The 57,671-nt window shown below is 42.2% G+C and carries 60 protein-coding genes and 2 tRNA genes (1 of these 62 running past the window's edge); 48 read left to right on the forward strand and 14 right to left on the reverse strand.

What is annotated here, in order from left to right; translation table 11 throughout:
* Nucleotides 1-265: 265 nt before the first annotated feature.
* Both DWX43_RS07615 and DWX43_RS07620 read right to left on the reverse strand, forming a co-directional pair.
* A complete protein-coding gene (locus DWX43_RS07615) occupies nt 266-1,549 on the reverse strand; it encodes a GHKL domain-containing protein (RefSeq protein WP_118619859.1) in 1,284 nt (427 codons plus the stop codon).
* Nucleotides 1,550-2,278: a LytTR family DNA-binding domain-containing protein gene (locus DWX43_RS07620; protein WP_118619861.1), complete on the reverse strand. Its 729-nt coding sequence runs from the start codon at nt 2,276-2,278 to the stop codon at nt 1,550-1,552.
* A 227-nt stretch (nt 2,279-2,505) separates the two neighbouring features.
* Between DWX43_RS07620 and DWX43_RS07625 the strand changes: the two genes are divergently transcribed.
* Nucleotides 2,506-5,490, forward strand: a complete 2,985-nt coding sequence (locus DWX43_RS07625) for a glycoside hydrolase family 3 C-terminal domain-containing protein (RefSeq protein WP_243099267.1) — start codon at nt 2,506-2,508, stop codon at nt 5,488-5,490.
* Nucleotides 5,491-5,563: 73 nt separating this feature from the next.
* Here DWX43_RS07625 and DWX43_RS07630 read toward each other — a convergent pair whose 3' ends face one another.
* From DWX43_RS07630 to DWX43_RS07660, 7 genes are all read right to left on the reverse strand, one after another.
* Nucleotides 5,564-7,051: a L,D-transpeptidase family protein gene (locus tag DWX43_RS07630; protein ID WP_243099268.1), complete on the reverse strand. Its 1,488-nt coding sequence runs from the start codon at nt 7,049-7,051 to the stop codon at nt 5,564-5,566.
* Nucleotides 7,052-7,084: 33 nt separating this feature from the next.
* Complete coding sequence (locus DWX43_RS07635) at nt 7,085-7,840, reverse strand: DUF4179 domain-containing protein (protein WP_118619865.1); 756 nt, start codon at nt 7,838-7,840, stop codon at nt 7,085-7,087.
* Complete coding sequence (locus DWX43_RS07640) at nt 7,833-8,372, reverse strand: sigma-70 family RNA polymerase sigma factor (RefSeq protein WP_243099269.1); 540 nt, start codon at nt 8,370-8,372, stop codon at nt 7,833-7,835. Before DWX43_RS07640 ends, DWX43_RS07635 begins: the two co-directional genes overlap by 8 nt.
* A 177-nt stretch (nt 8,373-8,549) precedes the next feature.
* Complete coding sequence (locus DWX43_RS07645; RefSeq protein WP_109730642.1) at nt 8,550-9,149, reverse strand: hypothetical protein; 600 nt, start codon at nt 9,147-9,149, stop codon at nt 8,550-8,552.
* 22 nt (nt 9,150-9,171) lie between these two features.
* Nucleotides 9,172-11,595 carry a glycoside hydrolase family 3 C-terminal domain-containing protein gene (locus DWX43_RS07650; RefSeq protein WP_118619867.1) on the reverse strand — a complete coding sequence of 808 codons (2,424 nt, stop codon included), beginning with the start codon at nt 11,593-11,595 and terminating at the stop codon, nt 9,172-9,174.
* 168 nt (nt 11,596-11,763) lie between these two features.
* Nucleotides 11,764-13,089, reverse strand: a complete 1,326-nt coding sequence (locus DWX43_RS07655; RefSeq protein WP_118619869.1) for an ATP-binding protein — start codon at nt 13,087-13,089, stop codon at nt 11,764-11,766.
* Nucleotides 13,086-13,793 carry a LytTR family DNA-binding domain-containing protein gene (locus DWX43_RS07660; RefSeq protein ID WP_118619871.1) on the reverse strand — a complete coding sequence of 236 codons (708 nt, stop codon included), beginning with the start codon at nt 13,791-13,793 and terminating at the stop codon, nt 13,086-13,088. Before DWX43_RS07660 ends, DWX43_RS07655 begins: the two co-directional genes overlap by 4 nt.
* 241 nt (nt 13,794-14,034) lie before the next feature.
* Here DWX43_RS07660 and DWX43_RS07665 point away from each other — a divergent pair, with 241 nt between their 5' ends.
* The 3 genes from DWX43_RS07665 (at nt 14,035) to DWX43_RS07675 (ending at nt 18,489) form a co-directional block, all read left to right on the forward strand.
* On the forward strand, nt 14,035-14,637 hold the full coding sequence (locus DWX43_RS07665; protein WP_118619873.1) for an ECF transporter S component: 603 nt from the start codon (nt 14,035-14,037) through the stop codon (nt 14,635-14,637).
* Between the two features lie 248 nt (nt 14,638-14,885).
* Nucleotides 14,886-17,420, forward strand: coding sequence for a ribonucleoside-diphosphate reductase subunit alpha (locus DWX43_RS07670; protein WP_118619875.1), 2,535 nt, complete (start codon nt 14,886-14,888; stop codon nt 17,418-17,420).
* A 25-nt stretch (nt 17,421-17,445) separates the two neighbouring features.
* On the forward strand, nt 17,446-18,489 hold the full coding sequence (locus DWX43_RS07675; protein ID WP_118619877.1) for a ribonucleotide-diphosphate reductase subunit beta: 1,044 nt from the start codon (nt 17,446-17,448) through the stop codon (nt 18,487-18,489).
* 120 nt (nt 18,490-18,609) lie between these two features.
* Here DWX43_RS07675 and DWX43_RS07680 read toward each other — a convergent pair whose 3' ends face one another.
* Complete coding sequence (locus DWX43_RS07680; protein ID WP_118619879.1) at nt 18,610-19,842, reverse strand: helix-turn-helix domain-containing protein; 1,233 nt, start codon at nt 19,840-19,842, stop codon at nt 18,610-18,612.
* 243 nt (nt 19,843-20,085) lie between these two features.
* On the opposite strand from DWX43_RS07680, the gene DWX43_RS07685 reads away from it, so the two are divergent.
* The 3 genes from DWX43_RS07685 to DWX43_RS07695 all read left to right on the forward strand — a co-directional run bounded on the left by DWX43_RS07685 (nt 20,086) and on the right by DWX43_RS07695 (nt 24,020).
* On the forward strand, nt 20,086-20,922 hold the full coding sequence (locus DWX43_RS07685) for an HAD hydrolase-like protein (protein ID WP_118619881.1): 837 nt from the start codon (nt 20,086-20,088) through the stop codon (nt 20,920-20,922).
* Between the two features lie 64 nt (nt 20,923-20,986).
* The gene (locus DWX43_RS07690; protein WP_118619883.1) at nt 20,987-22,753 is read left to right on the forward strand and encodes a glycoside hydrolase family 3 N-terminal domain-containing protein; all 1,767 of its coding nucleotides are present in this window, start codon (nt 20,987-20,989) and stop codon (nt 22,751-22,753) included.
* A gap of 169 nt (nt 22,754-22,922) precedes the next feature.
* Nucleotides 22,923-24,020, forward strand: coding sequence for a DUF3810 domain-containing protein (locus DWX43_RS07695; RefSeq protein WP_118619885.1), 1,098 nt, complete (start codon nt 22,923-22,925; stop codon nt 24,018-24,020).
* 122 nt (nt 24,021-24,142) lie between these two features.
* Here DWX43_RS07695 and DWX43_RS27300 read toward each other — a convergent pair whose 3' ends face one another.
* On the reverse strand, nt 24,143-24,235 hold the full coding sequence (locus DWX43_RS27300) for a putative holin-like toxin (protein WP_243099270.1): 93 nt from the start codon (nt 24,233-24,235) through the stop codon (nt 24,143-24,145).
* A gap of 205 nt (nt 24,236-24,440) precedes the next feature.
* On the opposite strand from DWX43_RS27300, the gene DWX43_RS07700 reads away from it, so the two are divergent.
* The 23 genes from DWX43_RS07700 to DWX43_RS07810 all read left to right on the forward strand — a co-directional run bounded on the left by DWX43_RS07700 (nt 24,441) and on the right by DWX43_RS07810 (nt 45,421).
* A tRNA-Glu gene (locus DWX43_RS07700) sits at nt 24,441-24,512 on the forward strand.
* Nucleotides 24,513-24,516: 4 nt separating this feature from the next.
* Nucleotides 24,517-24,587: transfer RNA gene (locus DWX43_RS07705), tRNA-Cys, on the forward strand.
* A gap of 129 nt (nt 24,588-24,716) precedes the next feature.
* Nucleotides 24,717-24,923 (forward strand): helix-turn-helix transcriptional regulator, encoded by a 207-nt coding sequence (locus tag DWX43_RS07710; RefSeq protein WP_118619887.1) that lies wholly within the window; start codon nt 24,717-24,719, stop codon nt 24,921-24,923.
* Between the two features lie 111 nt (nt 24,924-25,034).
* Nucleotides 25,035-25,703 (forward strand): helix-turn-helix domain-containing protein, encoded by a 669-nt coding sequence (locus tag DWX43_RS07715; RefSeq protein WP_243099271.1) that lies wholly within the window; start codon nt 25,035-25,037, stop codon nt 25,701-25,703.
* Nucleotides 25,704-25,776: 73 nt separating this feature from the next.
* Nucleotides 25,777-26,691 (forward strand): DUF4097 family beta strand repeat-containing protein, encoded by a 915-nt coding sequence (locus DWX43_RS07720; RefSeq protein ID WP_182440648.1) that lies wholly within the window; start codon nt 25,777-25,779, stop codon nt 26,689-26,691.
* A 298-nt stretch (nt 26,692-26,989) separates the two neighbouring features.
* A complete protein-coding gene (locus DWX43_RS07725) occupies nt 26,990-27,784 on the forward strand; it encodes an aldolase/citrate lyase family protein (RefSeq protein WP_118619891.1) in 795 nt (264 codons plus the stop codon).
* 77 nt (nt 27,785-27,861) lie between these two features.
* Complete coding sequence (locus DWX43_RS07730) at nt 27,862-28,542, forward strand: hypothetical protein (RefSeq protein WP_243099272.1); 681 nt, start codon at nt 27,862-27,864, stop codon at nt 28,540-28,542.
* Nucleotides 28,543-28,584: 42 nt separating this feature from the next.
* Entirely contained in the window at nt 28,585-29,196 is a 612-nt protein-coding gene (locus tag DWX43_RS07735; protein ID WP_243099273.1) for a sugar O-acetyltransferase, read from the forward strand.
* Nucleotides 29,197-29,570: 374 nt separating this feature from the next.
* Complete coding sequence (locus DWX43_RS07740; RefSeq protein ID WP_118619893.1) at nt 29,571-30,332, forward strand: HD domain-containing protein; 762 nt, start codon at nt 29,571-29,573, stop codon at nt 30,330-30,332.
* A 35-nt stretch (nt 30,333-30,367) separates the two neighbouring features.
* Nucleotides 30,368-31,351, forward strand: coding sequence for an ABC transporter permease (locus tag DWX43_RS07745; protein ID WP_118619895.1), 984 nt, complete (start codon nt 30,368-30,370; stop codon nt 31,349-31,351).
* Nucleotides 31,348-32,850, forward strand: a complete 1,503-nt coding sequence (locus DWX43_RS07750; RefSeq protein WP_118619897.1) for a sugar ABC transporter ATP-binding protein — start codon at nt 31,348-31,350, stop codon at nt 32,848-32,850. Before DWX43_RS07745 ends, DWX43_RS07750 begins: the two co-directional genes overlap by 4 nt.
* Before the next feature lie 15 nt (nt 32,851-32,865).
* Nucleotides 32,866-33,852, forward strand: a complete 987-nt coding sequence (locus tag DWX43_RS07755) for an ABC transporter permease (RefSeq protein ID WP_118619899.1) — start codon at nt 32,866-32,868, stop codon at nt 33,850-33,852.
* Nucleotides 33,853-33,869: 17 nt separating this feature from the next.
* On the forward strand, nt 33,870-34,916 hold the full coding sequence (locus DWX43_RS07760; RefSeq protein WP_118619901.1) for a sugar ABC transporter substrate-binding protein: 1,047 nt from the start codon (nt 33,870-33,872) through the stop codon (nt 34,914-34,916).
* A 16-nt stretch (nt 34,917-34,932) separates the two neighbouring features.
* The gene (locus tag DWX43_RS07765; protein WP_118619903.1) at nt 34,933-35,721 is read left to right on the forward strand and encodes an HDIG domain-containing metalloprotein; all 789 of its coding nucleotides are present in this window, start codon (nt 34,933-34,935) and stop codon (nt 35,719-35,721) included.
* Between the two features lie 296 nt (nt 35,722-36,017).
* On the forward strand, nt 36,018-36,983 hold the full coding sequence (locus DWX43_RS07770; protein WP_118619905.1) for a D-2-hydroxyacid dehydrogenase: 966 nt from the start codon (nt 36,018-36,020) through the stop codon (nt 36,981-36,983).
* Between the two features lie 43 nt (nt 36,984-37,026).
* Nucleotides 37,027-38,544: an FGGY family carbohydrate kinase gene (locus tag DWX43_RS07775; protein WP_118619907.1), complete on the forward strand. Its 1,518-nt coding sequence runs from the start codon at nt 37,027-37,029 to the stop codon at nt 38,542-38,544.
* Between the two features lie 15 nt (nt 38,545-38,559).
* Nucleotides 38,560-38,892, forward strand: coding sequence for a cupin domain-containing protein (locus tag DWX43_RS07780; protein ID WP_118619909.1), 333 nt, complete (start codon nt 38,560-38,562; stop codon nt 38,890-38,892).
* Nucleotides 38,893-38,934: 42 nt separating this feature from the next.
* Nucleotides 38,935-40,275, forward strand: a complete 1,341-nt coding sequence (locus tag DWX43_RS07785) for a hypothetical protein (RefSeq protein WP_118619911.1) — start codon at nt 38,935-38,937, stop codon at nt 40,273-40,275.
* Between the two features lie 13 nt (nt 40,276-40,288).
* On the forward strand, nt 40,289-41,362 hold the full coding sequence (locus DWX43_RS07790; protein WP_118619913.1) for an Ldh family oxidoreductase: 1,074 nt from the start codon (nt 40,289-40,291) through the stop codon (nt 41,360-41,362).
* A 1-nt stretch (nt 41,363) separates the two neighbouring features.
* On the forward strand, nt 41,364-42,188 hold the full coding sequence (locus DWX43_RS07795; protein WP_118619915.1) for an HAD family hydrolase: 825 nt from the start codon (nt 41,364-41,366) through the stop codon (nt 42,186-42,188).
* A gap of 245 nt (nt 42,189-42,433) precedes the next feature.
* Nucleotides 42,434-43,468 carry a TRAP transporter substrate-binding protein gene (locus DWX43_RS07800; protein ID WP_118619917.1) on the forward strand — a complete coding sequence of 345 codons (1,035 nt, stop codon included), beginning with the start codon at nt 42,434-42,436 and terminating at the stop codon, nt 43,466-43,468.
* Between the two features lie 100 nt (nt 43,469-43,568).
* Nucleotides 43,569-44,141, forward strand: coding sequence for a TRAP transporter small permease (locus tag DWX43_RS07805; RefSeq protein WP_118619919.1), 573 nt, complete (start codon nt 43,569-43,571; stop codon nt 44,139-44,141).
* Entirely contained in the window at nt 44,141-45,421 is a 1,281-nt protein-coding gene (locus DWX43_RS07810) for a TRAP transporter large permease (RefSeq protein ID WP_118619921.1), read from the forward strand. Before DWX43_RS07805 ends, DWX43_RS07810 begins: the two co-directional genes overlap by 1 nt.
* A gap of 84 nt (nt 45,422-45,505) precedes the next feature.
* On the opposite strand, the gene DWX43_RS07815 is transcribed toward DWX43_RS07810, so the two are convergent.
* Nucleotides 45,506-46,357: an AraC family transcriptional regulator gene (locus DWX43_RS07815; RefSeq protein ID WP_118619923.1), complete on the reverse strand. Its 852-nt coding sequence runs from the start codon at nt 46,355-46,357 to the stop codon at nt 45,506-45,508.
* Between the two features lie 117 nt (nt 46,358-46,474).
* The gene (locus tag DWX43_RS07820; protein WP_118619924.1) at nt 46,475-46,828 is read right to left on the reverse strand and encodes a MerR family transcriptional regulator; all 354 of its coding nucleotides are present in this window, start codon (nt 46,826-46,828) and stop codon (nt 46,475-46,477) included.
* Between the two features lie 90 nt (nt 46,829-46,918).
* Between DWX43_RS07820 and DWX43_RS07825 the strand changes: the two genes are divergently transcribed.
* Entirely contained in the window at nt 46,919-47,296 is a 378-nt protein-coding gene (locus DWX43_RS07825) for a carboxymuconolactone decarboxylase family protein (RefSeq protein ID WP_118619925.1), read from the forward strand.
* A gap of 92 nt (nt 47,297-47,388) precedes the next feature.
* Here the strand turns inward: DWX43_RS07825 and DWX43_RS07830 are convergent, their stop codons facing one another.
* Nucleotides 47,389-48,036, reverse strand: a complete 648-nt coding sequence (locus tag DWX43_RS07830; RefSeq protein WP_118619926.1) for a hypothetical protein — start codon at nt 48,034-48,036, stop codon at nt 47,389-47,391.
* A 205-nt stretch (nt 48,037-48,241) separates the two neighbouring features.
* On the opposite strand from DWX43_RS07830, the gene DWX43_RS07835 reads away from it, so the two are divergent.
* The 17 genes from DWX43_RS07835 to DWX43_RS07915 all read left to right on the forward strand — a co-directional run.
* Nucleotides 48,242-48,637 carry a hypothetical protein gene (locus tag DWX43_RS07835; protein ID WP_118619927.1) on the forward strand — a complete coding sequence of 132 codons (396 nt, stop codon included), beginning with the start codon at nt 48,242-48,244 and terminating at the stop codon, nt 48,635-48,637.
* Nucleotides 48,630-49,496: a type II CAAX endopeptidase family protein gene (locus DWX43_RS07840; protein WP_118619928.1), complete on the forward strand. Its 867-nt coding sequence runs from the start codon at nt 48,630-48,632 to the stop codon at nt 49,494-49,496. The genes DWX43_RS07835 and DWX43_RS07840 overlap by 8 nt, the downstream gene beginning before the upstream one ends.
* A gap of 83 nt (nt 49,497-49,579) precedes the next feature.
* Nucleotides 49,580-49,996 carry a DUF3795 domain-containing protein gene (locus tag DWX43_RS07845; RefSeq protein WP_118619929.1) on the forward strand — a complete coding sequence of 139 codons (417 nt, stop codon included), beginning with the start codon at nt 49,580-49,582 and terminating at the stop codon, nt 49,994-49,996.
* A gap of 12 nt (nt 49,997-50,008) precedes the next feature.
* Nucleotides 50,009-50,677, forward strand: coding sequence for a class I SAM-dependent methyltransferase (locus tag DWX43_RS07850; protein WP_118619930.1), 669 nt, complete (start codon nt 50,009-50,011; stop codon nt 50,675-50,677).
* Between the two features lie 71 nt (nt 50,678-50,748).
* Entirely contained in the window at nt 50,749-51,354 is a 606-nt protein-coding gene (locus tag DWX43_RS07855) for a helix-turn-helix transcriptional regulator (protein ID WP_118619931.1), read from the forward strand.
* Between the two features lie 112 nt (nt 51,355-51,466).
* Entirely contained in the window at nt 51,467-52,150 is a 684-nt protein-coding gene (locus DWX43_RS07860; RefSeq protein ID WP_118619932.1) for a phosphatase PAP2 family protein, read from the forward strand.
* Nucleotides 52,132-52,623, forward strand: coding sequence for an aminoglycoside adenylyltransferase (locus DWX43_RS07865; RefSeq protein ID WP_118619933.1), 492 nt, complete (start codon nt 52,132-52,134; stop codon nt 52,621-52,623). The genes DWX43_RS07860 and DWX43_RS07865 overlap by 19 nt, the downstream gene beginning before the upstream one ends.
* Nucleotides 52,624-52,706: 83 nt before the next feature.
* Nucleotides 52,707-53,066: a hypothetical protein gene (locus DWX43_RS07870; protein WP_118619934.1), complete on the forward strand. Its 360-nt coding sequence runs from the start codon at nt 52,707-52,709 to the stop codon at nt 53,064-53,066.
* 82 nt (nt 53,067-53,148) lie between these two features.
* The gene (locus tag DWX43_RS07875) at nt 53,149-53,337 is read left to right on the forward strand and encodes a hypothetical protein (protein ID WP_118619935.1); all 189 of its coding nucleotides are present in this window, start codon (nt 53,149-53,151) and stop codon (nt 53,335-53,337) included.
* A 175-nt stretch (nt 53,338-53,512) separates the two neighbouring features.
* A complete protein-coding gene (locus DWX43_RS07880) occupies nt 53,513-53,935 on the forward strand; it encodes a GNAT family N-acetyltransferase (protein WP_118619936.1) in 423 nt (140 codons plus the stop codon).
* Between the two features lie 33 nt (nt 53,936-53,968).
* Complete coding sequence (locus tag DWX43_RS07885; RefSeq protein ID WP_109730603.1) at nt 53,969-54,301, forward strand: DUF3795 domain-containing protein; 333 nt, start codon at nt 53,969-53,971, stop codon at nt 54,299-54,301.
* 4 nt (nt 54,302-54,305) lie between these two features.
* Nucleotides 54,306-54,800 carry a GNAT family N-acetyltransferase gene (locus tag DWX43_RS07890; protein ID WP_109730602.1) on the forward strand — a complete coding sequence of 165 codons (495 nt, stop codon included), beginning with the start codon at nt 54,306-54,308 and terminating at the stop codon, nt 54,798-54,800.
* A 19-nt stretch (nt 54,801-54,819) separates the two neighbouring features.
* The gene (locus DWX43_RS27305; RefSeq protein ID WP_243099279.1) at nt 54,820-55,116 is read left to right on the forward strand and encodes a DUF6064 family protein; all 297 of its coding nucleotides are present in this window, start codon (nt 54,820-54,822) and stop codon (nt 55,114-55,116) included.
* Nucleotides 55,117-55,202: 86 nt separating this feature from the next.
* Nucleotides 55,203-55,919: a hypothetical protein gene (locus DWX43_RS07900; protein ID WP_118619937.1), complete on the forward strand. Its 717-nt coding sequence runs from the start codon at nt 55,203-55,205 to the stop codon at nt 55,917-55,919.
* A gap of 58 nt (nt 55,920-55,977) precedes the next feature.
* Nucleotides 55,978-56,871: a carbon-nitrogen hydrolase family protein gene (locus DWX43_RS07905; RefSeq protein ID WP_118619938.1), complete on the forward strand. Its 894-nt coding sequence runs from the start codon at nt 55,978-55,980 to the stop codon at nt 56,869-56,871.
* Nucleotides 56,872-56,936: 65 nt separating this feature from the next.
* A complete protein-coding gene (locus tag DWX43_RS07910; RefSeq protein ID WP_109730598.1) occupies nt 56,937-57,290 on the forward strand; it encodes a DUF4299 family protein in 354 nt (117 codons plus the stop codon).
* 68 nt (nt 57,291-57,358) lie between these two features.
* Nucleotides 57,359-57,671, forward strand: partial view of an N-acetyltransferase gene (locus DWX43_RS07915; RefSeq protein ID WP_118619940.1) — the 5' portion only. Its footprint extends 263 nt past the window's final position; 313 of the gene's 576 nt are visible here — the first part of the coding sequence; it begins with the start codon at nt 57,359-57,361; its stop codon lies beyond the right edge, outside the window.

Consider the following 57,671-nt stretch of genomic DNA (forward strand, 5'->3'; position numbering starts at 1 on the left):
AGATTCATTGTTTTCTGCGGTTCTAATAAGTAATTAATTGGGTAAACCGGCGAACTGCCGATTGAAAAATGAAAGGCGATTACCTTTCGAAGTTTCTGATGAGAGTATAGCACAGGATAATGGATAGAGCAATTGGGCAATTTGACGAAATTGAAATAAGGAAACAGACTGTGTTACTGTTCAGTCCCCAGCCGGTTACCACGCTGGCAGGCTGGGGCCTTAGCGTAACATTGCCAAAGAGCCGGCCCCAATAATAGACAGTAACCTACATATCATTCAGTTCCAGCATAATATGTACGACAAAGTAACCGTTTTCCATACTGGCTTTAAAAATTCCATTATACTTATCAACAATGGAGTGGATGATTTTAAGCCCAAGCCCATGATTATCTTTATCATTTTTAGTTGTCTTCAAGGTCTTATTTTCTTTCAGAACATCATAGGAGCATTTATTTTTCACCTGAATATTCAGGTAATTTTTAACTACAGAAAGTGTGATATGAATATCTTTTTCGATTTCTGCTTTGCTGGCATCTATAGCGTTATCCAACAGGTTCATTAGCACAGCACATAAGTCGTTATCTTTTATAGAAATTTTCGATATCAGGAGAATGTCTGTAATTACATGAATCTGTTGTTCCCGTGCCTCGCTGACTTTCTGTGTGAGCAGGTGGTCCAGCATGACATTGCCGGTCTGAAATTCTTCCATAGTATTAAAACGATATTCAAGTTCTGTATCCAGATATTTTTCAAGTTCTTCATAATTTTTTCTTTTCACTAGTGACTGTATATAAAAATAATTATTCCTCAGTTCGTGCTTTTCCTGACGTATTTGTGAGATTATTGCCGAAGAGCGGTTCATATTATCAATCTGTAACTGCAGTTTCTGGTTAAAACTATTAGTTTCAAGTACATTTTCAAAAGTAGAAATAATCAGATAATTCAGGTAGTAATTAATCAGTATTATACATAGGATACAGAGCGGCATTGCAACAGAAAAAAATAAATTAGAGTCATTCTGTCTGGCAAAAGAAATATACATCTGAGCCAGAACTGCAATAGCAAATGGGGAGAGTGTCATTAAACAAATATACTTTTGAGGCAGCTGGGGCTGAAAAATCAGTGGATGAGAACTGAAAAACAAAGTACACATCGCGAGGGCCGTATAAAATATGGCATGTCCGGCAGCTGTAAGTTCTCCATCCAGAGTTTGATGCGTAGCGGATAAAAGAGGAAGGAGACTTGATTTTATAAAAACAATGCTGCAGATGTAAGCGATGATAAATGCTGTTTTGGCAAACAATCCCTGCTTTTGGAATAAAAAGGTGAACAGAAATGCAAATATAAACACAACAGCAAGGTAAACGTAAAAGCTTCCGGTATAGATTTCCAACGGTTTATACACTGCCGTAAAAAGGAGAATCCAGAATATAGTGACCGCATACGGTGGAAATCTGTTTTTCTTAAAAGGATATGTACAGGCAAGTGCAAGAATCAGGAAAGCGAAGGTAAATGTTGCCTCCGTCCATATTAATATTGTTTGAAACATTTAAGCGCCTCCGTAATTCAATGTAATAAATTCTTCTTTTATCGTAGTAATCCGATTTCTGCTCAAAGGAATTGTTTCTTTATTATCAAGTATTAAGGTGTTTTTTTGAATGCTGAATATGTACCTGTAATTAACAAGGAAACTTCTGTGTGGGCGCAGGAAACCATATTGTTTCAGCAGAGCTTCAAAATCCTTAATCCGGTATTGAATTAAAAGTTCTTGAGTGGTAAGTACTATACGGCAGTTTTTAACGAGAGATTCAATATAGATTATTTGATTGGTATTCAGTGAATAAATATTACCGGAGTAACGTTCTTCTACAGAAACAGAGGTGCCTTCCTGCATCCTCATTTCATGAATGATGTCATTTACCAGTGCAGGGAGTTCCTCCGTAAAATGACTCTTGCGGATAAAACGAAAAGGACGCACTTCGAAAGTCTGGAAGACCATTTTTTCCTTTCCAGAGATGAACACTGTAATCACCTCAGGATAATCATTCCGTATTCTGCGGCACAATTCAATCCCGTTAATTTCGGGCATATCAATATCGAGAAAAAGAATTTGATATTTCCCGGAAGCATGACAGACATCCAACAGTGCCTTTGGTTCAGTATAACAGTCAAAAACTATATTGAAATCCCGTCGGGAGAACTCCTCAGAAAGCTGTTCGTGTATGACATCGAGAGTCCTCGGACTATCCTCGCATATTGCTGCACGATAAGTGTTCATATGTTAACTCCTCCTGTGATAAGACATACCTCTTTTAAAGTCTTATATCTTTAAACAGATTTTATTATACTACCATTTTGTTTTGATGTCATTTCATTTAGAAATTACGGGTGCATTTCATACTATATTTTTACATGTCATGTCGAATAAATATAAAAATGCTTTTATGGCTGTTAAAATCATAACAGTTTTAAAAAGCGCGCGCAAATAAAGTATGAAAAGGAGTTATGATGGAAGAGAAAAAGAACAAATGGTTAAAGCCGCTGATTATAGTGGCAGTAATAGTGGCAGCCGCCTATTTTGCTTACCGAAAGATTTATGATATGCTTTTCGGCGGTGCAGTTGCAGTATCAATGGATGATGTGTACAGTACACTGAATGCGATTAAAGTGCCGCTGATTATAGCAGTAGTTGTGATTATAGCAGCGGTTATCGTGAGTATTGCAGTGGTCAGAAAAGAAGTGGGCATCAGGAAAATGGTGCGTGGCCAGTCTATTCTGGCCAGTATTCTCGCGGTTGCTGTTGCAGCAAATGTAATCTGTCTGAATATAGAGTACTCTCTGATTAATAAAGTGATGACAGGCTCTGAAGGGTTAAGTGAAGAGACAAAACAAGCATCCATAGAGTTATGCGAAGAGATTGCTGATGAAGGCGTTGTACTTTTAAAAAATGAAGATAATGCACTGCCTGTCAATAAGGGTACTAAACTGAATGTATTCGGTTGGGGGAGTACGCAGCCTATTTATGGCGGTACGGGTTCAGGAAGTGTTTCCGAAGAAAATGCTGTGTCGTTGCTTCAGGGACTTGAAAATGCTGGATTTGAACTGAATACTGCACTGACAGACTTCTATAAAGAGTATCGTTCAGACCGGCCATCTATCGGTATGGGAGAAGTAGACTGGACATCACCCCAGCCGACTATGGAAGAATATGATAAAAACAGTATTTTTGAGGATGCAGAGACGTTTTCTGATACGGCAGTCATAGTAATCACTCGTGCAGGCGGAGAAGGCCCTGACCTGCCCGAGAAAATGTCAGATGAGAATACATACAATACAACTCAGATGGGAGGAGAAGTTACATATTCTACAAACGAAGAAGATTTGAGTTCAGAAAAGAGCTATCTGGAATTAACAGCAAGAGAAGCAGAGATGGTTGAGCGTGTAAATGACAGATTTGAAAAAGTTTACGTTATTATAAACTCAGCAAATGCAATGGAGCTTGGATGGCTTGACGAGTATGAAAATATCAAGGCTGCACTGTGGTGTGCAGGCGCAGGGGAGACAGGATTTAATGCACTCGGCTCTATCATGTGCGGAGATGTAAATCCTTCAGGAAAACTGGTAGATACCTATGTGTATGATTTAATGTCTACACCTGTTTACAACAATTTTGGGAATTTCGACTACAGTAATTCAAATGAAATCACAGGATCAGAGGAGAATAAAGCTAAGTTTGTAAACTATGTGGAAGGCATTTATGTAGGATACAAATATTATGAAACAGCGGCAGCTGAAGGGCAGATTGATTATGATTCCGTGGTACAGTATCCGTTTGGCTACGGTCTGTCTTATACAACTTTTGATAAGGAAATCACCAGCATAAAAGACGATGGAACATCCGTTACATTAGAGGTGGTTGTGGAGAATACTGGTGATACTGCCGGGAAAGATGTTGTGGAGATTTATTATACGCCTCCGTATTATAATGGTGGAATTGAAAAAGCAAGTACGAATCTTCTTGATTTCGAAAAAACAGAAATTCTGGAACCGGGAGATTCACAGACAATTAGTATTACCTTCAACTATGAAGATATGGCATCCTATGATGACATAAACAACAAGAGTTATGTTCTTGAGCATGGTGACTATGCAATTACACTTAACAGCGATTCTCATACAGTATTAGATTCAGAGAAAATTACTGTTGAGAAAGATATCATATATAATGACGAGAATGACGGAAAGCGTTCTACTGACGAAACAGCTGTAACAAATCAGTTCGATTTTGCAAGGGGAGATGTGACTTATCTCAGCAGAAAAGATGGATTTGCCAACTATGATGAAGTTACAAAAGCACCGGGAAATGTAGAAATGACATCAGAGCAGATTGCAGATTATCAATGCAAAAATACATATGATGCTTCAGAATATGATGACCCGGATGCAGAAATGCCTGTGACAGGGGCTGACAATGGCCTGACAATACAGGATATGAAGGGACTTGATTATGATGATGCTAAATGGGATGAGCTGCTTGACCAGATGACTGTAGATGAAATGTCTGCACTGGTTGCTGACGGAGGTTTCCATATGATAGCTGTAGATTCTGCTGAGGCGGCTGAATCCACTGCATGTGACGGACCAGCAGGGATTACGAGCAATTTCAACTCCAGTATCAGCGGAGTGGCATATCCTCCGGCAGCTATGATTGCAGCCACATGGAATAAAGAACTGGCACAGGCGAGGGGAGAACAGGTTGGAAAAGAGTGTGTAGAACTCGGCGTGACAGGATGGTATGGTCCTGCCATGAATACCCACCGCAGTGCATTTGCGGGAAGAAATTTTGAGTATTATTCAGAAGACGGTACACTGGCAGGCATCATAGGCGGCAAAGAAGTAGGCGGAGCCACTTCACAGGGAGTTATCTGCTATGTAAAACATTTCGCTTTGAATGACCAGGAAACAAACAGAACAAACGGTATATGTACCTGGGCAACGGAACAGTCGATCAGGGAAATCTATCTAAAGGCATTTGAAAAGAGCTTTAAAGAAGGTGGAAGCCTTGGATGCATGTCATCCTTTAACTCAATCGGAACCCAGTGGGCAGGAAGCTGCCAGTCACTGCTTCAGACTGTGCTGCGGGATGAATGGGGATTCCACGGAGCTGTAATCACAGATGCGATGGACCCGCTTGCTGACTTCTATATGGATCTGAACAGGGGAATCCGCAGCGGTTTAACACAGGGGCTTTCCATGACAGGCGGAGATGGCCTGATCACAAATACAGAGGATGCCAATACCGTTACTGCACTTCGCAGGGCGAGTCATGAGAACCTGTATGCGCTGGCAAATTCCAATGCAATGGCTAAGGAAACGGGGACACCGGGATGGGTAAAGATATTTATCGGTGTGGATGTACTGCTGGCTATACTCTTTGTAGGAAGTGAAATACTGCTTTTCAAAAAGTATAAGAACCGGAAAACGGTCTAGCCGGATAATCAAGAGTCGGAATCAGATACAAATATGTCTGGTTCCGGCTCTTTTTCATCGTTGTATAAGCTTGTTAATAGTGAACAATGACAGGCGTTCCTATTTCTATCATGTCGTACAAAGAACCGGCCATGTCAAGTGGCATATTAATGCATCCGTGCGATCCGATATTGGGGATCTGGTACAGGTTTCCCCCAAATCCACTCTGCCATATAGCGTCGTGCAGGCCGATGCCTGTATCCCATGTGATGCGCATCCAGTAGGTCACCTCTGTCTCATAGGAAGGTTTCCCGGTAGTGGGATCGATACTGCCGACCAGTATTTCGTGCATCTTTTTATCCTGCAGAGAATAAGTGCCCTCGGGAGTGATTTTTTCAGGGATTGGTTCTCCGGTGATTACATCTGTTTCAAGGGCGATAGAACCATTTACGACATACCACATGTGCTGTTCGCTCAGGTCCACATCGACGAAGGTGTCTCCCCAGTCGGGCATTGCATGGGCAGCGGCGGTTCCTCCGATATAGTATTCTGGTTCTCTTGTTATGGTTTCGCCGTTTTTAATGCTGTTCTTCAGATTCTCAAATTCAGTATCCTCATCGACCGACCATCCGTAAGTGCCTCCCGTCACGGTGGCGCTTTTTCCGGATGGGGTTGTGAAGGTCCTTGTAGTGCCGACGGTATCATACTTGTCACCAAATTCTTCCAGCCAGTTTTTAACGGCGTCCTCATGAAAAATGACATTCATATTGTCATCGGTTGTAAGCCATGTTGAGATGAGCATTTTATCGACCACTACGGCTTCATTCATCCGGTAAGTAATACTTGCCTTGCAGTATTTATTCATTTCGGCACAGGCCTGCTTCAACTCTTTTGACTCAGAGGTGTATTTGGGGAGTGCATAGCATTTTTCCTTCTCGAGATTGATTTCGGAAGAAAACTTCATAATGGCGGATGTGATTTTTTCTTTTAATACGTTCATGTCAACCGCGGTTCCGTAAGTTTCTGGTTTGATGACAAACTGGGTGCCGTCGAATTCTGGCTGTGCAGACACAGGCGGGGTCTGCACGGTGGTTACCGCATGGAGCGAACCGACAGCCTGATTTAGAGCGTCCTTATTATAAGATAATTCAATGGTAATGCTGACGGCTTTCTTGGAAAAAACAGACTGGGGCCATAGAAATGGATTTTGTTTTTTCAGGATATTTTCTATCTGATTATTATCGACATATACAAGGGAAATATCAGCCCCTTTGATGACATCTGTCGTTCCGTCCATTCCCCGGATTGTCAGGGAATAATCGTTTACCTGATCCTTCAGATACCTTTCGGCGTCCGATACTGTCTTTCCGGAAAAGTTGTGTCCGTTAACCCCGGTGTTCATAAAAAAATGGCTCATAAAAAACACGGAGATGGCTATGTAAATAAGAAGAAGCAGACAGAGAATGCTGCCTATGACAATCCAGACCTTTTTTGGAACTGAAGTGTGGATATCAGACATATTTCTGTGTCCTTTGTTTGAATATTTTTTGCCGGCAGTTTTTCTCTTCATTTGTGTATGCATACGGTGTCCTCCGTTTCTCGACTCAGAAAAAGATTATTGGTTAAATTTCAGTGGGACACTGAATTGAAAATCCCAGGTTCCTCCGAAACCATTGTTTGGTATAATGGAGTAGTTGTTGTAGTAGTGGTGTGGCTTTTCTTCATTCAAAGCGTATTCCCATAAATCATAGGGCCAGTCATATATAATACTGACATTCCAGATGAAGCCGAATTCTTTTGGGATTTTCATATCTCTTCTGGCGGATGCGGGGATGCGCTGGTCAATCGGAATATTGATTTTCCCGAAATAAGTATTTTCATCTGTGAAGCTGCCTTTCATATACGAGGAATCAGCAATTGTCTGATCATAAAAATCAAACCGGATTTCGGATATAAATTCAAGCAGACCACATTCTGTACTGGATGTATTGGCATACATCTCTTCCGGAAAGCCAGATTTACTGTAAAATTCCACATTCATAGAAATCCAGTGATTGTCATGGGTCACCTCAGAAACTGTTATTTTTACGCCATTAGATTCCTGTATATACTTCTGGGCAGGTTTTTGTTCCCCCTGCATCAAACGGGTGATATGCCCGATCAGAGGGATACTTTCGGCTGCATTGGGATTACTTGCCCCGAAGAAAACGGCACACACGAAAACAGCCGCAGCTGCACCAAGTGAAATAAATGTCTTTTTCACCCGGTTTTTTCTCTTACTTTTCTGCTCCTTACGAAGCTGCTCCATGCAGTGGTCAATCACGCCGTCCAGCTTTTCGGATACGGGAATCTGTTCAAATCTTTTATCCATTTAAATACCCCTCCTCCAGGCTTTTTCTGAGTTCTTTTTTAGCACGTGTCAGATATGAAGAAACACTTCCCCGGGGAATATTCATGATCCCGGCGATCTCATCCTGTTTCAGCCCGTCAAAATATTTCAGAACGATGACCATTCTGTAATGCTCAGGAAGCCTGCGGATTGCGGCATACAGGTCCAGTCTTTCTTCTGCGGAAATTCCGCTGTTTTCCTGCTCCTGTTCTTCTTCACTGAGCTCTGCAAATGGAACATTCCTCCTATAATAATCACTGGATATATGTATTAGGATTGTGGTCATCCAGGACCTGAATACCGCAGGATTCTGAAGGGTTTTAATAGAATGAAAGCCCTTCAGTACCGTTTCCTGCACAATTTCCAGCGCGGCATCCTCACTGCCGGAATGCAGGTATGCCATCCGGTACAGATAATCTTTATGTATTGCTATAAGTTCACCGTAGGCGTCGACACTGCCCCGGATTGCTTTTCTAACCAGTCTGATATCCGTGGATCGTTTTACTTCTTCCACTTTGTTCCCCCCTGTAAGCTACAGGTTCTATGTGAACCGTAACTGTTTGATGTCTGCAAAATACACTTATATTTATTAGACGACAATCAAAAGTAAATTGCTACAAAAAAATATCTTTTCTTACAAAAAAAGACCTGCACACCGGCAAGTCCTTTTTGTATGTTATCTGATTTTGTTTTACGCTTCTTTTTTCTCTTTAAAAATAATCTTCATGATCGGGAAGAATACCCAGAAGGAGATGACACAGTTGATCAGCATGGTTATGATATCCGCGACTGTCATACCGGCACCCTGCCCCATCATATTCATGCAGAAATCATAGATTGGTGTTTTATAAAGTCCCTGCAGTGCGGCAGCCCCGACGGAAATAATTACCCACGCGATGAAATACCATACAGCGGCTTTTACCACACTTGTATTAGACTTGAAGGTTACATTCCGCTGAAGGAAGAAATTGATAATCTGTGCAAGCAGAAGCGTGATCTCAACGGCGAGGAAATAGGCGAGACCACCGCCGCCCCCGCCTGCGATAGAGCCTGCAGCATAGTCGAATACATAATAAATGCTTCCGTCCAGATTATGCCCTACAGGCAGTACCTGAAATGCCGTGCTTACCAGAGATGTGAAGCCGAACAAATACTTGATGAGCGGCATCATAATCATCTGGAGTACGGTGACCCCGTTACTGATGATAAAAAATACGATAAACTGTGCGATGCCGGGATGCTTTTCCTTAAAATTACTCCAGAAACCGGCCTTTTTAACTTCGCTTTCCATAATTGATTAAACCTCCTGTATTTTACTTTCCTGCAAGTTTCGATTCATATGCTTTATTGGCTTTAGAATTGGCAAAGAAGCCACCAATGATTTTCTTCATTCCTTTGAAGAAATGTCCGTTTACAACTTCTACCATACCGTACGCCATGTCCATGCTGACGGCACCTGCGGTCATCTTTGCAATTCCCCTGAAAGGCATATTATAGATAAACAATATGTTCAAATCAGGCTTTCCTTTGGCCTCGCTCTTTTTCTTCAGGTGTGTGAGGATCCGGTAGATCAGTCTGGCAAGACCGCTTTTGGCATAGTACATCTGGCAGATAGCGTCATTGACACCGAGCTCTCCGGTCCACTTCCCATCCGGGACCGGGTGTCCGAGCAGTGTCTCAAATTCTTTGTCATTGACCTGCTGTACCAATCCGGAATAGTAGGAAGGGAGCGTTTCTTTCTTGTATGGGAAGAAGTCTGTTGACCCTTCAATCTGTACATCTGCCGTCAGCCTGATATCTGCAACACAGGCGCCGATCATAATCTGGTAATTACCTCCTTCGATTTCCCATTGATTTGTTAAGACATTCCAGTAACGGAATGTTTTATCATCAAAAGGAATGGTCACTTCTTTGCTTTCACCTGCTTTTAAAAATACCTTCCTGAATCCTTTCAATTCCTTCACAGGACGGAAAACTTCCTTATCAGGCTTTGAAACATAGAGCTGGGCGACCTCTGCACCGTCCCGTGCGCCTGTGTTTTTAATAGTGAATGTCGCACCCCACTCATCTGTCTTTAAGTCAGAGTATTCGAAAGTAGTATAGGAAAGCCCGTAGCCGAAGGGATATTGTACCCGTACTTTTGCAGTATCATAGTACCGGTAGCCGACGAAGAGGCCCTCCCGGTATTCGGAATTCCGCTCTGTACCCGGGAAGTTCCTGAAGGCCGGTGTGTCTTCATATTTGACCGGATAAGTTTCGCTCAGGCGGCCGGAAGGATTGACTTTGCCGGTCAGTATATCCAGCATTGCACTGGCTCCTGCCTGCCCGGTCAGAAAACCGTGCAGGATAGCCTTACAGCAGTAGTGCCACGGCATTTCAAAAGAAGCACCTGCACTTACTACGCCTACGATATTAGGGTTGACCTGAACCAGTGCCTCGAGAAGGTCAATCTGATTCTGTGGGATACGCATATGTGTACGGTCCATTCCTTCGGATTCGCTGAGTTCGTCCAGACCAAAATAGTAGAGTACGACATCCGCTTTCCCGGCAAGGTCCAGAGCTTCTTTTTTCAGGGCCGCATCTTCACCGCCTGTCCGCTGATAGCCGCGGCTGCATCCTGTAACCTGAAGGTCGTAATTCTGGATGATTCTTTCGGTTATCTCAACGAAAGTAGCATTCACGACAGAAGAGCCTGCCCCCTGATATCTCGGTGCGAAGGCAAAGTCTCCGATGACTGCAACTTTACTCTTGGCGGCAAGAGGGAGAATCTGATCTGTATTCTTTAACAGTACTGCACTTTCACTTGCAGCTTTTCTGGCAAGTCCGTGATGGGCGGTCTCTGAAAAACTGCGTTTCATAGTTTCAGTATTTTCGCTGAGTGTGAGTACCGCATCTAAGAGATGATCCACACAGGAATCCAGTTCTTCCATTTTGAGAGTTCCGTCTTTTATGGACTGCAAAATTTCACGTGCTGAGTCGAGTCCGGGAGTAGGCATTTCGAGGTCAGATCCTGCCAAAACACCGCGGGTATGGCTGTTGGAACCGCCCCAGTCCGTAATGACGATGCCGTCAAAGCCCCATTCATCCCGCAGAATGTCTTTCAGCAAATGTGTGTTTTCATTGGCATATGTACCGTTTACTTCATTGTAGCTTGTCATGATGGCCTTTGCGCCGCCTTCTTTCACGGCGATTTCAAATCCGGTCAGGTAGATTTCCCTCAGAGTACGTTCGTCCAGAACAGAATTCATTGCCATACGGCGCAGTTCCTGGCTATTTACTGCAAAATGCTTTGGACATGCGTACACGCCGCGTTTCTGAATTCCCCTGATATAAGATGCGGCCATCTTTCCGGCAAGATATGGGTCCTCTGAATAATACTCGAAGTTTCTTCCGCATAACGGACTTCTTTTTATATTCAGACCCGGGCCGAGAAGAACGTTGACACCTAAGGAACCTGCTTCCTCACCCAGTGCATCGCCAAGTTCCTGTCCGAGTTCTTCATCCCAGCTGTTTGCCACAGCAGCAGCGGTTGGAAAGCAGGTCGACGGCAGGGATGCATTCAGACCGAGATGGTCTCCGGCGCCGTCCTGTTTGCGGATTCCGTGAGGGCCGTCGGAACAAAAAATAGAAGGGATACCGAGACGCTTAAAATCTCTCGTTTCCCATTCTGACTTTCCACTTAAAAACGCTGCCTTCTCCGCGAGCGTCATTTTATCGATAAGATCCTGATGTTTCACCTGATTCTCCTCCTTTAGTATTGGATAATAAGATTTTAACAGAAGTTTTACATCCGTGCGGGTTTACGCATAAACTGCATTTTTTTTGCACAAATTGCAAAACTGTTAGTAAAATTACATAAAAACAGACACCGAAATTCGTGCATATTGCCAAATTCGGTGTCTGTTTTACATCTTCAAGGGAATTAGAATCTTCAGGTTAAACCAGTTATCCTGCGTGCTGACGTCAACTTCGCCACCGTATTTCCGAACGGTATACCGCAGGCTTTTCAGGCCGTACCCGTGGAACTGGGGCTCTTTCTTAGTCGTTACAGGGAGCTGTTCGTCAAACGTAAGAACCCCCTCATAATAATTTTCAAAGCGTATGATCAGGAAGTTTTTCTGTGTAAATGCGGATACATGAATCAGTCTTTTTTCAGGATCGGCTATTTTTTTCTCACATTCTATCGCGTTATCTAAGGCATTTCCAAAGATGGAGCAGATATCCATGACATCCATGAAGCCAAAGGAACTCCCGTCCACTACGCTGGTCATGGAGATCTGATTTTTCAGGCAATACAAGTTCTTAGAGGTAAGGAGTGTGTCCAGTACCTGGTTCCCGGTTTTATTCTGGGCCTCATAGTGCTGTATTTCTTCTTCCATTTTATCCAGATATTCATTCCTTTTCTGGTCGTTTCCCTCCGACTTGAGGGCAATAATATGGTGCTTCAGGTCGTGATATTTATAGTTGATAATGTCCATCGCTTCCTGAGACTGCTGGTACTGGATATACTGGTTGTGAAGAATGTTCTGTACACTTTCCAGCTCCAGTTTGGTCCGCAGGTCGATCCTCTGGATATGGTAGGCATATAGGATTGCCGCGCCTCCAAGGTCTATGAGAGTCCTGACGTTGAAGATCTCGGCAGTCTGATGTCCGGCAAATGGGGTTGAATTTGACACGAATCCAAGATTGCTCATAAGAAAGACTGCCAGCCCGATGATAATGCAGGCAGTAAGTTCCTTTGAGGTAATCTGAAGCCCGTCTTCGCCGGAGGTTGTTTTCCGGTACAGCACCCACGCCGTAAAAAAAACTGCCGCATAGATCACGACCAGCAATAATACCCGAAGCCAGCCGGCCTGCCAGTTCATGGTATAGTAAAAATAGCAGTCAATCTGCCACTCCAGAGATGCGGCCAGCTCGGCGATAACGAAGGCACGTACACAGTAATAGCCGATGTCCCTGAGATGGGTGTCACAGCAGCGGAAGAGAAAAAGGTACATCAGCCCGACAGCGGCGGCCATACATAGAATCCACCAGAAATCGCCGAGTCCTTTTGTTAAGGTCAGAAAAGCGGCCTGGAGTATAAGCGCTCCGGCAGAGGTAAGGGCCAGCTTCCAGCCATTTATGCGCCGTTTCATCTCCAGAATACACAGGATGCAGGCAAGCCATTCGGCAAGTGCAGTGTACAGCCTCGGGATGTCGGGCAGTATGAGGTTTATATCTGTCTGGTTCATTTAATCTCCCCCCAGTATTTGGTCAGGTCCTGCATAAATGTGTTCATGCGGGGACGGCTCAGCTGCAGGTGTTCTCCCCGGACAACCGCGCACTTGTCCTGAATCCCTTCCACGTGTTCCAGATTAATCAGGTAACACTTGTTGCCGCGGGAAAAACTCATTCCCCCAAATTCTTCCTCTGCGGACTTCATAGTGCCTGATGCCGTGTGGTTCCCGCCTGCGCAGTGGTAGATCAGGTCATGCCCGGCACTTTCTATATAATAGATATCCGATACATTCAGGCGCAGGATGCCGCCTTTCACAGAGACAGTGACGTATTTACTTTCCCGCTTCTTAATTCTGGCTATGGCACGGCTCAATTTCTGGCTGAATGCAAAATAAGAGACCGGCTTCAGGATATAATCGAGAGCATCAACCTCATAGCCCCGGATAGCATACTGCGTCATGTTGGTAATGAAGATGATGACAACTTCTGAATCCTGGCTCCGTATCTCTTCTGCCGCGGTCATGCCGTCCACAAAGCGCATTTGGATATCCATCAGGATAATGTCAAACTGTGCTTTATAACTGGCGACAACGGCATCACCATCCCGGTAGACGGTGATATCGAAGTCTTCATTTGCAGTTTTCCGGTATTCTTGGAGGTACCCGGTCAGCTGTTCGATATAGCTGTCCTCATCCTCTACAATTGCGATTCTGATCATGTGATTCTCCTGTTAGGGCATCTTTTAACCGATGCCCCTCTTAACGAAATGAAAGGGCATGTGTGAAGCATTTCTGTCTGAGTTTACTATAACAAAAACTGCCGCCTGAGACAAGATAAAGCATGTCCGGCAATGCATGATCCAGAACTGGACTGGTTATTTCGTGAATAACTGGATGTTTTTACAGAACCACTTTAGTAGTATCATAGACAGCATCTAAAGGTGAAAGGAAGTATGAACTATGGAACAGAAAAATCAGACAGTTTTAAAGCTTGCCCAGACTGCAATACTGGCCACGCTTTGTTATGTAACATTTACTTATCTTCAGATAAAGATTCCGATGCCGGGGGGAGACGCTACGTCAATCCATATCGGGAATGCATTTTGTGTTCTCGGGGCGCTGCTGCTGGGAGGCTGGTACGGAGGTCTGGCTGGCGCAATCGGGATGACATTTGCGGATATTATGGACCCAATCTACATTACAGGAGCTCCGAAGACATTTGTTTTAAAGCTCTGCATTGGACTGATTGTGGGATTAGTTGCACACCGGATCGCTAAAATTAATGAGAGCAGCGACAAAAAATACATTTTTAAATGGAGTATCATTGCATCTATCGCAGGACTTGGATTCAACGTAATTGCGGATCCGATTGCCGGGTATTTTTATAAGCAGTATATTTTGGGCCAGCCACAGCAGATGGCCGAGGTTCTGGCCAAATGGAGCACAGCAACGACGTTTGTAAATGCGGTGGTATCCACTGTATTAGTGGCGTTCCTCTATAATGCCGTGAGACCGGCACTGCTGAGGTCAGGACTCTTAGTGAAGCCGGGAAAGGCGGCGTAAAGAGCCTGGCAGCAGATACAAGTAACGGACCAGACTGCAGGGATTCGTAATCAGCACTATTTACAATAATTGTATATTTAAGCCTTCCACTGAAAACAATGAAGATGTCAGCAGTGGGAGGCTACTTTATTTTATAGAGGATTACATTGTTAATAATGTATCGATACGGTAGGGATTGAATATCACCATATATTGTGGTAATATATTTTGTACACTACAATAAATGGTATGAAAGGCGTATATAGAGTATGAAGATATGTAAGAGAGACGGAACAGGGGAGACTTACTGCCCGGAAAAAATTAAGGCCGCGATAGGCCGTGCATTTGCGAGTGTTGGCTCTGAGATTACGGAAGAGGAAAAGGAGAGGATATTAACCGGTATTGAGGAAAAGTTTCCGGCACAGGTGATTTCGGGGGAAAAGATACTTTCTGTAGAAGAGATTCAGGATATGGCGGAGCAGACTCTGATGGAGGGGAATTATTACAAAGAAATGAAAAGCTATATCCTCTATCGTGAGGAGCGCACAAGGCGCAGGGAATCCAGACTCAGGATAGAAGCAAAGTTTCAGGATATGCCGCGTCTGGCCGGGGTGCTGGCAGGGATTCAGAAGGAGTTCCCACAGGAAGAGTATGATCTGGACAGGCTGAATGCAAGGTTTCAGGCATTTTTAAGCCCGGGGCTTTCCGGGAAGGAAATGCTGGCAGTCCTGATGAAAGCGGCGGTGGAGCTCACGACACAGGATGCGCCGAAATGGGAGATGATAGCGGCAAGATTCCGGATGCTCCAGTTTGACCTGTCACTGGCGGAGGCAATGGAAACAGCCAATATAAACAGTTTTTATGAGAAGATCAGCTGGCTGACTGAAGAAGGTCTGTATGGAAGTTACATTCTGAAAAGCTATTCAAAAGAAGAGATTGATGAATTCGAGTCATGGATTGACCCACGCAGAAATGACCTGTTTACTTACTCAGGGCTGGACCTGCTTCTTGGACGCTATGTGATTTCGAGCAGAAAGGGTTCGCCTCTTGAGACGCCGCAGGAGATGTTCATGGGGATTGCCATGCATCTTGCGATGAAAGAAACGAATGAAAGAAGCGGCTGGGTGCGCCGTTTCTACGATATGCTGAGTACGCTGAAGGTAACGATGGCTACGCCCACACTTTCAAATGCGAGAAAACCTTACCACCAGCTTTCCTCCTGCTTTATTGATACGGTGCCGGATAGTCTGGACGGGATCTACCGAAGCATTGATAATTTTGCAAAGGTCAGCAAATTCGGCGGCGGTATGGGGATGTATTTTGGAAAAGTGCGTGCGAGCGGCAGTGCCATCCGCGGTTTTGAAGGGGCAGCAGGCGGTGTAATCCGCTGGATCCGGCTGGCAAATGATACGGCCGTTGCCGTGGACCAGCTCGGGGTCCGTCAGGGTGCGGTTGCAGTTTATCTGGATGTATGGCACCGGGATCTGCCGGAATTTTTAAGCCTCAGGACAAACAACGGGGACGAGAGAATGAAAGCCCACGATGTATTCCCAGCGGTCTGTTATCCGGACTATTTCTGGAAACAGGCAAAGGAACACATAGACGGAGACTGGTACCTGATGTGCCCCCATGATATCCTGACAGTGAAAGGATACGCCCTCGAAGATTCTTTTGGGGAAGAATGGGAGGAAAAATATCTGGACTGTGTGCGGGATGAGCGGATCAAGAAGCGTGTCATTCCGATCAAGGATATCCTGCGTCTGATTATCCGGAGTGCGGTTGAGACAGGGACGCCGTTTGCGTTTAACCGGGACCATGTAAACCGTGCAAACCCAAACAGCCATAAAGGAATCATTTACTGCAGCAACCTGTGTACGGAGATTGCACAGAATATGAGCGCCATCGAACTGGTGGAACAGACCACACAGGAGGTGGACGGAGAGAAGGTTGTTGTGACGGTAACAAAGCCGGGAGAGTTCGTTGTATGCAATCTTGCGAGCCTGTCCCTTGGAAATATTCAGGTTGAGAATTTCGAGGAGTTGTCTTATCTTACGGAAAGCGCCGTGCGCGCACTGGATAATGTCATTGACCTGAACTTTTTCCCGGTACCCTATGCAAAGATTAACAACCATAAATACCGCCCTGTGGGTCTGGGGGTAAGCGGGTATCATCATATGCTTGCAAAGCATGGTATTAAGTGGGAGAGTCAGGAGCATCTGGACTTTGTGGAAAAGGTATTTTCCGATATTCACTATGCGGCAGTTCTGGCAAGTACCAATATTGCAGAAGAAAAGGGAAGCTATGAATATTTTGAAGGGAGCGCGTGGCAGACGGGCGAATACTTCCGCCAGAGGAATCTGACAGAGGACAGATGGAAACAGCTTGCCCAGAAAGTTGCCGCACAGGGACTGCGAAACGGCTATCTTCTGGCGACTGCCCCCACAAGCAGTACGAGCATCATAGCCGGGACAACCGCAGGGCTTGACCCGATTATGAACCGGTATTTCCTTGAGGAGAAGAAAAACGGCTTGATGCCGAGGGTTGCACCGGAGCTTTCAATGGAAACATTCTGGTATTATAAGAATGCACACCTGATCGACCAGACGTGGTCCGTCCGTGCATGCGGAATCCGGCAGCGGCATATTGACCAGGCACAGAGCATGAACCTTTATATTACGAATGAATACACCTTCCGGGGCGTGCTGGATTTGTACCTTCTGGCCTGGGAGAAAGGCGTGAAGACGATTTATTATATCAGGTCCAGAAGCCTTGAAGTTGAGGAGTGCGAGGTATGTTCCTCTTAACATAGAGAAAAGGAGAAATTCGACAATGACAGAACTGAGAAAGAAGCCCCTGTTCAATCCTGATGGGGATACAGAAGTAACGAAAAGAAAAATGATCGGGGGTAATACCACCAATCTGAATGATTTTAACCACATGAAATATAACTGGGTCAGCGACTGGTACCGTCAGGCGATGAATAACTTCTGGGTGCCGGAAGAAATCAACCTGAGTGTGGATATGAAGGACTATAAGGTGCTGCCGAAACCAGAGCGGAGGGCATATGATAAGATTCTGTCTTTCCTGATTTTTCTGGACAGCATCCAGACAGCAAATCTCCCCAATATTGGAGAATACATTACTGCAAACGAAGTAAACCTCTGCCTGTCCATCCAGACCTTTCAGGAGGCAGTGCACAGTCAGAGCTACAGCTACATGCTGGATACGATCTGTGAGCCTCAGGAGCGCAACGATGTGCTCTACCAATGGAAAGAGGATGCGCATCTTCTGGAACGTAATGAATTCATCGGGAATCTGTACAATGAATTCCAGAAGGAAAAAAGCCCGGAAATGCTGGTACGGACTTTAGTGGCGAACTATATACTGGAGGGGGTTTATTTTTACAGCGGGTTCATGTTTTTCTACAATCTGGGGAGAAACCGCAGGATGCCCGGATCAGTTCAGGAAATCCGTTACATTAACCGCGATGAGAACACGCACCTGTGGCTGTTTAGAAGCATTCTGATGGAATTGAAAAAGGAAGAGCCGGACCTGTTCACAGACGATAAGGAACGCATTTACAGGGAAATGATCAAAGAAGGCTGTGAACAGGAGATCCGATGGGGACATTACGTGATCGGGGACGAAGTACAGGGACTGAACCGGGACATGGTGACCGATTATATCCAATATCTGGGCAACCTAAGATGCATAGGGCTTGGATTCGGGCCGATCTACGAGGGGCACGAAAAAGAACCTGAAAGTATGGAGTGGGTGAGCCAGTTCTCAAATGCAAATATGATCAAAACAGACTTCTTCGAGGCACGAAGCACCGCCTACGCGAAAAGCAGCGCGCTGGTGGATGATTTGTAAGAGGAGTGGCCGCCTGCAAAAAGTGGTCAGGGACGTACTGGCGGGGGGCGCTTAACGAGGCAAAGTATGTTAACGGGGCAATTTATAATAAAGAGGCTTTGGTATTGTATTGTTTCAAACTTAAACGCGCCCTAGTGTTGCCCGGTATTCTTTTGGGGTTTTTCCGATTAGTTTTTTGAAGGTTTTGGTGAAGTAGTTTACGTCTGCGATGCCGCAGTACTGGGCGACTGTCTGTATCTGCATGTTTGTGGAGTTTAAGAGGAACAGTGCGTGTTCAATACGTTTTTTGTTGACGTATTCGGTGAGGGTGCTTCCGGTTTCTTTTTTGAAGAGGGCAGAGAGGTAGCTGGGATTTACCTGCAGCAGTTCTGCCTGGGCCTTCAGGCCAAGGTCCGCGGTAAGGTCTGAATCAATGCGGGTGAGGACCTTCTGGATGAGCAGGGAGTATCCTTTCATGGAATGGTTCTTTACAAGCAGGCAGTACTTATGCACCATTTCTTTTTGTAACGCAGGAACGTTCTCCAGAGTGGCCAGCATCTCAATCCTGTGGGCAAAGCGGGAAGACAGGCTGTCAATATGGAGCGGGTGTACAGCTCCATTTTCAGCTGCTTTCCTTAGCAGTGTATTGAGGATGATCAGGTAGTTTTTTTCGTTCCGGATCGGGTCGGCGCTGCGTTTTTCCATGACCTGCTGCCCAAAACGGTTAAGTAAGGCCTCTGCCTTGAGTGTCTGCCCCTGGGAAACGGCCAGCATCAGTTCATTTTCACCTGCATAGCGATCCTCCAGAATCTGCATACTGAGGAGCGCTTCTTCAGGTTCTTTATAATCCGGGCGTTCTGCCACGGGATCCAGATCGGCAATGACAGAATTTTCCACATCCTGCAGGGAGAAGTTATCCATCCGGCCCCAGAATCTTTCGCCAAACACATTAATGATAGAGAGAAGGACACTTTCGTCACTCAGCTGTGGGATTCCCTCATAAAATTTTTGGAGCTGGGGATACAGGGCAGCAGGAAGGTTCAGCCTGCGGGCGGTATCAAGAGTCATTTTTTCACTTATATTCATCAGTGCATATGGGCCGATCAGGGCAAATGTGGGTTCATCGGTATCGGGAAGCTGAAATAGAAGATAGCGGTACCAGAATGAATTATTAACCCTGTATATTTTGTTTTCTTCAAATAGTTCAATCCTGTTCCAGAACTGCCCCTGAAAATCAAAATCGGTTTTGATCAGGCTGTACAATCCAAGGGTTATATCAGGGACCGGGTCAGATGATTTTTTTAAAAGTGATACATTCAAATGCAAATTCTGCAGGAGCTTCTGGAACAGTTCAAGATCTGAGTGATATTTCATAATAAATCCTCCTCATATAGGTACAAAGTACTTTTATAAAAAATCGTAGTATTATTATCTATTATCGTATTATTTTGTGCAAATTACAAGAATATATAAAAAAAGTATGATTGTTGCTAAAAATAATCCTCACATAAATAGTAAGAAAGATTTAAAATTAAGTCATGCAGTGTGGCAGTTAAGGCATCATAGCCGGATTGTAAACCGGGATTCCGGTGAGGACGGAAAAAAGAGGAGTGAAAAATGAATCTGAAAAATTATGAAAAGAAGAAAGAGTTTTTAATCTGTGTGGATTCAGACGGCTGTGCAATGGATACAATGGATATCAAGCACATCCGGTGTTTTGGTCCGTGTATGGTGGAGGAGTGGGGGCTTGGGAAGTGGAAAGAGCCGATTCTTGAAAGGTGGAATGAGATCAACCTGTACACCATGACCCGGGGAATCAACCGCTTTAAGGGCCTTGCCAAAATGCTGGGGGAGGTTCATGAAACGTATATGGAAATAGAGGATCTGCCCGCGCTGGAAAAGTGGGTGGAGGAAAGCAGTGAACTGTCAAACCAGGCACTGGCTGATGCGATCAGAGAGAAAGAAAGCGTTGCCCTGAAAAAGGCTCTTTTCTGGTCTGTAAAGGTGAATGAGAAGATTAATGATCTTCCGTTTGACGTGAAAAAACCTTTTTCAGGCGTTAAAGAAGCACTTGCGGCGGCACATGAAAAGGCGGATATTGCGATTGTCTCTTCTGCGAATCTTCAGGCAGTAGAAGAGGAATGGGAATTGTACGGACTGCTGAAACATGTCGACATTTTACTGGCACAGGATACGGGAAGCAAGGCATTCTGTATCGGTGAACTTGTGAAAAAGGGATATAATGTCAGGAATGTGCTTATGACAGGAGATGCGCCGGGGGACTATGAAGCTGCCTCGAAAAACGGGGTGTTCTTTTATCCGATTCTGGTACGCCACGAAAACGAGTCATGGGAAGAGTTTCGGAACGAGGGTGCTTTGAGACTCTTTGACGGAAGTTATGAAGGTGCCTATCAGGAGAAGAAGATAGCTGAGTTTATGGATAACCTTAAGTAATTAAAAAACAAGACGGCTGACAATAAGCCATATAACAGGAGAGGCAGGACGAAAGGAGAATAACATGGTAGATTTGAGACAAAACCCGTATTTTTTATCAGAGGAAGATATTAAGTGGGTAGAGGAAACGATTGACGGTATGAGCGCAGAGGAGAAGGTGGGACAGCTTTTTTTCCAGCTGACGGCATCTCATGATGAAGAGTACCTGAAGGAATTGATGGAGAAGTACCACCTCGGAGGCTGCCGTTATAATCCGGCCCCGGGAAAAGCAATACAGGAACAGAACCGCAAACTTCAGAAATATGCAAAGGTTCCGCTGTTCATTGCCTGCAATACTGAGGCAGGAGGGGACGGGGCATGTGCGGATGGAACGATGATCGGTTCCGGTGTTAAAATTGCTGCAACGGATAAGGAAGAATATGCATTTGCACTCGGCAAAATGGCGAATGAGGAGGCGGCTGCGATCGGCTGCAATATGGCTTTCGCCCCAGTCAGCGATATCCTATACAACTGGGAAAATACAGAAGTTGTGTCACGTGCATTCGGCGGTGATGCAGAGCGTGTGGCACGTATGAGCGCCGCATATCTGGAAGGTGCGCATACGATTGACGGGTTTGCATGTGCCGCCAAGCATTTCCCGGGAAACGGACAGGATTTCAGAGATGCACACCTGTCCAACAATGTGAACTATTTTGATGTAGAAGAGTGGGACAAAACCTATGGAATGGTTTATAAAACTCTGATTGATAAAGGTCTGGATGCCATTATGGGCGGACATATCATGCTGCCGGAATACGCAAAGGCAATCAATCCTGATTTAAAGGATGAAGATATGATGCCTGCTACTTTAAGTCATGAGATTATGACAGTGCTTCTCCGTGAGAAACTCGGATTCAATGGAATGGTGGTAACGGATGCATCCCATATGGTGGCCATGACGGACAGGATGTCCCGTAAGGAAATGCTTCCGAAATCTATCAGCTCAGGATGTGACATGTTCCTGTTCTTCAATGATCCGGATGAAGATTTTAACACGATGCTGGATGCATATAAGAACGGCTTGATCGGCGAAGAGAGAATGAGAGAGGCCTTAACGCGTATTCTCGGACTGAAGGCACATCTCGGCCTGCATAAAAAGGCAAAGGAAGACCTTGTGCCGAAGCCGGAAACAGCAGATGCAGTTCTTGGAAAAGAAGAGCATAAGGAAATGCAGAAGACAATCAGCAATGACTGCATCACCCTTGTAAAATATAAAGACAAAGATGTCCTTCCGCTTACACCTGAGCGCTATAAGAGAATTATGATCGTGCATGTAAAAGGCGCGGAGAATGGCATGTCAGCCCTCATGAAGCTTATGGGAGCAGGCGGAGGAAACCCGGCGGAGGCCTTAAAACAAAGGCTGTGTGACAAAGGCTTTGATGCCTTCATCTATGAAAGCCCTCTGGACCAGATGAAGAAGAAAATAGAGGCCGGGGAAAAACCGGATGTGAACCTGTATTTTGCAGGAAAGAATGCAATTGCCGACTTCGTAAAGGACATGGACCTTGTCATTACACTCTGTGATGTTTCAGGCGGAAGACCGAGCTTTGGATTATCCAAAGGGGGCGGGGAAATCCCGTGGTATGTATTCGAGGTTCCGGTAGTGGCGATCGGATGCGGACAGCCGACGATGCTCGCAGATATTCCTCAGGTTCGCACCTATATCAACACATATGATTCCAAAGATACGACATTCGATGCACTCGTAGAAGATCTGATGGAAGGGGAAGATGCATTCAAGGGGATCGATCCGATTGACAGCTTCTGCGGATTGTTTGACGCGAGACTGTAGTTCAGGGGCTTCAGGATTTCCAGATGGCCTGCTTACTGGTTGTGTTATGTTACGTATGGAAATTAAAACCAGGGTGGTAATGGTTTATTGACTTCTGAAAGTATCTGTGATGTAATAATAAAAGAACTGAAAAACACAGGATAACAGGTACAGGCAGCCGGGAATAAAGATGAGAAAAAACAGCAGAAAAAAGGATAATACAATAGAAAAACGAATGACCGCAGGATGCATTTTGCTTGCAGTAAGCGCGGCCATGACAGTATGGGCAGGAAAATCACCTGATATGGCAGAGTGGTATTCTGCCCATATTTATCCTGTCATCGTATCCACGCTTGGCCGGTTTTCAGGCTTATTCCCGTGGTCTTTGTCAGAGCTGTGTTTTTATACGCTGATCGTACTTCTGATTGGAACACTCATCCATGCAGGTGTGTCGGCATTCCGGTCGAAACAGGGTGGTGCAGTCATGCTGAAATGGGCGTCAGGACTTTTTCTGACAGCATCGGTGCTGCTTTTTCTCTATGTCATGAACTGCGGTATTAATTACAAGAGTGATTCTTTTTCTGAACAGGCAGGATTGTATACATCTGAATATACGGCAGACGATCTGAAGCAGGTATGCATCCGGCTGACAGATGAAGTGAACGCAAGGGCAGACAGGGTGAAACGGGACGGCTCCGGTGTGATGCAGCTGGCTGGCCCGGAAGGTGACGAGGCGGTGGAGGCAATGAAGCAGCTTGGGACACACTACCCGGAACTGGCGGGGTACTATCCCCCGCCTAAGAAACTTCTGCTATCCCAGATTCTATCTTATCAGGGACTAACAGGGATATACCTTCCCTTCACGGTAGAAGCGAATTATAACAAAGATATGACGCCCTACAACATTCCATTTACCGCCTGCCATGAACTGTCCCACCTCAGGGGATTCATGCAGGAAGAAGAAGCCAACTTCATAGCATTTCTTGCATGCAAGGACGCAGGAAGAGTGGACTTCCAGTACAGCGGGTACCTGTCTGGCTGGGTATACAGCATGAACGCGCTCCACAGAGCCGATGCAGAAGCATGGGAAGAAGTCCGCCCCCTGCTTGGCGGGAACGTGGAGGCAGACCTAAAGGCCAACAATCAGTTCTGGGCAAAGTACGACGGTGCAGTAGCCGAAGTCTCTAATAAAGTCAATGATACATACCTCAAGGCAAACGGACAGTCAGACGGCGTGCAGAGCTATGGAAGGATGGTCGACCTGATTGTGGCTTACTTTAAAAATTGACTTTTTCAATTATTTATGCTATTCTAAGTACATAAAAGGAGCAATCGCCAAAAGTGGTTGACCTGCTGAATGTTAAGAAAACACCCTGACTCGTCAAAGTAGAGGGTGTTTTCTTTTACGTTTTACTGACTTATTAAATAAACTAAGGTCAGCAATGCAATGATAAACATGCCAAAAGACATCAAATCTTTGAAATCAAATGGTTTTTTATCCATACGCATCACCTCCCATCTATGTAAGATGAAAGGTCAACACACCCTATACACAAATTGCTCCTTATTAAATGTTATCATAGCAATTGCTGTTTCTCAATACATTTACAATTATAAATAAACTGTGAAAAAGGGCTTGCAATTTACCAAAGGATATGATAATATAAACAACGGTCACTGTAAAAGCAGCGGCATAATATTGTACAATGGCCCCGTGGTCAAGCGGTTAAGACATCGCCCTTTCACGGCGGTAACACGGGTTCGATTCCCGTCGGGGTCATTATGGCGCAGTAGCCAAGCGGTAAGGCGTGGGTCTGCAACACCCTGATCACCGGTTCAAATCCGGTCTGTGCCTCTTATGTAAAGCAAAGGAAATGCTGTAAATTTAGTGTTTCCTTTGTTTTTTTGTATTTAAAGTGTTGACAAATCCTTAACGAATTTTTAAGGGTAAATAGAAAATCTGTAATTAATGAGATGATGTCATATGAAATATCCTGAACGGATGAAAGAATTACGACAGGATCTGGATTTATCCCAAGAAAAAATAGCCAAAATGTTAGGTGTGGCTCAAACAACATATTCTCAATATGAACTTGATAAGCGTTCTATACCGATTGTTTATCTTGTAGCTCTTTGCAAGTTTTATAATGTGTCTGCCGATTATATGTTAGGTTTGACTGATAAAAAATAGTACCTATAGATAACTTGTTAATTTCTAGGGGTACTATTTTCATATTGACAATTTCACTGAAAAGATGTAAAATTATAAAAAATGAATGATTCATTCAGAGGAGGGGCGATTTTGAACGAACGAATGAAAATTACTGCTGATGCGGCGGCAATGCTGTTCTTAAGGCAGGGGTATTCTAAAACACAGATCAGTCATATTGCCAAGGCTGTAGGGGTTTCTGTTGGTACGATATACCTCGATTTTAGTGGGAAAAAGGAGATATTAAATTTCATATTGGCTTCAATCATTGATCCGGATTTTGTAAACCACGAGTTTGAACGTCCGATTACAAATGATTTATTTATAGGAATTGAAACTAAAATTGTCACGTTATTTGAAGATATAGGTACAGAGTTTTCCCGCCATCTTGAAAATAATGCTATCGGTTATACTTTCGGGGAACTTATCTCTGATTCTTTTGATCTTTTGGCTCAATACGCAGTAGGCTGTCTGTTTATCGAGAAGAATTATTTTGATTTCAAATATTTAAGTGATCATTACCGGGAATATCGGAAGAAATTTTTTGCAGCCATGAGACAGTATTTATCTATCTTCATGGACAGAGGGGATGTCAGGCAATTGGAAGATCTGGACCTGAACGTGATGTATATCACGGAAACCCTGTCCTGGTGGGCTATGGATATGCGTTACACCTCTTTTGAAATAAGTGAAATTTCGTTGGAGAGTGCTAAAAAAATATGTATAGATAATATTACAGCAGCATATAAAAAACAAAATTAACAGGGCTTACAGTGCCCTTTAATTTTTACAAGTAATATGAATGAATAATTCATTTAGAAAGTGGGGATTATTTATGATAACTAAAAACCATGTTATATTTTGTGCACCTGTATTACTCTGCCTGCTGCTATTCGCAGGATGTTCCAAGACAGATACCCATGAGACTGCAAATGAATTACGGTTTTCTCTGACTGATATATCAGATATCACGATATCCTATGACGAGGAAGACATCACTTTTTATGATTCTGATGACGATACGTTAATAATAAAGGAATACATGACGGTAAAAAAGAAGAGTTATTTTGCCAAAGTAAAACAGAGAAAAAACAGTCTTCACATCAGTGAAGGCGGGAAACCGATTTTTAAAGGCGATTTTAACCGTCATATTGAAATTTATCTACCATTGTCCTATCAAAACAATCTTTCAATTACAACGACGGACGGAAACATTAATTTATCTGATATCGATTTAAATGTATCAGATCTCCAGATTGACAGTACATCGGGAACCGTACAGGTCAGCCACGCACAGGCAGATCAGATGCATCTGTCATCAACAAGCGGTACGTTCAAATTAGGCAGTTTAACGGCAGAGTCGATCTCGATTAAAACCACAAGCGGAAATGTTATGTGTAAAGAAATAGACGGAAGTGTCACCTATACTTCTACCAGCGGCAATGCTGAATTTCAGTCAGCTATCGGTTTCGGCAGATTTACAGCAGAAAATTCCGGCAGACTGTCGGTGTGCTACACAAACGTTGACGGCGATCTGACGTTATTTAATAAAAACGATAACATTAATCTGGTACTTCCCAAAAATCTGGAATTTGAATTTGAAGCCATTACAAAAAACGGTGCTATATCCACGAATTTTCAAAAACAAATTGAAACTGACGGGGACAAAATAATTGGAACCATAGGTGGCAATCCAACGGCTGTGGTTAAGGTGGAAACTAAGAACGGGAATATTAAGGTAAAGCAATAAAATTGAGACGTTTCGTTAATAATGAGTCTTATAAAAAATAGAGCTGTCCAATACTGGGCGGCTCAAATTTTTTAGAGCAAATAACAAAAGGAAATACACCTCAATTTGAAATTTTTAGATACTTTTTATAGAAGTTGCTGCTGTTTATACCCTATGTTCGCATGCAGGAACATAAGATATCCGGGTGGACAAGATAAGAAATGCTGAACGCAAGATTGATAATCGACGAAAACATGAAAAATGAATAAGATGAAGTCAAGAAATATTTCTGAATTAAAAATATAAAGGAGACAAGAAAATGAGATTAAACAAAATGAGAGAAATTTTGGACAATAACGGAACAACAGTCAACACAAGAATCTGGAGTTCATGGCCTACAATCGTGGAGGCGGCAGCATCAACGGGAAGTTTTGATTATTTTGAATTTCTTGCAGAATATGCACCGTTTTCACTCAATGACCTTGAGAATTTTGTAAGAGCATGTGAGTTATATGACACTGGCTCTATGATTAAGGTGGATTTCCAGAACAGAGCCTATGTAGCGCAGAAAGCGGCAGCTGTAGGATTTCAGGCAATTCTTTTTACAGATCATGAGACACCGGAGCAGGTTAGAGAAACGATTCAGCTAGTATCACCAAAAACCCCTGAAGATGACGGGAAATTCGGATACCCGAATGCAAGATGGATCAAATACCATCCGGAACTGAAACAGATGGAATATGCAGCGATGAACAGAAGCCTCGTAAAGGCATTCATGATTGAGAAAAAGGAAGCTATGGACAACATTGAAGAAATCTGTTCTATCCCCGGAGTGGACATGGTACAGTTCGGACCTTCAGATTATTGCATGAGTCGTGGATGGAACTGTGCAGACCATCAGGATGATATTAAAGAAGCACATGAGAAGATGATTAAAGTGGCATTAGAGCATGGAGTCAATCCGAGAGTTGAAATTGCTACTCTCGAAGATGCGCAGTATTACAGAGATTTAGGTGTAAAGCATTTCTGTATTTTGGATCAGATGGATATTCTGATGAATGCATGGACAGGCACATGTGCCGAAGTTAAGAAGATGGCTGGGAAAATGAAATAATCACGAAGACTGACACGATATGGCACAGAGATGTGTCTGATAAAAAATATGTATGCTGTAAGAAAGGGATGTTCGATATGAGTATGCTGGATAAGATTATTATTATGCTGACACATAATGACAAAACAGTTCCGAACGCAATTGAATTGTTTGAAGAGAATAAAGATTTGCCGATTCAGTACTGGGGATTTAAAGATGTCGGAATGGCACCGGATAAAATGAAGCTCCTTTGTACAAAGATGAGGGAAGCAGGCAAGACCTCTTTTCTGGAAGTAGTTTCCTATACCGAAGAAGAATGTATGAGAGGTGCCGAAATAGCAGTAGAATGTGGATTTGATTATCTGTTGGGAACGCTTTACTATGAAAGTGTTGCTGAGTATATCAAAAAACAGGGTTTGAAATACTGTCCGTTTGCAGGAAAGGTTTCTGGAAGCCCAAGTATTTTGGAAGGAACATTGAAAGAAATGCTTGCACAGGAGGCTGAATTTGCAGAGAACGGTGTTTTTGGTACAGATTTACTTGGATACCGTTATACGGAAGGGGACCCGAATATCTTGTCGGCAGAGTACATAAAATACGCAAAACGTCCGGTTGTTCTGGCCGGCAGTATTGGCACCGAAGAACGCATAAAGCTGGTTAAAGATATGAATCCGTGGACATTTACAATGGGAAGTGCTCTTTTCACAGAGAATTTTGTGAGTGGCGGCTCTTTTAGGGAAAATCTGGAATATGTTGTTGATTTTCTGAAAACCTTATAAAAGTTTAAAATTATATCTGACCTGTAGAATGGAGGTGCAATCTTGAATTTAGAGGAACAGAAGGAAAGAATGCTTTCAGGGAAAATGTACAATGATCTGGATGAAGTATTAGTCACAGCAAGAAAAGAAACCGTATTCCTTACAAATGAATATAATAAATCTTATGGTCAGCCTCCTGAAGTCAGAGAAGCAATTCTAGAAAAACTGCTCGGAAAGATGGGGCAGGATGTATTTTTTGAACCTGATTTCAGATGTGAATTCGGGTTCCATATATCAATAGGAAATCATTTCTATGCGAACTTTGACTGCGTCATGTTAGATGGCGGAGGAATTGTCATAGGTGATAATGTCATGTTTGGTCCCCGGGTCGGCATCTATACAAGCAGGCATGCGTTTGATGCTGAGGAGCGTGCAAAAGGTGCCTGCTTTGCCAAACCAGTCAGAATCGGTAATAATGTTTGGATTGGCGGAGGCGTGCATATAGACCACGGTGTGACCATAGGTGATAATACGATTATCGGCGCAGGCAGTGTTATTACAAGGGATATACCGGCTGATACTGTTGCAGCGGGAGTTCCGTGCAGAGTGATCAGGAAAATCACAAAACAGGATAAAACCGATTATCTGGACTTTCTGAGAAAAGAATATAAGTAATACAGACAGATGACGAGGCCGTCTTGAAATTGTCTTTCATAAATATAAAGGTATTTGTGAAGGCAGTTCTCAGGACGGCTTTTTACATTCCGTTTTTCGGAAGATTTATGTATTGTGTACATTCAAAGGAGCATTACGAACCATATGGAAAACGAAGGAAAATATTACCAAAAACAAATGGACGAAATAGGTTTCTTTACATCTCAATGTAAAGGATAATTATATGAAGAACGGTTAAATGTGTCTAAAATTCATATAAACACATGGCAGAATAAGAAATGTGTTGTGCAAGATACATAATCGTGGTGCCTCTGTATTGGGTTTATAATGAAATTGCAAAATAGTTGAAGTACATACGCAAGGAGGAGAAGAGAATGCCAAAATATGTGATACAGCCTTACACAAAACCGAGTTATGATTTAAGCTACTTCGAAAATTTTTCTGCAGAGAGACTGAAAGCAGTCGCCCTCATGGCAGAGGTTGGACTTCCGCTGTATAAGATCCATCATTCTATAGCTATTGGTGATGTGGCTCTGCTGATAGCAGACGGAGTTGAAAAAGAGCTGGGAATTAAAGTAGACAGATATGTGTGTGAAATCGGTGCATTGCTCCATGATGTAGGGATCAGCCAGATTCAAAAGGATGATATGCCGGAGCATGCATTTATCGGTGCTCAGATTGCAAGGGATGCGGGATATTGCGAAGAGATTGCCAGATGTATTGAACTGCATGATTTTGCAGGTCTTACAAAGGAATATGTACAGGGGGCAAATCTTCCTTGTGTAATCGATAAAGAGGACAAACTGCCGGAGTCCTGGGAGGAAAAGATCGTGGCATATGCCGATATGATTGTTTCACTGGAAGGAGAATGGTTCATGGATGTATGGAATGATGATACCTGCGCATGCAGGGCATATTATGACCTGCTTTCCATCGTATTTAAGACGAGGACTGGCAGGGTCTTAAGTAAAGACCATCCCCAGTTTAAACACGAGATTGAGTTCAACAGAGAAATGAGAAGATTTATCCCGCGTGAAGTTTACGAAACAATCCGACCAAGAATTAACCGTATGAGGGAAACAATCACAATGAGCGGTGAGAGCTTGCCATTCCCGGCTCTGGATTGCTGGGAATAAATGTTTTGGACAGACCGGATAGGAGGCAGAGGAAAATGAAGCTAAGGGATGTGGTTCAAAAAAAGGGATACAGGCAGGATAAAGTGTCTACGGCAATTACATTGCTGCCATTTGTGATTTTAGTATTGAGTATGATTTATATTTCATCACAAAACCAGTACTTCTTTACTGCGAGGAATATATCGAGTATTCTGCTCCAGACTTCTTCACTTGCAGTGATGTCTGTGGGGATGACGTTTGTCCTGATCGGTGGAGGTATAGACCTTTCAATTCCTCCGGTAATGGCTATGTCGGCCATACTTGGAGTGATGTATATGAGCAAAGGCGGAAATTCAGTTACTGCATTCTTCATTATGATTGGGACAGGAGTGCTCTGTGGGATGATTAATGGTTTCGCAATCGCATATCTGAACATGATTCCTTTTGTAGTCACATTATCTATGCAGATGATAACGTATGGATTCTGTATGTGGATTACAAATGCAATCGGGGTCACGGGAATGAAGGAATCGTTTAAAAACACAGTACTTTTTAATATTGGAGGCTTTGCACTTCCAATTTTCCTGATGCTGCTGATCATGATCGTCGCACAGGTGTTTCTAAAAAAATCATTTTTAGGGCGCTGGCTGTATCTGGCGGGGACGAATACTAAAATGGCGGAAGTGTCTGGAATTCCGGCTAAACGAGTAGTATTTGGGACTTATTTAATATCCGGGTTTATGGCGGGTCTGGCTGGCATGATACTAAGTGCGAGGATGAATTCAGCTTCGGCTACATTTGGAGAAGATGTGATCGTAATGGATATAGTAGGAGCTGCAGTTGTCGGCGGGGCAAGCACCAACGGAGGTGTAGGGACAGCTTTCGGGGCAGTATTCGGAGCTGTTTTCATTACGATAATCAGCAACTTCACGAATATGTTACATATCCAGTACAACATGATACTGGTCATAAAAGGAATCCTAATTATCGTATTTGTAGCACTTGACATGGTAAAACAGGGCAGGAGGGAAACGAGATGAATGAAGCAATTTTACAGATGCGTCAGATTACAAAAAGTTTCTCTGCAAATAAGGTCCTTCGTGGAATCGACCTAGAAGCATACAGAGGTGAAGTGCTGGCACTGATAGGAGCTAACGGGGCTGGAAAGAGTACGATGATGAATATTTTGTGCGGAATTTATCAGGAAGACAGCGGTGAAATACTGATTGACGGAACTAAGGTAAAATTCAAGAATCCCACAGAAGCCATTGATCATGGGATTGCGTTTGTACAGCAGGAAATGGCACTGATGCCTACGATGTCGATTGTTGACAACCTGTTTTTGAATAATTTTCAGGTGAAAAGGGGGCTGATTGACTACAAAAGCAGTAAGAAGAAATGTGTGGAAGTATTGAAGAAGCTGGGATGTAACTACTCGCCGGATACGCTTGTTAAAAGCCTTGGCGCCGGGGACCGCCAGCTGGTCCAGATCTCAAGGGCATTACTGAGCAATCCACAGATTATTATTTTTGATGAGGCAACGTCATCCCTTACACTGCCTGAGAAGGAAAGGCTTTTTCATGTAATTGAACAATTGCGGAAAGAAAATGTTGCCATTATATATATTACACATATGATGGATGAAATTTTTTCCATCTGTCAGCGTGTAATGGTATTAAGAGGCGGTATTACAGCAGGAAAAGAGTTGGTATCCAGAGTAACTCATGCGGATCTGGTCAAGATGATGATCGGGGATAAGGTAGAGGAGCTTACCGGTTCCAGACAAACAGTGGGAAAGACGGATAAAGCTGCTCCTGTTGTCATGAAGGTAGAAGATATAACAAGAAAAGGTGTTGTAGAAAAGGTCAGCTTTGATTTGCGGGAAGGCGAGGTGGTAGGGCTCTGGGGACTGATGGGGGCCGGAAGAACAGAAGTTGTACGGTGCATTACAGGATTGGACCCGATTGATGGAGGAACGGTTTCAATAGCAGACGGAAAAGGAAATCTGAAAAAGATCCCGCCGAAAAAAATGATAGGAAATGTAGCGCTTATAACAGAAGACCGGCGTGTAGACGGACTTGCACTGGAAATGTCAGTGAAGGATAATATGACATCTGCAAATCTGAGAAACCTGACGGGAAAAATCCCCGGATTCCTGGATAAGCAAAAGGAACTTGCAGTCTGTGAAAAGTATGTAAAAGAGTTGGAAACGAAGGTTGCGAGCCTAAACCAGCCGATCAGCACGCTGAGCGGCGGCAATCAGCAGAAGGTGATTCTTGGGCGGTGGCTCCAGAAAGATTTGAAGGTATTCATTTTGGATGAGCCGACCAGAGGGCTTGATATTGGAGCCAAAGCTGATGTCATGAACGTAATTCACGATCTTTCAAAGAAAGGTGCAGCCGTGCTCGTTATCATGTCTGACATTGATGAGTTGATGAGCGTCAGCCAGAGATATCTGGTAATGCATAACGGGAAAATTGTAAAGGAACTTCCGGGTGGATCGAGCCAGACAGATTTGATGGCAGCGGCTTTACAGTGAAAGGAGGTGATCAGCGTGCAAAAAACAAAAAGCGGGTTTAACTGGAAAGAGTTTTTAATGAAGTACAGTTTTGTGATTATTATTATTCTGGTGTTTGTATATTTCTCACTGGTGACGGATCATTTTTGTACAGTTGGAAATATTATCTCAATGCTGCATACCGCTGCCCCGAACTTCGTGTTTGCTGCAGGAGCCGCTATGATTATAGTGACTGGAAAAGTAGACTTGTCAATCGGCTCTGTTATGTATCTTTCCACGGCGGTTTTTACGGTATTGATCAATGCGGGGGCGAATGTCTGGCTGTCAGTACTGGCAGCGGCAGGCGCAGGACTTCTGGCAGGGCTGCTGAATGGATTTTTAATTATTGCACTGAAAGTAACACCTATGATTGCGACAATGGGAACGATGATAGCAATCAGGGGAGTATCCAGATCCATTTGTGGCGGGATGCCTTTATCACTGCCGGAAAGTATAAGGAGTATTGGGGCACTAAAGATCGGACCGGTATTTTTAGATGTTATCATAGCACTTTTGGCTCTGGTCTTAATTTATATAGTGCACAGCAGGACGAAATTCGGAAGACTGGTAACAGCGATCGGGAACGATGAGAAGATTGCGGTAAAGCTGGGGATTAGCGTTTCTAAAATAATAATGGCGGATTATCTTCTTTCCGCGTTACTGGCATCCATCAGTGGCCTGATGCTTTCAATGCAGGTCGGGGGAGTGACACTTGCATTCGGGCAGGGGAAAGAATTCACAGCCATTGCAATTTGTGTAATCGGCGGGTTCAGCATGTTCGGGGGAACCGGCCATGTATTAAAAGGACTTCCGATAGGCGTCATGACGTTAACAGTCATTGAGGCAGGGCTGAACTTTATGGGGGTTTCACCATATGCATACCGGTTTGTGCAGGGCGGTATCATTTTCATAGCGATGTATGCCCAGTCATACCAGTCATTAGTACAGGTAAAAAAGGAAAAGAACGAGACAGCAGAACAATAGAATAGGAGATTAAGAATATGAAAAAGAAATTAAGTAGTATTATCTGTTTAGTTTTAAGTATGATGTTAATATTAACCGCATGCGGAGGCGGCGGAAGCAAAGAAGAGGGGAAGGAAGAAACATCAAAAGATGATACCCAGACGATCAGGGTAGGTGTATCCTGGCATGAGATGCAGAGTATAAACGTAACAGTGTGGAGTGACTACATGAAGAAATTCGGTGAGGAGAAGGGGCCGGAATATGGAGTAGATTTCGAATGGATTGAAGTAGTGGGTGATGCAACACCGGTACAGGAGGCATCTAACATTCAGGATTTAATTAATCAACAGGTAGATGTCATGGTTATCTGGTGCAATAATGCTGAGACAATAGGTGAGTCGATCCAGAAAGCACAGGATGCGGGGATTAAAGTGGTGACACTTGACCATCAGGATGCCGGGAAGCTGGCAGACGCCCATGTGGGACAGGATACGCTCGACCAGTCGATCGTGGCAAGCGAGGCTCTGGCAGACATTCTGGAAGAAGACGGCGTAAAAGATGCTAAGGCAATCGAACTTTTTGGAAGCTTAGGAGATCCGAACTCCGTAAAACGTTCTGAAGGCTGGAAACAGGTAGAAGAAGAGCGGGGACTGTGGGAAACAGTTACAACGGTACCTACGGAGTGGAAGACAGAAAACTTTAAGAGTGGCTTAAGCAATGCCCTGGCAGCCAATCCGGATGCAGAAGTGCTTTATGTGGCAAGTGACTTTGCATTCTCAGCAGTACAGTCAGCACTGGAGGAAGCCGGACGCTGGAAAAAGCGCGGAGAAGAAGGACATATGTATATCTGTACACAGGATATCACTCCGCAGGCATATCAGCCGTTCGTAGACGGATATATCGACAGCGGTGTACCTTTCGATAATATCGCTCACGCTGAAAAGGTTGTTGAAGTAGTGGCGGATCTCTATCTGGGGAATTCTGTTGAGAAGGAAAACTGGGTGAAGAGTCCCGCGGTAACGTCCGATAATATTGAAACGGAAACATCAGTCTGGGCAAGGGACTATCAGGACACTGTAGAATAAAAGAAAGAGGTATGAAATGGCAAATATAAGAAGGAAACTTGAATTTGAACCGACTTTTCAAATAGAGAATTATAACGGTTTTTCCGATGCCAGACACAGGGGGATTTCCTTGATGGCAGAAATGGGCCTTCCTCTGTATAAGATCCACCATTCCATTGTAATAGCCGATGCAGCATTAATGATTGCAGATGAAGTGCAGTCTCAGACAGGGGTAAAAGTAGACCTTGAAACCTGTGAAATAGGAGCTTTGCTGCATGATGTGGGAATCAGCCAGATTGTTTCTGATGATATGCCTGAACATACATATATAGGTGCACAGATTGCCCGTGCGGCGGGATTTTCAGAAGAGATTGCAAGATGTATCGAGCTGCATGACAGTGCGGGGCTTGTGAAGGAGTATTGTGATTTACTCCAGCTTCCCATTTCATGCGAAGGAAATGACGATTTGGTTCCGCGTACATGGGAAGAAAAGATTGTAGCATATGCTGATCAGATTATTTCTCTGGAAGGGGAATGGGAGATTGATGTATGGAACGATGACATCGGACCTGCGAGAGCCGTGTATCAATATCTGGCAATCCCGTTGAAAATCAGGCAGGGAATGATTCTGCCGTTTGACCATCCGCAGATTACGAGGATGATTGAGTTTAATAAAGAGATGCGGAGATTCGCACCCAGAGAACGATATGAGCGTGAACTGAGGTCAGGGATAGAACGCATGATATGTACAACTGAGGCAGCAGGAATCAAGGTGCCATTCTTTTCTTATACAGAATGGCCCCCTCGAAAATTAATTTGGCAGTAAACGTTCGCCTCATATGATTGATAAGATTAATACAGGTAAAAAACTGCTGCACGAATGCACCAGATAATGACAGGGATTCCCGTAGAGGGGTCCCTGCTTTTCTGTTCTCAGAATATCCCATCATTGTGTTTCCGGCACCATTGCTCCAGAAGCTAAAGCTTGCTCACTCATATTTGTATTCGATAGAAATCAAAGGACAAGATAAGAAAGGCCCTGCGCAAGATTGATAATCGACGGAATGCCTCCGAATTATTATGATGTAAGTAGAAATTAAGAAGTATAAAGGAGATGGAAATATGAAGATTGTAGTATTGGATGGATATACATTAAATCCCGGTGATCTGGACTGGGAGGGACTGAAGAACTTGGGGGAAGTTACCGTGTATGACAGGACTTCCCTGATGGATGTAAAAGAGACGATTGACAGAATAGGAAATGCAGAAGCTGTGTTAACAAATAAGACACCGCTTCCTGAAAAAGTATTTCAAGAATGCCCAAATATAAAATATGTAGGGGTACTTGCTACCGGGTATAATGTGGTGGATATTGAAGCAGCGAAAAAAAACGGAATATTTGTGACAAATATTCCAACATATGGTACAGATGCCGTTGGACAGTTCGCGATTGCGCTGCTTCTGGAAATCTGCCATCATATCGGGCATCACAGCGAAGCAGTGCATGAGGGCGCATGGGAGAGGAATCCGGACTGGTGCTTCTGGGACTACCCATTGATCGAGCTTGCGGGGAAGACGATGGGGATTATTGGTTTCGGGCGTATCGGACAGGCAACAGGACGAATTGCAAAAGCATTGGGAATGACAGTGATTGCTAATGATGAATACCCAAATGACAGTGGCAGAGAGATTGCCGAATATGTGACAAGAGATGAACTGTTTGAAAAGTCGGACGTTATTGCGGTACACTGTCCGCTGTTTCCTTCTACAGAGGGGATCATCTGTAAGGGAAATATCAGCAAGATGAAAGACGGGGTTATTATTCTGAATAATTCGAGAGGACCCCTTGTAGTGGAGCAGGATCTGGCAGATGCTTTGAATTCTGGTAAAGTGTATGCGGCAGGGCTGGATGTTGTATCTACAGAGCCGGTCAGAAATGATAATCCACTATTAAAAGCAAAGAACTGTGTGATCACTCCCCATATTTCATGGGCGCCAAGAGAATCGAGACTCCGCCTGATGAATATAGCAGTGGATAATTTGAAAGCATTTGTAGATGGAAATGCAGTAAATGTAGTGAATCGCTGACTGGAAGTATTTTTATCCTGAATGAAAGGAAGGGATGTGGATTATGAAGGTACTAATGGGGCTGGATCTGGGAACGACCGCTATGAAGATTGCCTTATTTGATGAGAGGGGCAATATCCTTGCTGTTACAACGCAGGAATATGATTTGCTTACCCCTGAAACGAATTATGTGGAAGAAAAACCTGAGGTATATTGGGAAGCGTTTCAGAAGGGTCTGGCTGATTTGAAGAGACAGTACAGGTTAGCGGAAAATGAAGAAGTTACGATGGCAATGTCTGCACAGGGAGAGACACTATTCGTGCTGGATGAAGAGGGAAGACCCCTTCGCAATGCGATTGTCTGGATGGATAACCGTGCAGTCGAAGAAGCAAAAGAATTAGAAGCAAGATTCAGCAATGAAGTCTGCTACCGGAAAACCGGTCAGGTTGGTTTTGAGGCATGCTGGCCGGCATCGAAGATTCTTTGGATCAGGAAGCATGAGCCCGAAGTATTTGCAGCGGCTAAAAAATATTTACTGATTGAAGATTATTTTATCTATAAATTAACCGGAAAGTATGCGACAGAACCTTCTTTAGTCTGTTCATCAACGTACTGGGACATTATTGACCGTGAGTACTGGAAAGAAATGCTGGATTATCTGGAGATTAAAGAAGAACAGCTCGCACCGGTCGTTGAGTCCGGAAATGTAATAGGACGGATACTGCCGGAAGTGGCAGAGGAACTAGGAATCAGCAAAAATATGACAGTATGTACCGGTGCGCTGGATCAGGCGGCGGGGGCCATCGGTGCGGGTAATGTCCGGCAGGGAATGTTTTCAGAAACAATCGGTGCGGCTTTGGCAGTGTGTGTGCCGGTGAATGAACCGGTATTCGATCCGGCAGGAAAGATGCCTCTGTTTTGTTTTCCATTGAAGGGCATGTATATGATACACACATTTACAAACGGCGGGATGACGCTGCGCTGGTTCAGGGATAAATTTTGTGAACTGGAAATGCTCATGGAAAAGAATGATTGTGGAGACTCCTATGACATGATCGGAAGGCAGGCCGCAGACGTTCCGGCCGGATGTGACGGACTGGTTATGCTTCCTCATTTAGCAGGTTCTCTGGCACCGGATGCCAATGCAAAGGCAAAAGGCGTCTGGTTTGGTTTTACGTTACAGCATACAAGAGCCCATTTCATGAGGGCAATTATGGAATCACTCGGCTATATTTTAAAAAGAAATATTGATTCTCTTCAGGATATGGGGATACAGGTCAGGGAAATCCGGTCTTTGGGAGGCGGGGCGAAAAGCCGGATATGGTGCCAGATCAAGGCCGATATCAATCAGGTAACTCTGGAAACAGTAAAATCCAAAGAGGCGGCTGCTCTGGGGGCTGCAATTCTGGCAGGGACGGCAGCAGGTATATTTAACAGTGTGGAAAGCGCTGTGGACAGTATGGTAGAAGTGAAGGAGCAAATACTGCCCTCCAGTGAGCATGAAGAAGCATACATGGAAGGCTATCGTATGTACAATCAGTTGTTTCATGATTTGGCAGAATGTTTTGAAAAGACGAAGTAGGAGAGGGGTGAAAGTATGAAAGTGATAAGTAAAAACGAAACAAAAGTCTCACTGGACGGACCAGAGGTGTGCAGAGAATATATCTGTACAGGAAAGATTACATTTGGATCATCAACACTGCTTCCGGGGCAGACAGGGGGGATTGATTCCGGACATCCGGATTCGCATGAAGCATTTTTTGTAAGCAGAGGGCACATAATCATGCGAAATCCTAAGAGTGGGGAACATTTTGAACTGGAGGAAGGTGATGTGATTCTTGTGGAAGAGGGAGAACCACATGAGCTTACAAACATAGGTATGGAGCCTGCCATAATTACATGGAGCTGTGCGCCAAGCCATATTCAGTGACTAATGGAGCATTATCTAAAAAAGAACAGGAGGATGATTGATATGAGACAGCCAAGAATCGGGATTGTCGGAGTAACTTGTGAATTTGAGAGTGGGGGACAGCGTGCAGAAGAACTGGTTAAGGGAATAGGGGCTGCTCTTGCTGAACAGAATGTAGAAATAATTTATGCACCAAAGGTAGCATGGGATTCATCAGATGCAATCTGTGTCTGTAAAGAGTTAAAAAAATCGGAACTGGATGCCCTCGTGATTGTAGAAGCTACCTGGATTATGGATTCCATGCAGTACATATTTATAAACGAACTCCAACTGCCTACGGTATTCTGGGCAGTACCCTATACAGAGACATTTTCCATAGGGTGTGTACAGCATTTCGGTTCCATTTTGAAGGCGCAGGGTATAGAATATGAATATGTTTACGGATTGCCGGATAATGAAGAAGCCGTGCAGAAGGTTAAGGCGGTGGCAGAAGCCGGACAGATTATGAAAGCAGTAAAGGGCATGAGGCTTGCACTCGTAGGCCCGAGACAGACATGGAGAGTTGCGGGTCCTCAGGACATGAGCAATGAAGAATGGGAGTTCTCAAAGAAATTCGGAGTGACTTTGGTCCATGTAGAAATGGGAGAGATTTTATATCTCGCAGAAAATGTCAGTGATGAGAAGGCCGATGAAGTTTTAAAATGTTTATCAAAGCGTACAGGTATTGTGAAGGCAGATGCCCAGACAATGCAGTATATGGCAAAAATTTATCTGGCCGTGAAGGAAATTATTGAAAAATATTCTCTGGATGCAATGGCGGCGGAATGCTATCCGATGTTTAGCGGGTTGATGAACCTCACTTCTTCGTGGCTAGCGGATGAAGGCATTGTTGTAGATACAGAAGGGGATATTGGACATACGATGGTGATGTATATGCTGAACCTGATTGCAAAAGGCGGGGCATGTGCATTGGGGGAAGTAGGAAGTATGGATGATGAGAATAATATTCTGGCACTGGCACATGAGGGGAGCACGGCGCATTCACTTGCAGAGGACATCAGCAAAGTTCAGATATCACAGAGCGGTGAAAAAGGTACCTTTGTAGGAGTTCCGCTAAAACCAATGGAGACCGTAACAATTTCAAGTATTACAGGTGCAAGGGGATGCTATAAATTACTCGTAGACCACGCAGAGGTTGTACAGGCTTCTAAAGAGGAATGGATAGAAGGAGGCGAGAAGCTGCTGGTAAAACTGCATGTTGCAGACAAAGCGAGTGCAGTTGTTGATCGCCTTATGGCGAAAGGGATGGACCACCATCTTCTTGTAAAAGAAGGGAACTGTACTCAGGTACTCACACTGATTTGCAAATATTGGGGAATAGAGATCGTAAAATTATTTTCATAGGAGGAAATGGAGCATGAAAAACTACAGGGTAACAGCAGGGCAGCTTAAAACATTTACAAGAGAGGTCTTTTCAAAGACCGGGTTAAAGGAGAAGGATGCGGCATCTATTGCAGAACTTCTGGTACATGCAGACGTAAGAGGCGTCAGCAGTCATGGCGTATTGCGTATGAAACCATATATTGAGAAAATTAACGGCAGGGGCGCATCCGTAGAAAGTAAGTATCCGGTAGTTTCAGAAACCCCGAATACGGCAGTTATCGACGCACAGGGCGGACTGGGGGCGATTGCGGGTGAAAAGGCAGTGGAAATTGCGAGGGAAAAAGCAAAAACGAACCTGATTTCTATAGTTTCCGTGAAAAACAGCAATCATTTTGGTATGGCAGGACACTGGGCAATGAAATTAGCCGGGGATGACTGTATCGGCTTTGCATGCTCGAATACAGATCCCTCTATGGCACCTCCAGGTGTGACGATTCCATTTATCGGGAATAATCCGTTTTCTTTTGCATTTGCAGCAGGGGAAAAGTATCCGGAAGTCTGTGTGGATATGGCTACAAGCGCGGCTGCATTCGGAAAAGCAAAGGCATATGCACTTGCAGGAAAGCCGATTCCCGAGGGATGGCTTTTAGATAAAGACGGGAACCCTACTACAGATCTGGCACAGTATGGTATGCTTGTTCCGATGGCGGAACATAAAGGCTTTGGAGTTGCGTTTATTGTTGAGCTGTTTGCAACACTGCTCTCGGGCGGAGTGCTGTCCCCGGATGTGAATGACCAGGATTTGCCGGATACCCCGGAACTTTCCAGCCAGAGCTTTGGCTGCATCAATATCAGTGCATTTCGTAATTTGCACCAGTTCCATGAGGATGCAGAAAAATATATTGAAGAGATTAAAAGATTGCCGGTACGGGCAGATATTGACAGTGCTAAATATCCCGGTGAGATTGAATACATGAACAAGCAGAAGAACCTGAAGGAAGGGATTTTACTGCCGGAGACTCTTGTAGAGCAGTTGGAAGAAACAGCAGCACAGATGGGACTGGATGAAGAAGCATTTGCATTCCTCAGGGCGCAAGAGGGGGAATGAAATGAAGACATTATATGTTTCTGATTTAGATGGAACACTTTTCAATAAAAGCAAGAAGCTTTCGGAGTATTCTGTGAAGATTATCAATCAATGTATAGAAAACGGGACGTTATTTACAGTAGCAACTGCAAGAATGCCATATGGGTGTGATTATCGTCTGAAAGAACTTCATTTGAAGACTCCCGGGATCTTGACGAATGGTGTGTTTTTATATGATTTTAAAGAAGAAAAGGTTATTTCAGCAGAATGTATAGACGGCAGTACTGCCATGAAGGTGACAGAAATCTTTCAGGCAAACGGGCTATCCTGTTTTGTTTATACATATGATAGTGATGGAATCCATATCTTTTTTGGTTCTGAGGAGCTGAAAAGCCAGACGCAGTATTACAGCGAGCAGGCTTTGAAAAAGTGTGCGGAAGTTTGTAAAGTAGATGATTTTGCACATGCCATCGACAGGAATAAGGTGGTATATATCGCATATACAGGAAGCATAGAACAATTGAAACCAATCTGTCAACAACTGGACGAGATTAAGGAAATTAATTATTCATTTTATCTGAATATCTATAATGGTTTATACTGTCTGGAAATTTACAGTGTTAATGCAAGCAAACAGAATGCACTGATTAAATTGAAGGAAATTGTACAGTGCGATGAGACCGTCGTATTCGGAGATAACTATAATGATGTACCTATGATTACAATAGCCGATAGAAGTTATGCTCCTGAGAATGCACTACCGGAAATAAAAGAGATGGTAAATGAAGTCATTCCGGATTGTAATGAAGACGGAGTTGCGAAATTTCTTGAGAAGGAAAGGCTGTAAAACAATACAGCCTTCGCTTCTAATGTGTGTAATAAAAAAGAAATGTCCGGCCGGACATTTCTTTTTTTGTCCTTATATAATCGGTGAGAGATACAAAAGAAGATGAAATCAAATTAAAAAAAATAAAATGACAAGATAAGAAAAGTCATACGCAAGAATATGAATGGTTTCAGATTATATAAAATGATATTATACGAATACCAAGAGAAAGCTGTAAATAATAGAAAAAAACAGGAGGAAAGAATATGAAAAAAAGAATATTGGCAGCAGTATTGGCTGTTGTATTAGCAGGGACAATGACAGCCTGCGGCAGTTCAACAAAAAAGGAAACATCAGATTCGAATGGATCAAAAGGTAAGGTTACATTAAAATTTGCCCACACAGTTCCTTCAGGTACTGCGACAGCAGAATGTATACAGAGATTTTGCGATGAAGTGTCAGAAGAATCTGATGGCAGGCTTGTGATTGAGTGCTATCCAGATTCCCAGTTGGGGGATGATGATGAGATCTGTGACCAGATTTATAATGGCGCACAGATGCTAGATTATGTGGATCCTGCCAAGATGGAGGATTATTATGCCGATTATTCAATCCTTGTAACACCTTATTTTTTTGAAAGTGCAGATGAAATTAAAGAATTTGCATGGTCGGATTTGGGACAGGAGCTGTCTGATGGATGCGCCGAAGCAGGGATGAAATGCTTGGATAATATGGGCGGATACTATGGAGCACGTGACATTATGTCAATGAAAGAGATACATACCCCGTCCGACATGAAGAATATGAAATTTCGTGTTCCAACAACTACGATGTGGGTCGCTATGGCAGATGCATGGAAAACAAATGCCACAACAGTATCTTTTTCCGAGGTTTATACCGCATTAAGCCAGGGCGTATGCGATGCAGTTGAAAATCCTGTTCCGTCAATGCTGACCGCAAGTTTTCAGGAGGTCTGTGACTATCTGAACCTGACGCACCATATGTATGCCGCAAATGGTATCGTCATGAACAATAGTGTGTTTGAAGGACTGGATGAGGACATGCAGGAGCTGCTTATTAAAAAGGCCAAAGAGTTTGATGACTGGACATTTGAAGAAATATCTGCCGAAGAAGAGGAAGCAGTTCAGACGATGAAAGAAGATGGCGTAATCATAAATGATAATGTTGATATCGATGCATTTAAAGAAGCATCGGCAAGTATTTATGATACATATAAAGGTTGGTCTGATGACCTCGTTGAAAGATGCCAGTCAACATTAGCTGATATCAGGAACAAGTAAAAAACAATATACTGCCATGTATTGTGAAAGGGCGGTATCTTCTGTGATCTAATAGTGAGGGGATACTGTCCCGGATAAAGGCTGATGGGGGTGAATAAATTTGAGAAAAATACTGTCAAATATAGAAGAAATAGTAACAGGGACAGCCTTGGGCATTATGACAGTTCTTGTAGTTATGAATGTGTTCTGCCGGCTTTTTCTTCATATGAGTTTTACATGGGCTGATGAAATTGCCTATATATGCTATGCATACATCATTTTTATGGGTTCAAGTGCATTATATAAACGTTTCGGGCACAGTGCTATAGATCTTGTTGTACGGGCATTTCCGGAAAAACTGCAGGCAGTCTGCGCAGTCTTTTCCACAGCGGTTCTGCTGATAGCGAATGCGATGTGTTTTGTACTCAGCATTGGCTTCTGTATGTCTTCATGGACCAGAAAAACACAGCTTTTAAAAATTCCATATTCGGTGGAGGCTTTTGCACTTGTACTGGGATTTGGACTGATGCTGTTACATTCAGTCATGTTCCTTAAGAATGTATTTACAAAAAAGGATTATTTCCATGAAGCACCCATTTATAAAGAAATTTATAATGTGGATGCATTAGAGGATCAGGTTCAGGCCAGTCTGGAATATCAAAAAGTGAAAGAAGACAAAGGAGGAGAACAATAATGCCAAATCTTATACCAATTTTAATTGTTTTTGTATTGTTTTTCCTCGGAGTTCCCGTGGCATTTGCAATGCTGATAGCCAGCTTTATATATTTCACATTTATGTGTGACGGAGTGACGATGTTTACAATGGTGTCGTCTCTTCTTACACAGGCAGAAAGCTTCACCATGCTGGCAGTTCCGTTCTTTATTACTGCCGGGACAATTATGGGATATGGCGGAGTATCGGAAAATCTGATGGACTTCTGTGAATTGCTGACAGGAAGGTTCAGGGGAGGACTGGGTGCTACAAACTGCCTGCTATCGACCTTTATGGGTGGTATATCCGGTTCTTCCTGTGCAGATGCCGCATTTGAGGCAAAGATGCTGGTCCCTGAGATGGAAAAAAGAGGGTACTCCAAAGGATATGCATCCGCAATAACAGCTGCATCTTCCTGTATTACACCGATTATACCGCCAGGAATTGCACTGATCATCTATGCGACAGCTGCAGGCTGTTCCATCGGAGATATGTTTATGGCAGGGTACATCCCGGGGATTATGATCTGCGCAGCGCTGATGATTACAAATTATGTGGTTTCAAAAAGGCGTGGGCTCAAACCATCCCGGGAACAGAAGGCTACACCAAAGGAGTTCCTGCATCAGCTTGGTAAATCCATTTGGGCGCTTTTAATGCCTCTTGGAATTATCATGGGTATGCGGCTTGGATGGTTTACCCCGACAGAATGTGCGGCGATTACGGTCGTTTATTCTATATTTGTCGGAGCTCTGGTCTATAAGAAGCTGAAACCAAAGCACATGAAAAGGGTAATTGTAGAATCTGTTAACAGTACAGCAAGCGTAGTGCTGATTTTATCTTCCGCATCTCTGTTTTCCAGATATATGGTATGGGAAGGGATTCCCCAGAAGGCGGCAGGCGCATTAGCTGCAATATCATCTAACAAGTATGTTTTCATCTTAATCATTATGCTGTTCATGCTCGTGCTTGGTATGTTTTTAGACACGGCTGCTGCACTGGTTATCCTGCCGCCGCTTCTGCTTCCGGTAGCAACCGCACTTGGCATTGATGTGGTTCACTTTGGTATAATACTTTGCCTGATGGACACGATCGGGGGAATTACACCTCCGTTTGGGGTCATGTTATTTGCAGTAATGGGAGTAACAAAGGTATCGATTAAGGAATATTTGAAAGAAGGCTGGCCGCTGATTGCTGCGGTATTTGGAGTAATCTTACTTGTTTCATTTGTACCTGAATTTTGTATGTTCCTTGTAAATCTTTAAAAGATAATAGTGTAACTAAATGTCAGATGCTAAAAACCCTTCCCCTGTTTTTCAGGGTGAAGGGCTTTTTAGAAATAAATATAATCAAATTTCTTCTGTATGAGACGCCCTGTAATCTACAGGACTTGTTCCCATCATCTTTCTAAAGGTCTTATAAAAATAGCTGTAATTGTTAAATCCTACATTTTCAGCAACTTTGCTGATTGGAAGATCACCTTTTAAAAAATAAGCGGCTTTTGAAATTCTTTTTTCAATGATGTAATTAGTCAGTGTGTAATTTGTAATTTTTTTGAAAATACGACAAATGTAATACTCACTGTAATTTACTTCATGTGCCAGACGCTCCAGTGACAAGTCTTCATTTAGATGGGCATTAATGAAATCTACAAGCTCTGCGACCATAGAAACCCGCCTCGACTCCGCGTTATCAAAATGAATGCCGTCATAGCAGTCACTGAAAAGATAAGATGCTATCTGATGAAGAAGTGCTTTTTCAAAAATATCATTTCCATGTGCCAGTTTTGTATCCCTGAACTGGTGAAGGACGGCAAGATATTTGTCGAAGCAGCCATCGTCCACATGTATAATTGGGTAATTGCAATTATCCCTCGAAAAAATATCTAATAAGTTAGAATCGGGAGTATTAAATGAAAGGAGAAGGCTGGGATCAATGCTGATACTGAATCTTTCATAGTGTGTATTCGGGTTATAGACAAGCGTATGGGGGTCAAACATATTTATGAGCGCAATATCCCCCCTGCGGATGAGGTATTCCTCATTGTTAATCTTGAATACTCCGGCGTTACCCAAATAGACTACAATTTCATAAAAATCATGATAATGCAGTCCTGAGTGTAGCTCATTCTTGGGAGTACGGAAAAGACAGTCATAGTCCCCTTTGTATATAGAAAGCCGAGATAGAAATTTTGCATCCATGATGATTTCCTCCTTTGTTTTAGTTTACAAATAGAAAAGGAAAACGTCAATGAAATGACAAGATAAGAAATATATTTCGCAAGATAAGAAAGGGATAAAGAAGATACTGATAGTGTACTAATCAGGAATACTGTTTTTATAGAACTCGATCTTACAATCCAGATTATCCAGATATTCAGCCCATTTCTTCTGCTGTTCAAGAACATACAACCTGTGCTCCTGAAGCATCTCTAACCTTTCCGGCATGGTAGCTGCCCCTTCATATCGAAGCTTTGAATATTTTTCGATATCTCTCAGAAGCATGCCGGTATCTTTTAACCTTTGGATAAATTTTACCCATTCTATATCGCCCTGCTCGTAGCAGCGCCTGCCTATAGGATCACGGCTTACGCGGATCAATCCCTTCTTCTCATAATATCGCAGCGTATATTCGCTGATATTTGTCACCTTTGATAATTCACCTATTGTCATAAGTTATACCCACCTCCTAAAAAGCTCTTGACTTACAGTATAGTCTAAGAAATATGCTTATATTGTAATCGTTTAAGGAGGTAAAATCAAATGAAAGAAACGAGATATGAAAATGGAATGAAACGGTTAAAAGAAATTGACGGTGCAGGCGGTGAGGCTGTCATTCGGTCACTGGAGGACATCTCACCGGATCTGGGTAAATTCATAGTTGAATTTGCATTTGGAGATATTTACACAAGAAAAGAAATGAGTATGCAGGAGAGAGAACTGATTACAATTACCAGCCTGCTTACTTTAGGGGGCTGCGAACCGCAGCTGGAGGTTCATATCAATGGGGCTTTAAATGTAGGCATCCCGCCGCAGAAGGTCATAGAGACATTTTTACAATGTATCCCATATACGGGATTTCCGAGAGTATTGAATGCTGTTTTTACTACGAAAAAGATATTTGCGGAGAGGGGATATTAACAAGAGCCGTCCAATAGTGGGCGGCTCAATGCAAGAACCATAAAATAGCAGCCACTGGCCTTAGTACTTTATAAACTCTTTGTATTATCTTCCTATTGTACAACCAGATTCCCCTGCGGCCAGTTACACCAATCCCATTCACTTACGCAGTCTGAACTATCCAGTGTCAGTGATATCAGGAACCTTTCATTATTATCTGTTTCCATTAAAAATGAATTAGGGTGCTTGGTATCTGTTCCAACGGCCCGCCAGCAGTTCTGAAGAAGACTGGATTTTGTGTCTTCATAAGAATTTCCGCAAGATACACCCTGCATGCTTACACTATAATTATTCGAGCATTGGACTGTGATGGGAATAGAGGGATTGGTCCCGGACGAAGGCTGCCATTCTACGGAAATACCGTTCCCCTCAAATCGTTCGCCTAATTCTCCAAACTGTTCACCTTCTGCTTTCGTAAGTCCCAATTCCTGAACCATAGATGGCAGGCTCTCTTCATTCATATAACCGGATAATTCTATAGAATCATCTGTATTTTGTGAAGGAGGATTTTCTTCGGGCTGTAGTTCTGGGGGTTCTGGAGACGGAGTTTCGGAAGAATTTGCAGCATTACTTTGTGCCTTGTCAGAGGAATCCCCGGTCTGCCCACTATCGACAGATTTATTACTGGAACAGCCGGTAAGTACGACAGACATAATCAAGATTAAAACCAGACCAAACAGAAAGATAGTACCTTTTTTCATAGAAACATCCCCTTTCATAAATATTTGTAGTATTTAATTACATTCTATAGCTCTGATAGACGAACGTCAACCATCGTCTGGTGTACAACCAGTCAATCCTTGATATTTTGATACTGGTTCAGTATACTAATATCAAGGATTTTGTTCAGGATACTTGTGAGATTACATTCATGGAGCTTTTTAGGAGCTTCAGAGGACAAGGCGTATGAAGAAAAGAATCGCGTTAATCATTGCTGCAATATTCATTGTAATTACAGGGTGGATTGTGATAAACTGGGGCTTCCGGGACGGAACGGATGGTGCCCGGGATGATCTCAGAACAGGTGGTGAGTATGACCACTTATATCATTCTTATGCACAAATAGTGGCTAAAGAGGATACTGATAAAACAATGACGGTAAGGCTGAATCAGGAAACCGATGATTTTTCATCTGATGAGCTGGTATTGGACTGTTCAAAATCAGGTCTGGATTTTTCAAAATGGGAAATCGGGGAAGATATCACATTTTATTATTTTAAACCGGTAGATGAGACTTCTAATGTGAGAATTGAAGATATAATACCGGATCAGAATCTGCAAGGAGCAGTAAAAGATGGATAAACTATTTAGTACACCTGCAAAAGTAACTACAAAACAAGCCATAGCAACTGTAGTATTGGCTTATGTTTCTCTTATCATATCACAGCTTGCCGCTGTATTAATCGGTCAGGCTGTTACAGTAATTGGATTACCTGATGCAGTAGGAAGTGCTGTTTCAGGGGTATTATATATTGTCTTTGCGTTTCTCTGTGTTTCGGTCATATGTAAGAAAGTAATTCATCTACCTGTGGGGGCATGCAGGATAACAAAACTGTCTGTGAAGCCGGTCTGGTGTATTTCAGCAGTCATCTTACCTGTTTTAATCGCCGGAGTATATTTTCTTATGGCCGGAAAATGGGAAATCACGCCTATGGACACAGGTGAGATTTGTTATACAGTAACAGATGCTGTAATTTTTTATGGTGCGGCTGCCGGAATTGTAGAAGAGATAATCTTCAGAGGGGTTCTGATGACTGCTTTAGAGCGGCGCTGGAATAAATACGCCGCGGTTATCATTCCATCTGTTATCTTCGCTTTATCCCATCTTATAGGGGCAGATCTGGATTTTATCAGTATCTTTCAGCTTTTGGCGGCAGGCACTATTGTCGGTATTATGTTTTCTTTCATTACATACGAAAGCGGTAATATTTGGAACAGCGCAATTGTACACAGCCTGTGGAATATAATAATTGTCGGCGGTATTCTGCATATCGGTGTGGAACCAAATAGATATTCCCTGTTTAACTATGTGCTGGACAGCAAATCATTTTTTATAACAGGAGGAGATTTTGGCATTGAGGCATCTGTAATTGCCATCATTGGATATGTGGTTGTTTCCATTCTTGCCTTCATTTTGATAAAAAGGACAAAGAAGGGGTAAGGTTATGGAAAGGAAGTATGGCGTTGGATTTTTAGAACAAGTGATGCAATCAGGTTCAATATGTGACACGAAGGGAGAATCGAATGAAAATGCCAGATGAGTGTATTGACACTATTATGTTTGCCCCTTGTGGGATGAACTGTAAAGTATGTTATAAACACTGTTATCATAAAAAGCCATGTATGGGTTGTCTGAATAGTGATGAAGGCAAACCTGAGCACTGCCGTAAATGTAAAATAAAAGACTGTATGAAAGTGAAAGGATACTCATATTGCTTCGAGTGTACGGACTATCCATGCAAAATGATTAAAAACCTTGAGAAAAGTTACAACAAGAGATATCAGGCAAGCCTTATGGAAAATAGTGAATTTGTTCGAAACAACGGGCTGGAGGTGTTTATGAAAAATCAGAAAGAGAAATATACTTGTCCAAAATGCGGAGGCATTATCTCTATTCATGATAGAGAATGTAGTGAGTGTCAGGAGAAGATAGAATACTAGGAGGCCTTATCATTGAGTGAAAATATATCTGCTTTTACTTCAAAAGAATATGATATGAAAATCAAACAGACACTTCCATATTATGATGAATTTTACCAACAGGTAATTGATTTAGTTAAGTCATGCAATCTCAATGCATTACATTGGCTTGATGTAGGATGTGGGACTGGTAAAATGGCTGAAATAGCTTTTAAAAATATTGAAGTTGAGAAATTCACTTTTTGCGATTGTTCATCTGAAATGCTTGAAATTGCAAAAGAACGATTTCCCTATCCAAATACAGAATTTATCCTATGTGATATTCAGGAATTAACAAATTCTAATGAGTATGATGTCATAACTGCAATACAGGTAAATCACTATTTGCAGAAAGAAGAGCGCAGGAAAGCTGTTCAGAACTGTTACCAGTCATTGAGAGAAAATGGTATATTTATAAGTTTTGAAAATTTTGCACCATTTAGCGAGTTGGGGAAAAATATATATTTGGAAAAATGGAAATTATATCAGATGGAACAAGGGAAAACGGCTGCAGAAAGTGATGAGCATATAAGCCGTTACAACCAGAACTATTTCCCCATTACTTTAACAGAGCATTTAAAATTGCTTCGTGACTGTAAATTCAGAGTTGTAGAGATATTATGGATATCTAATATGCAGGTTGGCATCTGGGGAATGAAATAGATTTATAGTTATGATACATATCCCGGTTTTATTAGACTGGAAAAATTGAATTTGTGAAGGAGACAACCCCATTGGAGTTTAATGAAAAATTGCAGGAGCTTAGGAAAAACAGAGGAATGACGCAAGAAGAGCTTGCAAATGAATTATATGTTTCGAGAACAGCAATATCTAAATGGGAGTCTGGAAAAGGTTATCCCAATATTGATTCATTAAGGGCTATATCAAAGTTTTTTTCAGTATCACTGGATGATTTGCTTTCGGGTGAAGAAATATTAGATGCTGCTGAGACGGAACTTAAGACTAAAGTTCATAAATTAAAAGACATTGTTTTTGGCACATTGGATTGCAGTTTGATTATGTTCTTCTTTTTACCTTTTTTTGGTCAGGAAAGAGGTGGTGTAATCGAAGAAGTGTCTCTTATAAACTATACAGAGTGTGAACCATATATTAAAGTTCCATATATGATAGGGCTGATTTCTATTGTGCTTTGGGGATTTCTTACTTTGGCATTACAGAATTGCAATAATCGTATTTGGCTACAGAATAAGTCAAAGATATCCCTCTTACTTAGTATTTTACTAACTATGTTTTTTATAATGAGCACAGAACCATATGCTGCAGTCTTAACATTCTTATTTTTGATTATTAAGTCAATAATGCTTATAAAATGGGCATGACACGAAGCGTATCGTTGATGTGACAGTCCAATTCTTTAATATTTTCATTGCTTTCGTTAGGATGTTTTCAGGCAGACAGCCAAATATCAAAACGAAAAGAGGAAGTATTAAGATGAACAAGTACAAGAAAACAAATTTGTGTATCACATTGACGGCGTTAATTGCATTTTTATTATGGACCCTTGCAGTCACTAAGTTTGATCTGCAGGCTATCGGTCCACAAAAATCTATTGTAGGATTTGCCAGCTTGAACGGAGCCTTTCACGATTTTACGGGTGTTCACATGTGGCTTTACGAAGTTACAGACTGGCTGGGACTTGTTCCGGCCGTATTTGTATTAGGTTTTGGCTTACTCGGATTGGCTCAGTTAATAAAACGAAGGAGTCTCTTTAAAGTGGATTCTGACATTCTTATTTTAGGTGTGTTTTATATTCTTGTTATGGCAGTCTACATTCTATTTGAAGTGTTTGTAATCAATTATAGACCTGTTCTTATTGCGGGAAGATTAGAGGCATCCTACCCTTCGTCAACGACATTACTTGTGTTATGTGTGATGCCGACGGCTATTATGCAGCTGAGAAAGAGAATTAACAAACCTGTAGTGAAAAACGTAGTAACTGTTATTATTTCATTATTTATAATATTTATGGTGATAGGAAGACTGGTGTCAGGTGTACATTGGATGACAGACATTGTCGGAGGCGTACTGTTAAGTACATTCTTGGTTATGCTGTATAGTTATACTGAAAATATTGAAGCTCTAAAGGGGAGAATGGAATGGACAAAAAAGAAATAACAACTAAAGAAGATTTACTAGCTGTCATCAATATGATGGAAAATACAGGTATAGTATATTGGATTGATGGTGGATGGGGTGTTGATATATTGGCAGGAAAACAAACAAGGGTTCATAGAGATATTGATATAAATTTTGATGCTCAACACACAGAAAAATTGTTAGACCTGCTTATTGAATATGGATATAAAGTAGATACTGACTGGAAACCTGTTAGAATTGAGCTTTATAGTGAAAAGTATGGATATTTAGATATACACCCATTTGTTTTGAATGAAGACGGAACTTCAAGACAAGCAGATTTAGAAGGTGGCTGGTATGAGTTTGACAAAGACTTTTTTGGTAAAGCTGTTTTTGAAGGAAAGACAATTCCATGTATATCTTTAAAGGGGCAAAAAATCTTTCATTCAGGCTATGAATTAAGAGATAAAGACAAGCACGATATCTCAATTCTTGATAGTATATTAAAATAATTCATAACATTGCAAAGCCTAATTTATATGGTGTCCTAAGTAGAACACATTGATTGCAGTAATAGATAAAGAAGGGAATTATAATGGAAATAAATAAGAGGAAAAACCATCTATCCCGCATTGAAGTCACTTTCATTATGCTTCTTTTTGCTATGTGCTTAACGATGAATGTGTTCTTTTGTAGTTCTAATAATCCTTATGAATTATTAGATAAGACAACTGGAATTGAGACATGGACAATTTCAGAAAGTAATGCTATTAATGGGGATGGAGAAACTATATCTAAAAATATATGTACACCCCCTGTAATTGCAGCTATCCCAAAGGGAATCAGTCTGTTTCTTTTTCTTATAATTGCCTTTCTGTTTTTCTTTTCAACCCTATTTATATTATTACCTGATGGATGGACATTAATTAACCAGAAGGTACGTCTGGATAATTGAATCAATTCCTTTTCAAATCATGGATAAAGGATAAATGCGTCCTTTTTTATGCAAAAGCAGAGATTGAATTGGAGGAATATGATTGAAGAAAAAAATATATAAATTATTTCTCATCCTAATGGTGAGCCTGTCCCTGACGTCAGGTCCCGTAGCACAGAATGAGATACGCAGAGTGCTTGAAGCACTTTCGGGAACTGGTGAAGCACAGGTTCAGGAAGTGGATGACGAAGAGTCTGAAGAAATAAAAAAGCGTAAGATGGATATTGGATAATAAAATAATTTATAGTGATATTAGCTAAAAGAAATGGTAAGATAATAAGTAAGATGAGGTGACGAAATGAAAGAATATAATCCCCATATTCAATAACAGAAAATATCTGAAAGTGCAAAAAATAGATGACGAATCCCAGTTTGTCTGGAAAAATTAAATTTGCAGAGGAAGTGATATGATAAGAAAAGCAACCGAAAACGACCTTAACACGATAATGAATATTTGGCTGAGCACCAATATAAGCGCTCACAATTTCATACCCGAAGAGTATTGGCACAACCACTTTGAAGATGTGCGAACTGCCATATCCTCTGTAGAAGTATATGTGTTTGAAGATGGTGTAATAAAAGGATTTGTAGGATTAGCAGAAAATTATATTGCAGGAATTTTTATGAAAGAAGAGTTTCAATCAAAAGGTATCGGCAGGAAACTTATTCACTTTTTGCAGAGTTTTAAGTCAGAACTTGTTTTGAATGTATATGAACAAAATAAGAATGCAGTTAGATTTTATGAAAAGCAGGGTTTTCAAATATCCCAAAGGAACATTGAAAAAGAAACGGGTCAGATGGAATTTCAAATGATATGGAAGAAAGCTTAATTCAAAAATTAAAATTGTAGGAGGTACATAATTATGAAGAATAAGATTGCATACTGTGGATTGGACTGTGAAAAATGTGATGCATATATTGCAACGATCAACGATGACCAGGCATTGCGTGAGAAAACTGCAAAACTTTGGGCTGAGTTAAATGATGCGCCCATTCTGCCTGAACATATCAACTGTGAGGGGTGTCGTGCTGATGGAGCAAAAACTGTATTTTGTGATAATTTTTGCGGTGTTCGTCAGTGCGCATTGAAAAAAGGTGTGACGACATGCGGTGACTGCCCCGACATGGAAACGTGTGAAACGGTTGGAATGATTTTCTCAAATAATCCAGATGCTCTGAATAATCTGAAGGGATAGAATAATGAGAATCGAAACAGAGCGACTTAATATTATTGCACTTACCCCAGAGCAGCTTGAACTATGGACGTATAACATTAGAAAGCTTGAAAAGGAACTACTATGCTCATATAAGGCGGAACCTATGGAGGGATTGTTTCGTGAAATTGTATGCGGACAAGTAGAAAAGGTTCAAAAAGACCCAGTAAATTACCTATGGCACACTTTTTGGTTTGTTGTTAAAAAGTCGGATCATTGTGTGGTTGGATCAATTGATTTTAAAGATGTTCCTAACAGTGATGGAGAAGTTGAAATAGGTTATGGCTTAGGGCGGGATTTTGAGCATAAAGGTTATATGACAGAAACGGTTCAGTCGTTTTGTAATTGGGCTTTGAAGCAGGATGAAGTAAATCATATTATAGCTGAAACAGATGTTGATGGTGCTTCATCGCAAAGAATTCTAATAAGATGCGGTTTCAAAGAATATGCCAGAAAAGATACTATATGGTGGAGGTTATAGATTTGAAGTTGTAGAGGTAATGGAATGGACGCAAGGGCATTTTGAACTGTTATCGGAAACTATTAGGTATCGTTTTTTTGCATGGTATGGAACAGAGCCTATTCAAAAATATTTTGCATTCCCACTATATTTATTGTGTGGAGCTTTGTTTTTATTTGAAAGCTGGAATAACAGAAATGATGTGATTAAGAAGCCAAATATGTTACAAATAGTATTATTGTCATTCTATTTGTTCTATCCGTTTGTTTCCTTATTTTTAGGGAACTCTTTTCCCAAAATGGTAACATATATTATGCCTTGTCCTATTTGTGAATGAAATGAGGCAAACACAAAAGAAATATTGATGATTTATTTCCGTATGTATAGCATAACGTATCTGATCAGAAATCAAGGGGGGACATAATGGGAAAAATAAAAGCAATATGTTTTCTATGTTTAAGTATTTTTTGTGCATTTTTATGTATTTCCTGTAAGCAAGAGAAAAACACTCTGAATTTTACGGGTAAAGAAGATGAGAAACAAGTATATGATAATATTTCGGCTGAAGATATTGGTCATGTTAATCTGAGCGGGAATGCCAAATCTATTATCGTAAAACAAGGTGTAAATAAATATTTTGAATTTAATAATGCAGACTTGAACAAGGATCATAAATATGAAGTTCGTTATGAGAAGAATGATGATACGCTTGACATAGACATTTGGATGGAAGATCCTGAGGCCGATAATAATGTTCTTGGCTCTTTCGTTATTTACATACCTCGGAAAGAATTTGAAAAAATTGAAACAACAGGGGAATTTGGTCAAATTCATTTTGAAACATTAAATTCAGATGTGTTAGTACACGCCAACAAATCAGTTTTAGTTCTTGACCTGGAGGCGGATCAATTGGATCACAATATTACACTTGAGGGTTCCGAAGCAAATGCATTTCGGGAGGTCTCTGTTTATTTTGATAAATTACCGGATAATGTCAGAATGGATCTAAACACGGTTCAAGACGGTACAGTAAATGGTCCGCAGAGCATACTGAAACAGAACAGGTTTGAATCAGGTTCAGGGAAACCTGTTATTAGTATCAATAATACAAAAGATATCAATATTTACGTAGAAGATTGAAACAGTCTATTAAGTTAAAAAACCGGAATTTGTAAGTATGACTATTTGCGGAGGAAGCATGGACAGATTAAAGATTGCACTGGTACAGCAAAAAGCAGTGGCGAATGACAAAAATGCTAATTTGCAATTAGCAATCCAATATGTTTTAGAAGCCTCGCATATGGGGGCAGACCTTGTTCTATTCCCGGAAATGTGGTCCAATGGATATGCACCGCCATTTGAGGATGCTTTTGATAATCCACTTCGTACTGGCTTTGATAAAGAACGTGCCTTATGGTTAGAAGATGCTGTAGAAATTGAAAGTGAATATGTTCAAGAGTTGAAAAATATTGCAAAGGAACTACATATTGGTATTTGTGCCACATATCTCTCTAAAACCACATCAAAGCCACAAAACACGGCAATTATTATTGATAGAAATGGCGAAGTCATTTTAGAGTATGCCAAGGTGCATACTTGTGATTTTTCATTGGAAAAATTACTTCAAAATGGAGATGAATTTAAAGTTTGTGAATTTGACGGGGTACAGATTGGCGTAATGATTTGTTACGATAGAGAATTTCCGGAAAGTGCAAGGGTGCTTATGCTAAAAGGTGCGGAGATTATTCTTGTCCCCAATGCCTGTGACATAAATCCGGCAAGGAAGAATCAACTTAGTTCGAGAGCTTTTGAAAATATGACAGGCGTTGCTATGGCGAACTATCCTGCGGATAACTGGGGGCAGTCCTGTGCCTTTTCCCCAATTGTATTTGATAAAGATGGCAGCTATCTTGATAACACTATCATCGAGGCAACCGATGTTTCGGAACAGATTTTAATCGCTGAATTTGATTTGGATCAAATCAGGGCTTATAGAAAAACTGAAACCTGGGGCAATGCGTATCGGAAACCACAGGCATATACGGATTTGTTGAGTAAGGAAGTAAACGAACCGTTTGTGCGCATCAAATAAAGTATAAGGTGGATCTGATAAATCTCAGTATGTCTAAAAACTTGAATTTAAGAAGGGGATTGATTATGGGATTATTTGATAAGTTTAAGAAAAAAGAGACTAATAATTGGGAAAATGCGTATATAGGAAATCCAAACTTTTACAATGGAAAAGATAATAAGCCATTTGGTGCCTTTGCACTAACAGAAGACACTTTAACTTCTTTTCCTAAAAATCCAAAATCATTGTATAAAGTTAATAATACAGAAGTTAATGAGTGGAAACTAATGCTTGTCAGCACAACGAATAATGGAGTTTTAGGAGATATAGATTATTATGAGGCAATAAATAAACTTATGAAGTTTGTTATTGATGAAAAAGATAATAATATACTGATTAGAGGGTTATCATTAGAAGAATTAAATCAAATATTAAAATAATGTAATTTGGGGTTTGTGTCTTAAAGTGTGAGATGAAATTACTAAGAATATAGAAAGGGAGCAAATCGTTGAGAAATGATATAATAATACGACGAGAAACACACAAAGATTATAAAGAAATTATTTCACTGATTTTACGTTCATTTAATGAAGGAACCGATTATTCGGATGGAACAGATATTATTGCTCTAATAGAAGAAATACGTGACTCGGAATATTATATTCCCGAATTATCATTTGTTGCTGAACTAGATGGCAAATTAGTAGGTCATTTTCTTTTTTCCAGATTTCCAATATCTGCAACACCAAATGGAGTACATATTGATGATAGGGAAGAAAAAAATATCGTTATGCTTGCACCCGTAGCCGTTCATGCAGACT

The sequence above is a fragment of the Clostridium sp. AF19-22AC genome (assembly GCF_003479085.1).
Classification (GTDB): domain Bacteria; phylum Bacillota; class Clostridia; order Lachnospirales; family Lachnospiraceae; genus Faecalicatena_A; species Faecalicatena_A orotica.

Excerpts from the sequence above, each read along its gene's own strand:
- DWX43_RS07615 (WP_118619859.1), bottom strand. The coding sequence starts at position 1,549 with ATGTTTCAAACAATATTAATATGGACGGAGGCAACATTTACCTTCGCT.
- DWX43_RS07620 (WP_118619861.1), bottom strand. The coding sequence starts at position 2,278 with ATGAACACTTATCGTGCAGCAATATGCGAGGATAGTCCGAGGACTCTC.
- DWX43_RS07625 (WP_243099267.1), top strand. The coding sequence starts at position 2,506 with ATGATGGAAGAGAAAAAGAACAAATGGTTAAAGCCGCTGATTATAGTG.
- DWX43_RS07630 (WP_243099268.1), bottom strand. The coding sequence starts at position 7,051 with ATGCATACACAAATGAAGAGAAAAACTGCCGGCAAAAAATATTCAAAC.
- DWX43_RS07635 (WP_118619865.1), bottom strand. The coding sequence starts at position 7,840 with ATGGATAAAAGATTTGAACAGATTCCCGTATCCGAAAAGCTGGACGGC.
- DWX43_RS07645 (WP_109730642.1), bottom strand. The coding sequence starts at position 9,149 with ATGGAAAGCGAAGTTAAAAAGGCCGGTTTCTGGAGTAATTTTAAGGAA.
- DWX43_RS07655 (WP_118619869.1), bottom strand. The coding sequence starts at position 13,089 with ATGAACCAGACAGATATAAACCTCATACTGCCCGACATCCCGAGGCTG.
- DWX43_RS07660 (WP_118619871.1), bottom strand. The coding sequence starts at position 13,793 with ATGATCAGAATCGCAATTGTAGAGGATGAGGACAGCTATATCGAACAG.
- DWX43_RS07665 (WP_118619873.1), top strand. The coding sequence starts at position 14,035 with ATGGAACAGAAAAATCAGACAGTTTTAAAGCTTGCCCAGACTGCAATA.
- DWX43_RS07670 (WP_118619875.1), top strand. The coding sequence starts at position 14,886 with ATGAAGATATGTAAGAGAGACGGAACAGGGGAGACTTACTGCCCGGAA.
- DWX43_RS07675 (WP_118619877.1), top strand. The coding sequence starts at position 17,446 with ATGACAGAACTGAGAAAGAAGCCCCTGTTCAATCCTGATGGGGATACA.
- DWX43_RS07680 (WP_118619879.1), bottom strand. The coding sequence starts at position 19,842 with ATGAAATATCACTCAGATCTTGAACTGTTCCAGAAGCTCCTGCAGAAT.
- DWX43_RS07685 (WP_118619881.1), top strand. The coding sequence starts at position 20,086 with ATGAATCTGAAAAATTATGAAAAGAAGAAAGAGTTTTTAATCTGTGTG.
- DWX43_RS07690 (WP_118619883.1), top strand. The coding sequence starts at position 20,987 with ATGGTAGATTTGAGACAAAACCCGTATTTTTTATCAGAGGAAGATATT.
- DWX43_RS07695 (WP_118619885.1), top strand. The coding sequence starts at position 22,923 with ATGAGAAAAAACAGCAGAAAAAAGGATAATACAATAGAAAAACGAATG.
- DWX43_RS27300 (WP_243099270.1), bottom strand. The coding sequence starts at position 24,235 with ATGGATAAAAAACCATTTGATTTCAAAGATTTGATGTCTTTTGGCATG.
- DWX43_RS07710 (WP_118619887.1), top strand. The coding sequence starts at position 24,717 with ATGAAATATCCTGAACGGATGAAAGAATTACGACAGGATCTGGATTTA.
- DWX43_RS07720 (WP_182440648.1), top strand. The coding sequence starts at position 25,777 with ATGATAACTAAAAACCATGTTATATTTTGTGCACCTGTATTACTCTGC.
- DWX43_RS07725 (WP_118619891.1), top strand. The coding sequence starts at position 26,990 with ATGAGATTAAACAAAATGAGAGAAATTTTGGACAATAACGGAACAACA.
- DWX43_RS07730 (WP_243099272.1), top strand. The coding sequence starts at position 27,862 with ATGAGTATGCTGGATAAGATTATTATTATGCTGACACATAATGACAAA.
- DWX43_RS07740 (WP_118619893.1), top strand. The coding sequence starts at position 29,571 with ATGCCAAAATATGTGATACAGCCTTACACAAAACCGAGTTATGATTTA.
- DWX43_RS07745 (WP_118619895.1), top strand. The coding sequence starts at position 30,368 with ATGAAGCTAAGGGATGTGGTTCAAAAAAAGGGATACAGGCAGGATAAA.
- DWX43_RS07750 (WP_118619897.1), top strand. The coding sequence starts at position 31,348 with ATGAATGAAGCAATTTTACAGATGCGTCAGATTACAAAAAGTTTCTCT.
- DWX43_RS07760 (WP_118619901.1), top strand. The coding sequence starts at position 33,870 with ATGAAAAAGAAATTAAGTAGTATTATCTGTTTAGTTTTAAGTATGATG.
- DWX43_RS07765 (WP_118619903.1), top strand. The coding sequence starts at position 34,933 with ATGGCAAATATAAGAAGGAAACTTGAATTTGAACCGACTTTTCAAATA.
- DWX43_RS07770 (WP_118619905.1), top strand. The coding sequence starts at position 36,018 with ATGAAGATTGTAGTATTGGATGGATATACATTAAATCCCGGTGATCTG.
- DWX43_RS07775 (WP_118619907.1), top strand. The coding sequence starts at position 37,027 with ATGAAGGTACTAATGGGGCTGGATCTGGGAACGACCGCTATGAAGATT.
- DWX43_RS07780 (WP_118619909.1), top strand. The coding sequence starts at position 38,560 with ATGAAAGTGATAAGTAAAAACGAAACAAAAGTCTCACTGGACGGACCA.
- DWX43_RS07785 (WP_118619911.1), top strand. The coding sequence starts at position 38,935 with ATGAGACAGCCAAGAATCGGGATTGTCGGAGTAACTTGTGAATTTGAG.
- DWX43_RS07790 (WP_118619913.1), top strand. The coding sequence starts at position 40,289 with ATGAAAAACTACAGGGTAACAGCAGGGCAGCTTAAAACATTTACAAGA.
- DWX43_RS07795 (WP_118619915.1), top strand. The coding sequence starts at position 41,364 with ATGAAGACATTATATGTTTCTGATTTAGATGGAACACTTTTCAATAAA.
- DWX43_RS07800 (WP_118619917.1), top strand. The coding sequence starts at position 42,434 with ATGAAAAAAAGAATATTGGCAGCAGTATTGGCTGTTGTATTAGCAGGG.
- DWX43_RS07810 (WP_118619921.1), top strand. The coding sequence starts at position 44,141 with ATGCCAAATCTTATACCAATTTTAATTGTTTTTGTATTGTTTTTCCTC.
- DWX43_RS07815 (WP_118619923.1), bottom strand. The coding sequence starts at position 46,357 with ATGGATGCAAAATTTCTATCTCGGCTTTCTATATACAAAGGGGACTAT.
- DWX43_RS07820 (WP_118619924.1), bottom strand. The coding sequence starts at position 46,828 with ATGACAATAGGTGAATTATCAAAGGTGACAAATATCAGCGAATATACG.
- DWX43_RS07825 (WP_118619925.1), top strand. The coding sequence starts at position 46,919 with ATGAAAGAAACGAGATATGAAAATGGAATGAAACGGTTAAAAGAAATT.
- DWX43_RS07830 (WP_118619926.1), bottom strand. The coding sequence starts at position 48,036 with ATGAAAAAAGGTACTATCTTTCTGTTTGGTCTGGTTTTAATCTTGATT.
- DWX43_RS07835 (WP_118619927.1), top strand. The coding sequence starts at position 48,242 with ATGAAGAAAAGAATCGCGTTAATCATTGCTGCAATATTCATTGTAATT.
- DWX43_RS07840 (WP_118619928.1), top strand. The coding sequence starts at position 48,630 with ATGGATAAACTATTTAGTACACCTGCAAAAGTAACTACAAAACAAGCC.
- DWX43_RS07845 (WP_118619929.1), top strand. The coding sequence starts at position 49,580 with ATGAAAATGCCAGATGAGTGTATTGACACTATTATGTTTGCCCCTTGT.
- DWX43_RS07860 (WP_118619932.1), top strand. The coding sequence starts at position 51,467 with ATGAACAAGTACAAGAAAACAAATTTGTGTATCACATTGACGGCGTTA.
- DWX43_RS07865 (WP_118619933.1), top strand. The coding sequence starts at position 52,132 with ATGGACAAAAAAGAAATAACAACTAAAGAAGATTTACTAGCTGTCATC.
- DWX43_RS07870 (WP_118619934.1), top strand. The coding sequence starts at position 52,707 with ATGGAAATAAATAAGAGGAAAAACCATCTATCCCGCATTGAAGTCACT.
- DWX43_RS07880 (WP_118619936.1), top strand. The coding sequence starts at position 53,513 with ATGATAAGAAAAGCAACCGAAAACGACCTTAACACGATAATGAATATT.
- DWX43_RS07885 (WP_109730603.1), top strand. The coding sequence starts at position 53,969 with ATGAAGAATAAGATTGCATACTGTGGATTGGACTGTGAAAAATGTGAT.
- DWX43_RS07890 (WP_109730602.1), top strand. The coding sequence starts at position 54,306 with ATGAGAATCGAAACAGAGCGACTTAATATTATTGCACTTACCCCAGAG.
- DWX43_RS27305 (WP_243099279.1), top strand. The coding sequence starts at position 54,820 with ATGGAATGGACGCAAGGGCATTTTGAACTGTTATCGGAAACTATTAGG.
- DWX43_RS07900 (WP_118619937.1), top strand. The coding sequence starts at position 55,203 with ATGGGAAAAATAAAAGCAATATGTTTTCTATGTTTAAGTATTTTTTGT.
- DWX43_RS07905 (WP_118619938.1), top strand. The coding sequence starts at position 55,978 with ATGGACAGATTAAAGATTGCACTGGTACAGCAAAAAGCAGTGGCGAAT.
- DWX43_RS07910 (WP_109730598.1), top strand. The coding sequence starts at position 56,937 with ATGGGATTATTTGATAAGTTTAAGAAAAAAGAGACTAATAATTGGGAA.